General features: G+C 72.2%; 59 protein-coding genes (2 of these 59 running past the window's edge). 28 read left to right on the top strand and 31 right to left on the bottom strand.

Annotated elements, in window-relative coordinates; genetic code table 11:
• From dpgD to ABD327_RS16530, 14 genes are all read right to left on the bottom strand, one after another.
• Positions 1-515 carry the 5' portion of an enoyl-CoA-hydratase DpgD gene (gene dpgD, locus ABD327_RS16595; protein ID WP_344451285.1) on the bottom strand. It extends 283 nt beyond the left edge of the window, so only the first 515 of its 798 coding nucleotides appear in the window; the start codon lies at positions 513-515; its stop codon lies beyond the left edge, outside the window.
• 22 nt (positions 516-537) lie between these two features.
• Positions 538-2199: a thiamine pyrophosphate-binding protein gene (locus tag ABD327_RS16590; RefSeq protein ID WP_344451284.1), complete on the bottom strand. Its 1662-nt coding sequence runs from the start codon at positions 2197-2199 to the stop codon at positions 538-540.
• Positions 2196-3548: a (3,5-dihydroxyphenyl)acetyl-CoA 1,2-dioxygenase DpgC gene (gene dpgC / locus ABD327_RS16585; RefSeq protein ID WP_344451283.1), complete on the bottom strand. Its 1353-nt coding sequence runs from the start codon at positions 3546-3548 to the stop codon at positions 2196-2198. Before dpgC ends, ABD327_RS16590 begins: the two co-directional genes overlap by 4 nt.
• Positions 3545-4261 carry an enoyl-CoA-hydratase DpgB gene (dpgB, locus tag ABD327_RS16580; RefSeq protein WP_344451282.1) on the bottom strand — a complete coding sequence of 239 codons (717 nt, stop codon included), beginning with the start codon at positions 4259-4261 and terminating at the stop codon, positions 3545-3547. The genes dpgC and dpgB overlap by 4 nt, the downstream gene beginning before the upstream one ends.
• Before the next feature lie 29 nt (positions 4262-4290).
• Positions 4291-5403 carry a 3,5-dihydroxyphenylacetyl-CoA synthase DpgA gene (gene dpgA, locus ABD327_RS16575; protein WP_344451280.1) on the bottom strand — a complete coding sequence of 371 codons (1113 nt, stop codon included), beginning with the start codon at positions 5401-5403 and terminating at the stop codon, positions 4291-4293.
• A gap of 181 nt (positions 5404-5584) precedes the next feature.
• Positions 5585-5941, bottom strand: a complete 357-nt coding sequence (locus tag ABD327_RS16570; RefSeq protein ID WP_344451279.1) for an ACT domain-containing protein — start codon at positions 5939-5941, stop codon at positions 5585-5587.
• A gap of 9 nt (positions 5942-5950) precedes the next feature.
• Positions 5951-7108 (bottom strand): metallophosphoesterase, encoded by a 1158-nt coding sequence (locus ABD327_RS16565; protein WP_344451278.1) that lies wholly within the window; start codon positions 7106-7108, stop codon positions 5951-5953.
• A 63-nt stretch (positions 7109-7171) separates the two neighbouring features.
• Complete coding sequence (locus ABD327_RS16560) at positions 7172-8779, bottom strand: acyl-CoA dehydrogenase family protein (RefSeq protein ID WP_344451277.1); 1608 nt, start codon at positions 8777-8779, stop codon at positions 7172-7174.
• Between the two features lie 60 nt (positions 8780-8839).
• A complete protein-coding gene (locus ABD327_RS16555; protein WP_344451276.1) occupies positions 8840-10069 on the bottom strand; it encodes a cytochrome P450 family protein in 1230 nt (409 codons plus the stop codon).
• A 22-nt stretch (positions 10070-10091) separates the two neighbouring features.
• Positions 10092-11321, bottom strand: a complete 1230-nt coding sequence (locus ABD327_RS16550) for a cytochrome P450 family protein (protein ID WP_344451275.1) — start codon at positions 11319-11321, stop codon at positions 10092-10094.
• On the bottom strand, positions 11318-11926 hold the full coding sequence (locus tag ABD327_RS16545; RefSeq protein WP_344451274.1) for a GTP-binding protein: 609 nt from the start codon (positions 11924-11926) through the stop codon (positions 11318-11320). The genes ABD327_RS16550 and ABD327_RS16545 overlap by 4 nt, the downstream gene beginning before the upstream one ends.
• On the bottom strand, positions 11904-12257 hold the full coding sequence (locus tag ABD327_RS16540) for a DUF742 domain-containing protein (protein ID WP_344451273.1): 354 nt from the start codon (positions 12255-12257) through the stop codon (positions 11904-11906). Before ABD327_RS16540 ends, ABD327_RS16545 begins: the two co-directional genes overlap by 23 nt.
• A complete protein-coding gene (locus tag ABD327_RS16535) occupies positions 12254-12652 on the bottom strand; it encodes a roadblock/LC7 domain-containing protein (protein ID WP_344451272.1) in 399 nt (132 codons plus the stop codon). The genes ABD327_RS16540 and ABD327_RS16535 overlap by 4 nt, the downstream gene beginning before the upstream one ends.
• Positions 12653-14017 carry an ATP-binding protein gene (locus tag ABD327_RS16530; protein ID WP_344451271.1) on the bottom strand — a complete coding sequence of 455 codons (1365 nt, stop codon included), beginning with the start codon at positions 14015-14017 and terminating at the stop codon, positions 12653-12655.
• Positions 14018-14291: 274 nt separating this feature from the next.
• Between ABD327_RS16530 and ABD327_RS16525 the strand changes: the two genes are divergently transcribed.
• Entirely contained in the window at positions 14292-14552 is a 261-nt protein-coding gene (locus tag ABD327_RS16525) for a hypothetical protein (protein ID WP_344451270.1), read from the top strand.
• A 43-nt stretch (positions 14553-14595) separates the two neighbouring features.
• On the opposite strand, the gene ABD327_RS16520 is transcribed toward ABD327_RS16525, so the two are convergent.
• The 4 genes from ABD327_RS16520 to ABD327_RS16505 are packed head-to-tail and all read right to left on the bottom strand — an operon-like array spanning position 14596 to position 17838.
• Complete coding sequence (locus ABD327_RS16520; RefSeq protein WP_344451269.1) at positions 14596-15330, bottom strand: sirohydrochlorin chelatase; 735 nt, start codon at positions 15328-15330, stop codon at positions 14596-14598.
• The gene (locus tag ABD327_RS16515) at positions 15312-16040 is read right to left on the bottom strand and encodes a phosphoadenylyl-sulfate reductase (protein WP_425547140.1); all 729 of its coding nucleotides are present in this window, start codon (positions 16038-16040) and stop codon (positions 15312-15314) included. The genes ABD327_RS16520 and ABD327_RS16515 overlap by 19 nt, the downstream gene beginning before the upstream one ends.
• Positions 16041-16042: 2 nt before the next feature.
• A complete protein-coding gene (locus ABD327_RS16510; protein WP_106399260.1) occupies positions 16043-16186 on the bottom strand; it encodes an Insertion element protein in 144 nt (47 codons plus the stop codon).
• An 8-nt stretch (positions 16187-16194) separates the two neighbouring features.
• On the bottom strand, positions 16195-17838 hold the full coding sequence (locus tag ABD327_RS16505) for a nitrite/sulfite reductase (RefSeq protein ID WP_344451268.1): 1644 nt from the start codon (positions 17836-17838) through the stop codon (positions 16195-16197).
• Between the two features lie 590 nt (positions 17839-18428).
• On the opposite strand from ABD327_RS16505, the gene ABD327_RS16500 reads away from it, so the two are divergent.
• A complete protein-coding gene (locus tag ABD327_RS16500; protein WP_344451267.1) occupies positions 18429-19379 on the top strand; it encodes a YihY/virulence factor BrkB family protein in 951 nt (316 codons plus the stop codon).
• Positions 19380-19458: 79 nt separating this feature from the next.
• Complete coding sequence (locus ABD327_RS16495; RefSeq protein WP_344451266.1) at positions 19459-20382, top strand: phosphotriesterase family protein; 924 nt, start codon at positions 19459-19461, stop codon at positions 20380-20382.
• Positions 20383-20509: 127 nt separating this feature from the next.
• Here ABD327_RS16495 and ABD327_RS16490 read toward each other — a convergent pair whose 3' ends face one another.
• From ABD327_RS16490 to ABD327_RS16475, 4 genes are all read right to left on the bottom strand, one after another.
• Entirely contained in the window at positions 20510-20806 is a 297-nt protein-coding gene (locus ABD327_RS16490; protein ID WP_106399257.1) for a WhiB family transcriptional regulator, read from the bottom strand.
• Positions 20807-20960: 154 nt separating this feature from the next.
• Entirely contained in the window at positions 20961-21710 is a 750-nt protein-coding gene (locus tag ABD327_RS16485) for a ferredoxin family protein (RefSeq protein ID WP_344451265.1), read from the bottom strand.
• Between the two features lie 219 nt (positions 21711-21929).
• On the bottom strand, positions 21930-23504 hold the full coding sequence (locus ABD327_RS16480; protein ID WP_344451264.1) for a glycerol-3-phosphate dehydrogenase/oxidase: 1575 nt from the start codon (positions 23502-23504) through the stop codon (positions 21930-21932).
• Positions 23501-24142, bottom strand: a complete 642-nt coding sequence (locus ABD327_RS16475; protein WP_344451263.1) for a TetR/AcrR family transcriptional regulator — start codon at positions 24140-24142, stop codon at positions 23501-23503. Before ABD327_RS16475 ends, ABD327_RS16480 begins: the two co-directional genes overlap by 4 nt.
• A gap of 65 nt (positions 24143-24207) precedes the next feature.
• Between ABD327_RS16475 and ABD327_RS16470 the strand changes: the two genes are divergently transcribed.
• Genes ABD327_RS16470 through ABD327_RS16445 form a run of 6 tightly spaced genes read left to right on the top strand, consistent with a single transcriptional unit; the run spans position 24208 to position 29715 of the window.
• Complete coding sequence (locus tag ABD327_RS16470; protein ID WP_344451587.1) at positions 24208-25737, top strand: FAD-binding oxidoreductase; 1530 nt, start codon at positions 24208-24210, stop codon at positions 25735-25737.
• A complete protein-coding gene (locus ABD327_RS16465; RefSeq protein WP_344451262.1) occupies positions 25734-26603 on the top strand; it encodes a diacylglycerol/lipid kinase family protein in 870 nt (289 codons plus the stop codon). The genes ABD327_RS16470 and ABD327_RS16465 overlap by 4 nt, the downstream gene beginning before the upstream one ends.
• A 9-nt stretch (positions 26604-26612) precedes the next feature.
• A complete protein-coding gene (locus ABD327_RS16460; protein ID WP_344451261.1) occupies positions 26613-27011 on the top strand; it encodes a YccF domain-containing protein in 399 nt (132 codons plus the stop codon).
• A 43-nt stretch (positions 27012-27054) separates the two neighbouring features.
• Positions 27055-27357: a hypothetical protein gene (locus tag ABD327_RS16455; RefSeq protein WP_344451260.1), complete on the top strand. Its 303-nt coding sequence runs from the start codon at positions 27055-27057 to the stop codon at positions 27355-27357.
• Positions 27358-27396: 39 nt separating this feature from the next.
• Positions 27397-28881: a metallophosphoesterase family protein gene (locus tag ABD327_RS16450; RefSeq protein ID WP_344451259.1), complete on the top strand. Its 1485-nt coding sequence runs from the start codon at positions 27397-27399 to the stop codon at positions 28879-28881.
• Between the two features lie 51 nt (positions 28882-28932).
• Positions 28933-29715: an SGNH/GDSL hydrolase family protein gene (locus ABD327_RS16445; RefSeq protein ID WP_344451258.1), complete on the top strand. Its 783-nt coding sequence runs from the start codon at positions 28933-28935 to the stop codon at positions 29713-29715.
• Between the two features lie 39 nt (positions 29716-29754).
• On the opposite strand, the gene rsgA is transcribed toward ABD327_RS16445, so the two are convergent.
• On the bottom strand, positions 29755-30780 hold the full coding sequence (gene rsgA / locus ABD327_RS16440) for a ribosome small subunit-dependent GTPase A (protein ID WP_344451257.1): 1026 nt from the start codon (positions 30778-30780) through the stop codon (positions 29755-29757).
• A 238-nt stretch (positions 30781-31018) separates the two neighbouring features.
• Between rsgA and ABD327_RS16435 the strand changes: the two genes are divergently transcribed.
• The 3 genes from ABD327_RS16435 (at position 31019) to ABD327_RS16425 (ending at position 34271) form a co-directional block, all read left to right on the top strand.
• On the top strand, positions 31019-32080 hold the full coding sequence (locus ABD327_RS16435) for a hypothetical protein (RefSeq protein ID WP_344451256.1): 1062 nt from the start codon (positions 31019-31021) through the stop codon (positions 32078-32080).
• 120 nt (positions 32081-32200) lie between these two features.
• The gene (locus ABD327_RS16430; protein WP_344451255.1) at positions 32201-33820 is read left to right on the top strand and encodes a bifunctional 3'-5' exonuclease/DNA polymerase; all 1620 of its coding nucleotides are present in this window, start codon (positions 32201-32203) and stop codon (positions 33818-33820) included.
• A 172-nt stretch (positions 33821-33992) separates the two neighbouring features.
• On the top strand, positions 33993-34271 hold the full coding sequence (locus tag ABD327_RS16425) for a hypothetical protein (protein ID WP_344451254.1): 279 nt from the start codon (positions 33993-33995) through the stop codon (positions 34269-34271).
• A 4-nt stretch (positions 34272-34275) separates the two neighbouring features.
• On the opposite strand, the gene ABD327_RS16420 is transcribed toward ABD327_RS16425, so the two are convergent.
• Positions 34276-35019: a TetR/AcrR family transcriptional regulator gene (locus tag ABD327_RS16420; protein WP_344451253.1), complete on the bottom strand. Its 744-nt coding sequence runs from the start codon at positions 35017-35019 to the stop codon at positions 34276-34278.
• An 86-nt stretch (positions 35020-35105) separates the two neighbouring features.
• On the opposite strand from ABD327_RS16420, the gene ABD327_RS16415 reads away from it, so the two are divergent.
• Both ABD327_RS16415 and ABD327_RS16410 read left to right on the top strand, forming a co-directional pair.
• Positions 35106-36044 carry an ATP-binding cassette domain-containing protein gene (locus ABD327_RS16415; protein ID WP_344451252.1) on the top strand — a complete coding sequence of 313 codons (939 nt, stop codon included), beginning with the start codon at positions 35106-35108 and terminating at the stop codon, positions 36042-36044.
• On the top strand, positions 36041-36832 hold the full coding sequence (locus ABD327_RS16410; protein WP_344451251.1) for an ABC transporter permease: 792 nt from the start codon (positions 36041-36043) through the stop codon (positions 36830-36832). The genes ABD327_RS16415 and ABD327_RS16410 overlap by 4 nt, the downstream gene beginning before the upstream one ends.
• A gap of 52 nt (positions 36833-36884) precedes the next feature.
• On the opposite strand, the gene ABD327_RS16405 is transcribed toward ABD327_RS16410, so the two are convergent.
• Positions 36885-40391, bottom strand: a complete 3507-nt coding sequence (locus ABD327_RS16405; RefSeq protein WP_344451250.1) for an AAA family ATPase — start codon at positions 40389-40391, stop codon at positions 36885-36887.
• Between the two features lie 80 nt (positions 40392-40471).
• Between ABD327_RS16405 and ABD327_RS16400 the strand changes: the two genes are divergently transcribed.
• The 4 genes from ABD327_RS16400 to ABD327_RS16385 are packed head-to-tail and all read left to right on the top strand — an operon-like array spanning position 40472 to position 44178.
• Positions 40472-42847 (top strand): nitrate- and nitrite sensing domain-containing protein, encoded by a 2376-nt coding sequence (locus tag ABD327_RS16400; protein WP_344451249.1) that lies wholly within the window; start codon positions 40472-40474, stop codon positions 42845-42847.
• Positions 42844-43227: a roadblock/LC7 domain-containing protein gene (locus ABD327_RS16395; protein ID WP_344451248.1), complete on the top strand. Its 384-nt coding sequence runs from the start codon at positions 42844-42846 to the stop codon at positions 43225-43227. Before ABD327_RS16400 ends, ABD327_RS16395 begins: the two co-directional genes overlap by 4 nt.
• Positions 43224-43589 carry a DUF742 domain-containing protein gene (locus ABD327_RS16390; RefSeq protein WP_344451247.1) on the top strand — a complete coding sequence of 122 codons (366 nt, stop codon included), beginning with the start codon at positions 43224-43226 and terminating at the stop codon, positions 43587-43589. Before ABD327_RS16395 ends, ABD327_RS16390 begins: the two co-directional genes overlap by 4 nt.
• Positions 43570-44178 carry a GTP-binding protein gene (locus tag ABD327_RS16385; RefSeq protein WP_344451246.1) on the top strand — a complete coding sequence of 203 codons (609 nt, stop codon included), beginning with the start codon at positions 43570-43572 and terminating at the stop codon, positions 44176-44178. The genes ABD327_RS16390 and ABD327_RS16385 overlap by 20 nt, the downstream gene beginning before the upstream one ends.
• Here the strand turns inward: ABD327_RS16385 and ABD327_RS16380 are convergent.
• Positions 44169-46097, bottom strand: coding sequence for an ABC transporter ATP-binding protein (locus tag ABD327_RS16380; protein WP_344451245.1), 1929 nt, complete (start codon positions 46095-46097; stop codon positions 44169-44171). The two genes, ABD327_RS16385 and ABD327_RS16380, sit on opposite strands and share 10 nt — an antisense overlap.
• Positions 46098-46295: 198 nt before the next feature.
• Here ABD327_RS16380 and ABD327_RS16375 point away from each other — a divergent pair, with 198 nt between their 5' ends.
• The 5 genes from ABD327_RS16375 (at position 46296) to ABD327_RS16355 (ending at position 49421) form a co-directional block, all read left to right on the top strand.
• The gene (locus tag ABD327_RS16375) at positions 46296-47291 is read left to right on the top strand and encodes an LCP family protein (RefSeq protein WP_344451244.1); all 996 of its coding nucleotides are present in this window, start codon (positions 46296-46298) and stop codon (positions 47289-47291) included.
• Positions 47292-47380: 89 nt separating this feature from the next.
• Positions 47381-47539: a hypothetical protein gene (locus tag ABD327_RS16370; protein WP_344451243.1), complete on the top strand. Its 159-nt coding sequence runs from the start codon at positions 47381-47383 to the stop codon at positions 47537-47539.
• Positions 47540-47726: 187 nt separating this feature from the next.
• The gene (locus ABD327_RS16365) at positions 47727-47882 is read left to right on the top strand and encodes a hypothetical protein (RefSeq protein ID WP_344451242.1); all 156 of its coding nucleotides are present in this window, start codon (positions 47727-47729) and stop codon (positions 47880-47882) included.
• A gap of 71 nt (positions 47883-47953) precedes the next feature.
• A complete protein-coding gene (locus tag ABD327_RS16360; protein ID WP_344451241.1) occupies positions 47954-48442 on the top strand; it encodes a glutathione peroxidase in 489 nt (162 codons plus the stop codon).
• Between the two features lie 82 nt (positions 48443-48524).
• Entirely contained in the window at positions 48525-49421 is an 897-nt protein-coding gene (locus ABD327_RS16355) for an oxidoreductase (RefSeq protein WP_344451240.1), read from the top strand.
• A 35-nt stretch (positions 49422-49456) separates the two neighbouring features.
• Here the strand turns inward: ABD327_RS16355 and ABD327_RS16350 are convergent, their stop codons facing one another.
• A complete protein-coding gene (locus ABD327_RS16350; protein WP_344451239.1) occupies positions 49457-49750 on the bottom strand; it encodes a DUF1540 domain-containing protein in 294 nt (97 codons plus the stop codon).
• A gap of 88 nt (positions 49751-49838) precedes the next feature.
• Positions 49839-51092 (bottom strand): MFS transporter, encoded by a 1254-nt coding sequence (locus tag ABD327_RS16345; RefSeq protein WP_344451238.1) that lies wholly within the window; start codon positions 51090-51092, stop codon positions 49839-49841.
• Positions 51093-51321: 229 nt separating this feature from the next.
• On the opposite strand from ABD327_RS16345, the gene ABD327_RS16340 reads away from it, so the two are divergent.
• The 4 genes from ABD327_RS16340 (at position 51322) to ABD327_RS16325 (ending at position 53643) form a co-directional block, all read left to right on the top strand.
• Positions 51322-51669: a hypothetical protein gene (locus ABD327_RS16340; RefSeq protein ID WP_344451237.1), complete on the top strand. Its 348-nt coding sequence runs from the start codon at positions 51322-51324 to the stop codon at positions 51667-51669.
• Positions 51670-51686: 17 nt separating this feature from the next.
• Positions 51687-52007 (top strand): DUF3817 domain-containing protein, encoded by a 321-nt coding sequence (locus ABD327_RS16335; RefSeq protein WP_344451236.1) that lies wholly within the window; start codon positions 51687-51689, stop codon positions 52005-52007.
• Between the two features lie 104 nt (positions 52008-52111).
• A complete protein-coding gene (locus ABD327_RS16330; RefSeq protein ID WP_344451235.1) occupies positions 52112-53059 on the top strand; it encodes a magnesium transporter in 948 nt (315 codons plus the stop codon).
• A 59-nt stretch (positions 53060-53118) separates the two neighbouring features.
• Entirely contained in the window at positions 53119-53643 is a 525-nt protein-coding gene (locus ABD327_RS16325) for a DinB family protein (RefSeq protein WP_344451234.1), read from the top strand.
• Between the two features lie 90 nt (positions 53644-53733).
• Here ABD327_RS16325 and ABD327_RS16320 read toward each other — a convergent pair whose 3' ends face one another.
• Together ABD327_RS16320 and ABD327_RS16315 are read right to left on the bottom strand one after the other, a co-directional pair.
• Complete coding sequence (locus tag ABD327_RS16320; protein ID WP_344451233.1) at positions 53734-54105, bottom strand: MmcQ/YjbR family DNA-binding protein; 372 nt, start codon at positions 54103-54105, stop codon at positions 53734-53736.
• 379 nt (positions 54106-54484) lie between these two features.
• On the bottom strand, positions 54485-54781 hold the full coding sequence (locus ABD327_RS16315; RefSeq protein WP_344451232.1) for a hypothetical protein: 297 nt from the start codon (positions 54779-54781) through the stop codon (positions 54485-54487).
• Here ABD327_RS16315 and ABD327_RS16310 point away from each other — a divergent pair.
• On the top strand, positions 54773-54991 hold the full coding sequence (locus ABD327_RS16310) for a hypothetical protein (protein ID WP_344451231.1): 219 nt from the start codon (positions 54773-54775) through the stop codon (positions 54989-54991). The two genes, ABD327_RS16315 and ABD327_RS16310, sit on opposite strands and share 9 nt — an antisense overlap.
• An 11-nt stretch (positions 54992-55002) precedes the next feature.
• Here ABD327_RS16310 and ABD327_RS16305 read toward each other — a convergent pair whose 3' ends face one another.
• Positions 55003-55206 carry the 3' end of a hypothetical protein gene (locus ABD327_RS16305; RefSeq protein ID WP_344451230.1) on the bottom strand. Its footprint extends 309 nt past the window's final position, so 204 of the gene's 513 nt are visible here — the last part of the coding sequence; the start codon falls outside the window, past its right edge; it ends in the stop codon at positions 55003-55005.

Raw genomic sequence — 55206 nt, 5'->3', positions numbered from 1 at the left:
CGGCGGCCGGTGAGGAGGTGGCCGAGCGCGCTGCGGAAGGGCATCTGCCGGGTCAGCCGGAAGACGCCGCCCGCGCCCGCGACGAGCCCCAGCCGCGCCTCGGGCAGGCCGAACCGCGACTCCTCGGAGGCCACGATGATGTCGCAGGCCAGGGCCAGTTCGAACCCGCCGCCCAGGGCGTAGCCGTCCACCTTGGCGATGACCGGCTTGGACAGGGAGAAGCGCTCGGTGAGCCGGGGCCAGCCGGGCCCGCCGCGGCTGCCGAACGTCGAGGGACGGGCAAGGCCCGCCTCGGTCAGCGCGACCAGCTCCCTGAGGTCCTGGCCCACCGAGAACGCCCGGCCGCCCGTGCCGGAGAGCACTCCCGCCCACAGGTCGTCGTCGTTCTCGAAGTCGTCCCAGACCTCCGCGAGCTCCTCGTGGGTGCGCAGGTCGAGGGCGTTGAGGACCTCGGGGCGGTTGAGGGTCACACGGGCGACGCGCCCTTCTTTGACGTACAGGACTCGTGACGGCACAGGCTGCTCCTCGATCGCGGGGTCAGCGGGAAGGGGCTCCCGCCGGACGGGTCTCCGCGCCGGTGACCGGGACGTCGACCAGGAAGGGTCGGCCGCCCGCGACAGCCTTGGCGACCGCCTCGGTGACCTGCCGGGCCGAGCCCGCCCGGACGGCCTCGACGCCGAAGAACCGGGCGGCCTCCGTGAAGTCGAGCTCCGGCGGGTTCAGGTCCAGGCCGGCGCAGCGGCCGTCGCCGATCCGGCCCCGCCGGCCGACCGTCTCCTTCAACGTGCGGTACTCGCCGTTGTTCATCACCACGAAGACGACCGGCACGTCATAACGGGCGGCGCTCCACAGGCCCTGGAGCCCGAACAGCGTGCAGCCGTCGCCGAGCACCGCGACGACCGGCCGGGACGGGTCGCCGAGCCGGGCGCCGACGGCCGCGCCGATGCCGTGGCCGAGGCCCCCGCCGACCGTGTGGACGTAGGAGCGCGGCCGCCGCAGCGGCAGGAGCCGCCGGAGCAGCACCCCGCTGGTGATGGCCTCCTCCACGACGACGGCGTCGTCGGGTATCCCGGCGACCACGGCGTGCACGGCGGCGAGCGGGTCCATCGGCGCGTCGCCGTAGGCGGCCAGCGCGCGGTCCCGCAGCGCGGCCCGGCCGGCGGCGTGCTTCCTCCCGGCGGCCTCGGTGCGGGCGGGAGCGTCCCGCACCCGTCCGGCGAGCGCTCCGGCCAGCTCGGCGAGCGTCGCCCGGATTCCGCCGACCAGACCGAGCGCCACGGGGAACACCCGTCCGGGCTCGTCGGGGTCGTCGTCGAGCTGGACGACGGAGGTCCCCTCGGGGATCGGGGAGCCGGGCTCGTAGTGGTGGGCGGTGAACGCGCGGGTCCCGACGACGAACACGACGTCATGGCCGTCGAGGGCGGAGCGGATCGCGGAGTTGCGGGGCTCGAGCGTCTTCGCGTACAGCGGGTGCGTGGTGGGGAAGTCGACGCCGTCGTTCATCGGCTGGTGGAAGACGGTCGCGCCGAGCGCCTCGGCGACCGCGACCATCTCGGCGAGGGCGTCGTCGCGGCCCACCCCGTCACCCGCGACGACCGCCGGGGCGGCGGCCCCGGCCAGCAGCGCGGCGGCCTCCCTCCAGCCCGCCGCCGGAGCGGTTCCACCCCGCCTCGACCTCGGCGGCGGAGGGCCGACGTGCGTCTCCTCCTCCAGGAGGTCCATCGGAATCGACAGCAGCACCGGGCCCGCGGGCGGCCGTACCGCCAGCGCGAACGCCCGGCGCAGCAGGACCGGCAGGTCGCGGGCGTGCTGCACCTCGACGGCCTGCTTGACCGCGGCCCGCGCCAGGCCGGGCAGGTCGCCCGACAGCATGGGGTCGTGCAGGAGGTGGCGGCGGTCCTGCTGGCCCGCGGTGACGACCAGCGGGGTGCGCGAGCGGTTCGCGTTGAGCAGCCCGGCCAGGCCGTTGGCCAGGCCCGCCGCCGCGTGCAGGCTGACGAACGCCGGGCGGCGCGTGGCCCGCGCGTAGCCGTCGGCCATCGCGACGACCGACGCCTCCTGGACGCCGAGCACGTAGCCGAACTCCGGGGACCGGGCCAGCGCCTCGACGAACGGCAGCTCGGTGGTGCCCGGATTGCCGAACACCTTCGAGACGCCCTCGTCCCGCAGGACCGCGAGCATCGCGTCGACCGGCCTCATGACACGGGCCGCACGTGCCCGTCACGCGCCCGGTCCGCGCCGAACCGGCCGGTCCTGGCGATGACGTCCGGGCTGTACAGGCGCAGCGCCTGCTCGAGCGCGAACTCGGCCGCGTAGCGCCGGAAGTGCCCTACCGGCTCCTCCGCGAGGTTGATCATCCGCCGGTTCGCCGACACCGCCGGGCCTCTCAACCGCGCGACCGCCTCCCGGACGGCGGCGCCGACCATGGAGGGGTCGACGACCTCGTCGCAGATCAGCCGGGCGTCGGGCTCCCGCGCCCAGATCTTCCGCCCGCCCAGGATGACCTGACGGGCCAGGCGGCCCCCGGCGAGGGCGGTCAGCCGCAGGCCGGCCATGCCGGGCACGATGCCCTCCTGGGCGGCGGGCAGGCTGAAGTAGGCGTCGGCGGCTGCGATCACGTGGTCGGCGGCGAGCAGCAGCTGCATGCCCCCGCCGATCGCGAAGGCGTCCACGGCCGCCACCCACGGCTTGTCCACCGTCCGGTGGGGCCAGGCGTCCGGCGACCGCACGCCCCGGATCAGCTTGGCGACGCAGCCCAGTTCGCGGCGGAGCAGGAAGTCGACGTAGGAGATGCGGCCCTGGTGCAGGTCGACCAGGTTGATCCCGGCGCAGAAGACCCGGCGGCCCCGGTAGCGGGGGTGGCTCATCCTCCCGCCGCGCAGCACCCCGACCCCGACCCGCTCGTCGAGCAGGGCCAGGTCGACGGCGGTCTCCATGTCGTCGACGAGTCGGTCGTCCTCGGCGTTGAGGACGCGGTCGTTGGCCATCGTGAGGTGGGCGGCGCCGTCGATCCGCTCGACCCGGAGCGTGCCGAGCGTCAGCGCGCCGGCGCGGCGCCACTCGTCGAGCAGGCCGAGGGCGCGCGGGGTCGGGCGCAGCATGGAGTCCAGCAGGTGGCCGCCGGCGCTTTCGGAGGCGAGCACGGCGCGGAAGAACAAGGCCTGGTCGATCTCGAGGCCGTCCTTGTCGGCCTGGGCGAGCCCGCGTTCCGCCGCCATCTGCTCCCTGCCGGGGACCAGGCCGGGGAAGGCCTCCGCCGCGGCGGACACCAGCTCCGCCAGGCGCGGGTGTTCGCGCATCCCGCAGGTCAGCTCGTCGTAGACCCGTTCGGCGTGCAGCCGGAGGAACGCGTCGCGCACCCGCCGCCGCTCGGTCAGGGCCTCGACGGCCAGGTACCGCTGGTCGGGGCGGCGGTCGGGCTTGGCGGGCAGCCCGGCCAGCAGCCTGTCGGTCCGGGCGGAGTGGACGGCGAGCGCGGCGGAGTCCTCGTCCGGCGATCCGGTGAAGACCGGCGGTCGGCACTCCCGCCGGTGCGGCTCGACCTTCACGGCAGCATCCCCGGCACTCCGCCGCGGCCCCGGGCGGCCGTCCGGGACAGGGTGCGCTCGCAGGCGGCCAGGTGCATTCCCAGCGCCTCCTCGAAGCCGGTCACCGCCGCGTCGTGGACGAGCCGCCGCCGGATCGCCAGCTCGCCGGAGGCCAGCCGGCCGATCGACCCGGCCAGCAGGGCGGCGGCCTGCTCAGGGTCCTCGACGATCTCGTCGAGCAGCCCGTCGGCCAGCGCGCGCTCGGCGGGCAGAGCCGCGCCGAACAGCACCATCCGCCGGGCCACCGCGCCGCCGGACTGGGCGACGAGCCGGTGCACGGCCATCCCGGCCCAGACGCCGCCGTCGCGTACGGGGAACTCGAACCGGACGCCGGGGGCGCCGATCCGGTGGTCGCAGGTGAGGAGCACCTCCAGCGCGGGCCCGCCGCACAGGCCCGACGCGATCGCGATCCTCGCCGCCGGGGCCCGTTCGAGCCGGCGCAGCGCCTTCTCCCACCTGCTCACCAGGTCGATGCCGACGGGCCCCGGCCAGAGCCGCGAGGACTCCGTCCCGCTCAGGCGGACCACGGCGGCGGTGCCGTCCGGCGCGTCCTCCACGAGGTCGCAGAACGCGTGGACCTCCGCGACCAGCGCGGCCGACAGCGGCCGGTCGCCGTCCACGTCCAGCGCGGCGCAGGGAGAGAGGGGAAGCGGTGCGAGGTCTGCCGAAGACATGGCTGGTGCCCTCCAGTGGTGAGCCGGGATCAGAAGCGGATGAGAGCGGTCTCCAGCGTGGAACCGGGGCCCATCGTCATGAGGACGCCGTAGTCTCCGGGGCGTGCGCGGCCCTCCGTCACGAGCCGCTCGTAGGAGAAGAGGAACGACCCGCTGGAGAGGTTGCCGTAGTCGCGCAGCACGCCGGTGGTGTGCCGCACGTCGTGCCGGGTGAGCCCGAGGTTGACCGCGACGGAGTCGATGACCTTCTTGCCGCCGGAGTGGATCAGCCAGTGCTCTATCCGGCTGGGCCTCAGGCCGGTGCCGCGCAGCAGGTCGCCGACGACCTCGCGGGCGTGCGCGCCGACCACGTAGGGCACGTCCCGGTCGAGGAAGAAGCTGAACTTGCCGTGCGCGTCGTCCCACTCGTAGCGCATCGCGTCGATCGCGTCGGGGATGATGCGGCTGGCGTACTTGAGGACCTGCGGGCCCTCGCGCCCGGGGCCGAGGCGGACGGCCACCGCGGCCGCGCCGTCGCCGAACAGGCTGTTGACCACCGAGGAGCGCATGGTCCCGTCGAAGACGTAGGCGGCCGAGCACGCCTCGATGCACACCACGGCCGCGATCTCGCCGGGGTTGGCGGTCGCCCACCCGGTGGCCGCGTTGAGCGCGTTGAGCCCGGCGTTGCACCCCATGCCGACGACGTCGAGCCGCCCGCACCGGGTGGGGATGCCCAGCTCGCGGATGAGCAGGGCGCTGAACCCCGGTGTGAGCAGGCCGGTCGTGGAGACGCAGACGAGGTAGCCGAGGTCGTCGACGGCGGCGCCGATCCGCTTCAGGCAGTTCTGCAGCGCCCGGACTCCCATGCCGACGCCCTGCCGCCGGTGCCTGGCGAGGAGTTCGCCCTGGCTCTCGGCCAGGGGGCGCCCGTCCGCGCCGACCGGCAGGCTCAGGTGGCGGCGGTCGATCGCGCTGTTGAGGAAGACCGACCGGACCCGCTCGTCCCGGACTCCGAAGAGTTCCAGGAGCCCGGCCTGGGTGTAGGACTCCTCCGGGGTGGCGGTCCCCACGCCCAGGAGGGCGGGACCCGTCCGGACGGCCGCCCACGCGGGACCGGTCGCGGAAGAGCCGCCGATCGAGCCTGGATAGGTGCTGATCGTCATCTCAACCGTCCGTCGTCGCCGCTGTGCCCCGCCCTTTCCCGGCCGATCCGAATGCTTCGGTGAACGCCGTTAGAGGTAGTAGTGATCTTTTCAGGAGAGCGCATGCCCTAAACCTGTATCAGCAGGTCAGGGGCGTGAAAGCGAAATCCGGAAGAACGGGTGAATCCCCATTCTCGGGATTTCAGCGCAGAATGCGATGCCCCGCGTCCTCGAGGGCGCCGAGGACCGTCTTTTCGAGCCGTTCCGGGGTGAGGACGAGTTCGCCGTGGAAGGTGGAGACGACGAGCACCGGCACGTCCGCCTCGGCCAGCGGCGAGACGACGGAGGAGAGCCGGTCGGCGGAGCCGAGGCCGGACCCGGTCGCGTAGAGCCCCGTCCACCGCTCGGCCTCGCTCCAGGGCGGGGCGTCCCGCACGACGGTGAGACCCTCGGGGGCGCGCACCAGCGCGATCCAGTCGTCGTCCTCGGGAAGCGTGACGCCGGGCAGGTGGTCGATCAGGAAGGAGGACGGGACGGTCCCCAGGGTCAGCGCGCTCATCGGGCCAGTCTAGGGAGCACGAAGGACGAGGAGGGTGATCTCCGAGGGCGCGAAGATCCGGAAGGGCGGGCCCCAGAACCCCGTGCCGCGGCTGGTGTAGAGCTGGGTGCGGTCGGTGCGCCGGGACAGGCCGGCGACGGCGGGCTGGTCCAGGCGCACCAGGAGGTTGAACGGCCAGATCTGCCCGCCGTGGGTGTGGCCCGAGATCTGCAGGTCGACGCCCGCGGCCTCGGCCAGGGGGATCTGCTTGGGCTGGTGGGCCAGGAGCAGCACCGGCAGGGACGGGTCGGCCCCCTCCAGCGCCGCGTCCAGGTCGGCGCGGTGGCCGGGGTGGCCCGAGTGGTGGGCGGTGGCGTCGTCGATGCCGGCGAGGACGAGGCGGTCGCCGCCGCGCTCGACGACGACGTGGTGGTTGTGCAGGGGCTCCCAGCCGAGTTCCCGCATGTGCCCGAGCCAGCCGAGGGCGTCCCCGTAGTACTCGTGGTTGCCCGTGACGTACACGCGCGCGAGCCGGGCGTCGATGTCGGCGAGCGGAGCCGCCTGCTCCCTGCGCTGCGAGACCGTCCCGTCGGCGATGTCACCGGTGTGGCAGACGACGTCGGCGCCGAGCGAGTTCACCACGCCGGTCACCTTCCGCGACCATTCGGCCCGGTCGATCGGCCCGTAGTGGGTGTCGGTCAGCAGGACCACGCGCGTGCCGTCCAGACCGGCCCCGAGCCGCGGCAGCGTCACCTCGACCTCTTCCACCCGGGGCACCCGCATCGCCTCGAAGTGCCCCCAGGCGAGCAGGACCGCGCCGACGGCGAGGACCGAGACGGCGCTGACCCGCGCGGCCTCCTCCACCCCGGCCGCCGACAGCGCGACCCGCAGCACGTTCCCGATCAGGGACCAGGTGAACAGCACCCACGCGGCCCCGAGCAGGACCTCGCCCGAAAGCCCGGCCCTCTCGACCCCGTTCCGGTGCCCGAGGGTCATCAGCACCGGCAGCGCCACCGCCGCGCCCCCGAACACCGCGGTCCCGACGGCGAACCCGGCCGTCCCCCACCCGGGGGCCGCCACGACCGTCCACCAGGGCACCCCGAACAGCAGCCCGACGACGGCGACCAGCACCGCGCCCACCGCCAACGGCCGCAGGAAGTTCGGCCGCGCCGCCGCGTCCACCGCCATGGATCCACCCTTCTCCGTCACGGACGCGTTGAGAACGAACCGCCCGCCCGGACGGTTCCGCTCTCAACCGATCTTCGGGGTGGCCCTCTCGATGATGGTGCCGAGGTCCAGGCCGGGGGAGAGGGTGCCGAAGGCGGTGCCCCAGTCGCCGCCGAGGCGGGAGGAGCAGAAGGCGTCGGCGACGGCGGGGTGGCCGTGGCGGACGAGGAGGGAGCCCTGGAGGACCAGGGCCAGGCGTTCGACGACGCGGCGGCCGCGGAGTTCGAGGGTGGCGGCGTCGGTGAGGGAGTCCTTGATCTGGCGGACGGCGGCGTCGAGGCGGGAGTCGGCGCCGGAGGCGAGCTCGACCTCCTGGAAGAAGGCGGGAATGCTCTCCGGCTCCTTCATCATGGCGCGGAGGACGTCCAGGGCCGCGACGTTGCCGGAGCCCTCCCAGATGGAGTTGAGGGGCGACTCGCGGAAGAGGCGGGGCATGCCGGACTCCTCGGCGTAGCCGTTGCCGCCGAGGCATTCGAGGGATTCGGCGGCGTGGGCGGGCCAGCGCTTGGTGACCCAGTACTTGCCGACGGCCAGGGCGAGGCGCTTGAAGTCGGTCTCGCCGCGGTCGACCGCTCCGGCGAGGCGCGTCATCAGGGTGGTGGCGGCCTCGGACTCGACGGCGAGGTCGGCCAGCACGTTCTGCATCAGCGGGTGCTCGTTCAGGGTCCTGCCGAACGTCGCGCGGTGGGCGGCGTGGTGGGCGGCGACCGTCACGCCCTGACGCATCCCGGCGGCGGCGCCGATCAGGCAGTCCAGGCGGGTCATGTTGACCATCTCGATGATGGTGCGCACCCCGCGGCCCTCGTCGCCGACGCGCCAGGCGTGGGCCTGGTGGTACTCGATCTCGGACGAGGCGTTGGACTTGTTGCCGAGCTTGTCCTTCAGCCGCATGACGTGCAGCGGGTTGAGGGTGCCGTCCGGCAGCACGCGGGGCACCAGGAAGCAGGTCAGCCCGCCGGGCGCCTGGGCGAGGGTGAGGAACACGTCCGACATCGGCGCGGAGGTGAACCACTTGTGCCCGACGAGGCGGTAGGCGCCGTCCGGCTGGGGCGCGGCGGTCGTGGTGTTGGCGCGGACGTCCGAGCCGCCCTGCTTCTCGGTCATCGACATGCCGGCGATGAGCCCGCGCTTGCCGAGCGGCGCGCGCAGCCCGAAGTCGTAAACCTCGGACGTCAGCAGCGGTTCGTACAGGGCGGCCAGGTCGGGCTGCTGCCGCAGGGCCGGGACGGCCGCGTACGTCATCGAGATCGGGCAGCCGTGCCCGGCGTCCGTCCGCCAGGTGTAGAACTTCGCGGCCCGCGCGACGTGCGCGCCCGGCCGGGGGTCGCTCCAGGGCCGCCCGTGCAGGCCGTTCTCCACGGCGGTCTTCATCAGGTGGTGCCAGGAGGGGTGGAACTCCACCTCGTCGATCCGGTTCCCGTACCGGTCGTGGGTGCGCAGCACCGGCGGGTACTCGTTGGCCAGCCGCCCGTGCTCCTGCGCCTCGTGCGTCCCGGCCAGCCGGCCCAGCGCGTGCAGCTCCTCGACGGCCCAGCCGGCCCCTTCGCGGCGCAGCCCGTCCAGCAGGGCCGGATCCTCGGCCAGATCGTGATCGACCAGTGGCGGGACCTGGTTGAAGACCTCGTGCGTCATGCTTCGCACGGTACATGACCCGCCAGTAACCACCAACGGGTCATGTACCGGACAAGACACCTAAAGCGTGACGGGGAGGGTCTGCGGGCCGTTGGAGAAGAACGACTCCAGCGGGGTCAGCTTCGCCTCGGGGACGGCCAGGGCGAGGCCGGGGTGGCGGGTGAAGAGGGACTCCAGCGCGATCCGGGCCTCCACGCGGGCGAGGGGGGCGCCGAGGCAGACGTGCGGGCCGCCGCCGAACGCCAGGTTCTTCGCCTGGGCGCGGGTGAGGTCGAAGACCGAGGCGTCGTCGCCGTGCTGCGCCTCGTCGCGTCCGACGCCGCTGTAGGGGGCGAGGACGGCGTCGCCCGCGGGGATGGTGACGCCCTCGACGGTCAGGTCCTCCACCGGGTAACGGGCCATGAAGTTGCCGATCGGGGCGTCCCAGCGCAGGGTCTCCTCGACCACGGCCTCCCAGGTCGCCTCGCCGCCGTCGACGAGGGCCCGCTGCCCGGGGTGGGTGAGCAGGGCGCGGACGGCGTTGGTGATGAGGTTGAGGGTCGTCTCGTGCCCGGCCGCCAGCATCAGCCACAGCGTCCCGGCGAGCTCCTCGTCCGACAGCGCCTCGGGGTCGCCGGCGCGGGCGGCGATCAGCGCGCTGGTGAGGTCGTCGCCGGGCTCGGCCGTGCGCAGCGCGATGAGGTCGCCGAGCAGCCGGAAGATGTCGGTCTGCACCTGGACGACCTCGTCGGGCGGAGTCGTGGTGCGGAAGATGCTGTCGACCAGCTCCCGCAGCCGGGCGCGCTGCTCGCCGGGCACCCCGGTGAGCTCGCAGATCACCTGCATCGGGACCTCGACGGCGAAGTGCTCGCGCACGTCCACCACGCCGTCGGCGTCGGCGTGCCCGGGCAGCCGGTCCAGCAGCTCGGTGACGATCTCGGTGACGCGGGGGACCAGCGCCTGCACCCGCGCCGGGGTGAGGGTCTGGGTGACGAGCCGGCGCAGCCGGTGGTGCTCGGCCCCGTCCGCGGTGACCATGTTGGTGACCGCGACCATGCCGATCAGCGGCCAGCCGTCGGGGATGCGGCCCTCCTTGATCTCGTTCCACCTCCGCCAGTCCTTGCTGACCAGCGGGTTGCGCACCAGGTCCGCGACGAGGTCGTGGCGGGTGACGGCCCAGGCGGGGACGTCGCCCGGCAGCACGATCCGCACGACCGGGCCGAGTTCGCGCATCCGGGCGGCCTCTCCGTGGTGGTCGGCGCCGGTCGGGTCGAGGACGACGACGGGGATCTCGGGGCTGGGGGCGGTCATGTGCTTCCTCCGGAAGGTGCGGTCAGGGAGTGGTCGTCCCGGATCCGGCGGGAACCGGGACGGAGAAGGAGACGGGAAGGGAGGCCGGGCAGCGCGTCCACGGCGACGGGGTCAGCGGGATGCCGTCGGCGGGGGCGGTCAGGGCCAGGCCGGGCAGCCGGTGCAGGACGGTCTCGACGGCGGTGCGGGTGATCAGCCGCGCCGGGACGCGTCCGGGGCAGGAGTGCGGCCCCGCCGACCAGGCCAGGTGGGACCGGTTGCCGACCTCCCTCTCCTGGTGCCCGGAGTGCACGCGGGGGTCGTGGCCCGCGGCGGCCAGGCCGAGGACGAGCGCGTCCCCCCGCTGGATCCACCGCCCGCCCAGCTGGACGTCGCGCAGCGCGTACCTGGCCGGCATGTTGTACATCGGAGGGTCCCGCCACAGCGCCTCGTCGAGGGCGTCGTCGACGCCGAGCCGCCCGCCGCGGACCCGGGCGGCGAACCTCGGGTCGGTGAGCATCAGCCGCAGCGACTGGGCGATCCACGAGATGGTGGTGTGGTAGCCGGCCGAGACCATCACGACCATCGACTGCAGCACCTCGGCGTCTCCGCGCAGGTCGGGGTGGCGCAGCAGCGCGGTGGTCAGGTCGGCGGCCGGGGTCCGCCGCCGTGCCTCCAGCGCCCCGCCGAGCAGTTCCTCGAAGCGGCGGTTGCCCTCCTGGGCGTCCTCGGCGGAGCCGAACAGCGCCTGCATCGCCACGAGCAGGTCGTGACCCTGCATGGTGTCCAGGCCGAACAGGTCGGCGATGGCCAGCATCGGCACGATCACCGCGTAGTCGGCGACCAGGTCGGCGCGCCCGCGCACGGCGAAGTCGCCGATGAGCAGGTCGCAGATCCGCTCGACGGAGCGCCGCATCCGCCGCTGGTCGACGGAGGAGACCGCGGCGTCCAGCGGGCGGCGCAGCCGGGCGTGCGCGGCCCCGTCGTAGCCGATGACGTTGTCGCGGAAGAACATCATCGGGCCGAGCGCCGAGTCCGGCGGGACGGTCCCGTTCCGGAACAGCCGCCAGTTGCGGGCGTCCCGGGAGTACAGGCGCTCCTGCTTGGTGATGGTGAGGATCTCGGGGTAACCCATCACGAGCCACGCGCCGACGCCGGGCTCCAGTTCGACCCAGGCGACGTGGCCCTGTTCGGCGCGCAGCCGGGCGAACACCGCGGCCGGGTCGGCCGTCATCGTGGTGTCGGACAGCGGTGTGGGGGCGGGTGAGGTCACGAAGGCGCCTTCCGTGCGGCGAGCACGCGCATCGCATGGTCGGTGAGAGTGGTGAGGGCCGTCAGGGACGTGCTGCGGTCCGGGGCGACGCAGTCGACGACGGGGACGTGCGGGGGCAGGTCGAGCGCCTCGCGCAACTCCTCGACCGGGTGGGCCAGGGAGTCGGGGAAGTGGTTGACGGCGACGACGTACGGGAGCCTCTCCAGCCGCTCCAGTTGGTCGAGCACGTCGAAGGCGTCCTCCAGCCGCCGGGTGTCGACGAGGACCAGCACTCCGAGGGCGCCTTCGGCCAGCCCCTCCCACAGGTCCCAGAACCGCTGCTGGCCGGGCGCCCCGTACAGGTAGAGGGCGATGCGCCGGTTCAGGGTGATCCGCCCGAAGTCGAGCGCCACCGTGGTGCGGGTCTTGCGGCTGATCCCGGTCAGGTCGTCCACGCCGACGCCCGCGTCGCTCATGACCTCCTCGGTGTGCAGCGGCGGGATCTCGCTGACCGAGCCGATCAGCGTGGTCTTGCCGACGCCGAAGCTCCCCAGGACGAGGATCTTCACCGAGCGCTGGACGGTGTCCGGCAGGTAGCGCCGGTCAGCCGAGGTCGCGGAGTCCACTCAGCACCTCCTCGAGCAGCGCGGCGTCCGGACGTTCGGCGGCGCGCGAGCGGGTCTGGAGGCGGCCGGAGTCCATCAGGTCGGAGGCCAGCACCTTCACCACGCTGACGGGCAGCGCCAGGTGGGCGGCGGCCTCGGCGACCGACAGCAGGCCGCCGCACAGCCTGAGCAGGGCGATCTCCTGGCGGCTGGCGGTCACCGGCAGCGGGTCCGCGCCGGGGGCGGCGACCAGGAGGGTGTCCACCCCGATCCAGTTGCGGCTCGGCTGCGCCCGGCCCGAGGTGAGCACGTACGGGCGCAGCGGCTGGTCCCGGTAGTCGCCTTCGGTCACCGACCGAGGTCTCCCCGCGCGGGCGTGGCCAGCGTGCTCTCACCGATCTTGCGCACCTGGACGGCCATCTGCTGGGAGATCAGCGCCGGATCCACGCCCGCGGTGGTGACGACCGCGAGCTGCGAGCCCTGCCCGGCCGCGCGCAGGAACACGAACCCGCCGTCGATCTCCACGACGACCTGCCGGACGTCGCCCGCGCCGCTGCCGTACTGGCCCGCCAGGCTCCGTCCCAGCGAGTGCAGGCCGGAGCAGGCGGCGGCCAGCCGGTCGGCCTCGTCGCGGTGCAGCCCCGCGGAGGCGACCTTCACCAGCCCGTCGGAGCTGAGCACCATCGCGTGCCGCACGTTGGGGACTCCGGTGACCTCGGCGAGCATCCACTCGTCGTCCTGCATCATTTACTGCGCTCCATCCTGACTGTCTGGGGCCTGTGCTCCGGGGTCGGTGAAGAAGGCGCCGGCCCAGCGGGCGGCGTCCTCGGGGCTCTGCGCGGCCCGGTCGGGCACGGGCGGGGCCGTCGGCGCGGGAGGCGGCTGCTCCTCGCGGCGGCGGCGACGGCGGAGCGGGAGTCCGGAGGCGGTGGTGGCCGTCGGCGCGGGTGGGGCGGCGGAGGCGGCTGGGCGCGGGGCCTCCCGCGGTTCGGGGGTCCTGCGGGTGCCGGCCGGCTCCAGCGTCTGGACGAACTGTTCGGGGACGAGCAGGACGACCCGGACCCCGCCGTAGGGGGAGTGCGCGAGGTCCACCACGAATCCGTGCCTGCGGACGTAGTGTCCGATCACCGGGAGCCCGGTCTGGGGGATCTCGCCGACCTGGCTCAGGCCGACCTCGCGTTCCCCGGAGGCGATCCTCCTGGCCGCCTCCAGCCGGTGGTCGTCCATGCCGACCCCGCCGTCGTCGATCTGCACGACCACGCCGCGTTCGACGGCCCGCACCGCCACCGTCACCATGCTGCTCGGCGGCGAGGACTGGGTGGCGTTGGCCAGGGTCTCGGCCAGCAGGTGGATGAGCGGTTCGACGACGGGGGCGGAGGCCGCCAGGTCGGGGTCGCCGGTCACCTCGATCCGGCGGAACGCCACGATCCGGGCGGCGGCGGACCGCACCACGTCCACGAACGCCAGCGGCTCCTGCCACTGCTGCCCCGGCCACTCGCCGCACAGCACCGCCAGGCTCTGGGCGTGCCGCCCCTGCTGCGCGGCCTCATGGTCGACGGCCATGCACGCCTCGACGACGTCGGGGTCGGAGTGCCGGTCGGACAGCAAGGAGGCGGCGGCCTGCACCCGGTGCGCGGCGGCCTGGGCCCGCCGGGCCAGCGAGACGACCACCAGGCGCAGCGACTCCTCCCGGTCGGCTCCCCGCTTGGCGGCGCCGACCGCCATGGTGACGGCCTCGTCGAGCAGTTCGGCCAGGACGGGATCGGAGGGCGCCCGCGTCGCGGGCGGCATCTCCCTGCCCTCCAGCACGGACGGGAGGCGTTCCCTGACCAGCTCGGCGGCGGCTCCGCGCAGTTCCGACCAGGCGTGGGTCCACTGCCGCTCCCGCAGGGCCGCCTGCTCGAGGTCCGCGTCGTGCCGGCGTTGCGCCATGGTCAGCGAGGCGGCGAGCCCGGCGGCGACCAGGAGCCCCGCCGCGGCCGCCGCGCGCGCCGCCGCGTCCGTCGCCAGGGAGATCTGCGCGCCGAGGAGGATGACGAGTCCCGCCACCAGCACCCGGAGGAGGATCCGGTTCCGGTGGAGGGCCGACGGTGACGTCAGAACGGGAAGCATCGGACTCTCGGTTCCTAGGGCTGCTCGGACGGGCCCTCCGCGAAGGCGTGCCGGGCCGGACCAGGGGGAGACCCCCGTTGTCGATCAACGTTATAGAGATCATCTGACCGAGATGGGACGAATTCCGCAACTTTTATGCGAAATTCACCATCAAAGTCGAACCCTCGGATAACCGTCGATAAGTATCTCGAAATGAGAGAAAGTAGTGTTATCGGTGTCACCGTGTGATCTGCACTTCACGTGCTCGAAACCGGACGCCGTTAGCGTTCGTCCCATGGACAAGATGCGGGCGATGGAGCTCATCCTGGCGGCCAAGGCCGCGAAGGGGCTGACCTTCTCGGAGATCGCGGCGGCGGTCGACCAGCACACCGTGTGGACCACGTCCGCACTGCTGGGCCAGCAGCAGATGAGCGTGCACGAGGCCGACGCGGTGACCGGCCTGCTGGGCCTGGAGCCGGAGGTCGCCCGGGCGCTGCAGGGCCCCGCGCGGCAGGGCTTCGCCCACGGCGGGTCCGCGCCCTTCAACCGCTGGTAGACGAGCCCGGCCATGGCACGCGCGCGGGAGCCCGGCGAGGGGCTCAGCCCGCGGCGGCCTCGGACTGGACGAGCACCCCTTCGTAGCGCTCGACGATGATGTCGGCGAGTTCCGGAGCGGCCCCCAGCACGGGGGAGACGGCGCGGGCGCCGGCCTCCTCGGCACAGGCCCGCACCTTGTCGGCGAAGTAACCGGGCGCCAGGAAGTAGGACGCGACGACGACGCGGGGAGCACCCGCGGCGTACAGGGAGCGGACGGCCTCCGCCGGAGTGGGGGAGGCGGCCGAGGCGTAGGCGGGGCGCACGTCGTACCAGCCGTGTCGCCGCCACGCGCGGGCCGTCGCGGCGATCGTCGCGTTGGCCGAGGGGTCCGACGAGCCCGCCGCGACCAGGACGACCGCGGTGTCCGGGGACGGGACGGCGTCCACGTCGGCCAGACGCCGCTCCAGGGCGTCCAGGAGCAGCGGATGCGGGCCCAGGGTGCCGGTGACCCGGACGGACAGCACGGGGTCGCGCCGCCGGGCCGTGGCCAGCACCCCCGGGAGATCGATCTTGCTGTGGTAGGCGGCGGTGAGCAGCAGCGGCATCACCACCGCGTCCCCCAGCCCGTCCAGAGCCTGGACGGGGGAGGGCGGCGCGTGGTCGAGGTAGGAGGTGCGCACGTCCAGCCCGCGGGCGCGCACCAGGTCCAGGAGGGACTCGACCGTGGCGGTCGCGCGCGGGTCACGTGACCCGTGCGCCACCGCCACGAGGGGAGGCCTCAGAGATGGATGCCGCATTCGACCTTGCCCAGACCGGCCCAGCGGCCGCTGCGGGGATCGTCGCCCGGCTCGACCCGCGAGGTGCACGGTTCGCAGCCGATCGACGGGTAGTCGTCGTAGTGCAGCGGGTTGACGAGCACGCCGTTGTCGGAGATGTAGTTCTCCATGTCCTCGTCGGACCAGTGGAGGATCGGGTTGACCTTCACCATCTCGCGCTTGCGGTCCCACTCCACGACCCGCATCTCCTTGCGGGAGCGGGTCTCGCCCCGGCGCACGCCGGTGAACCAGGCCATGTAGCCCTCCAGCGCGCGGCTGAGCGGCTCGACCTTGCGCAGGTGGCAGCACAGGTCCGGGTTGCGCCCGTGCAGGCGCGGCCCGAGGTCGCGGTCCTGCTCGGCGACGGTCCGGCTGGGCGTCACGTTGATGACGTTCACCGGGTACACCGCCTCGACGGCGTCCCGGGTCCCGACGGTCTCGGCGAAGTGGTAGCCGGTGTCGACGAACAGGACGTCGACACCGGGCTTGACCTTGGACACCAGGTGGATCAGCGCGGCGTCCGACATCGAGGACGTCAGGCAGATCCGGTCGCCGAAGGTCGCCGCCGCCCACCGCACGATCTCCAGCGGGGAGGCGTCCTCCAGCGCGGAGGCGGCCGAGTCGACGATGTCCTCCAGCGAAAGGGAGGGACGCGCCGTCTCCGGTCCGTCCGTACGTGCCGTGTCCAGCAGGGTCACCGGGGGGCTCCAATCCCGAGGAAGGTCACACGGAACTTGCGGGCACAGGCCCGGCAGTACCAGGTCCCGTCCCCCTCGAAGGGAACTAGGTCTTCGTCTCCGCAGTACGGGCAGTAGAACGGAACGGCGCGCTCGCTCATTCCTGCCCCTACTTGAGGTCGGCTTCGTCGGCGCGGCCGACCCACTGGGCGAAGGTCTCGCCCTCGGCGCGCTGCTCGTCGTACCGGCGCACGACCCGCTCGACGTAGTCGGTGAGGTTGGCCGACGTGGTCTTCAGGCCGCGGACCTTCTTGCCGAAGGTCTCCCCGAGCTGCCCGCCCAGGTGGATCTGGTAGCCCTCGACCTGGTTGCCGTCCTCGTCGACGACGAGCTGGCCCTTCAGGCCGATGTCGGCGACCTGGACGCGGGCGCAGGAGTTCGGGCAGCCGTTCATGTTGATGGTGAGCGGCCGGTCGAACGTCGGGAGCCGCTTCTCCAGCTCGTCCGTGAGGTCCATCGTGCGCTGCTTGGTCTCGACGATCGCGAGCTTGCAGTACTCGATGCCGGTGCACGCCATGCTCTGGCGGCGGAACACCGACGGGCGGACCTGCAGGTCGTGCTTCTCCAGTTCCTCGGCCAGGGCCTCGGTGTTCTCCTGGGGAACGTCCAGGACGATCATCTTCTGCTCGGTGGTGAGCGCGGTGCGGCCGGAGCCGTAGCGCTCGGCCAGGTCGGCGATCGCGTTCAGCTTCTCGCCGTTGACCCGGCCCACCCGCGGGGCGAACCCGACGTAGTAGTTGCCGTCCTTCTGGCGGTGGATGCCGACGTGGTCGCGCTGGGCCTTGGGCGGCGCCGGCGGCGGGCCGTCGGGCAGCTCGTAGCCGAGGTACTCCTTCTGGAGCACGTCGCGGAACTTCTCCGCTCCCCAGTCGCTGATCAGGAACTTGATCCGGGCGCGGTGCCGCAGCCGGCGGTAGCCGTAGTCGCGGAAGACCGAGATGACGCCCTTCCAGACCTCGTGCACCTGCTCGGGGCGGACGAACACGCCCAGCCGCTTGGCGAACATCGGGTTGGTGGACAGGCCGCCGCCGACGAACAGGTCGTAGCCGACCTCGCCGGCCTCGTTGACCACGCCGACGAAGGAGATGTCGTTGATCTCGTGCACCGTGCAGTGCGAGGAGCAGCCGGAGATCGCGGTCTTGAACTTGCGCGGCAGGTTCGAGAACTCCTTCGAGCCGATGTAGCGCTCGCGGATCTCGTCGGCCTGGGGCGTGGCGTCGAGGATCTCGTCCTCGGCGATCCCGGCCAGCGGGCAGTTGAGGAAGGCGCGCGGGGAGTCGCCGCAGGCCTCCATGGTGGTCAGGCCGACGCTCTCCAGCGCGTCCCAGATCGCCGGGACGTCCTCGATGGCGATCCAGTGGTACTGGATGTTCTGCCGGTCGGTGATGTCGGCGGTGTTGCGCGCGTACTTGACGGAGATGTCCGCCAGGACGCGCAGCTGCGCCGCGCTCAGCTGACGGCCGTCGATGCGCACCCGCATCATGAAGTAGCGGTCGTCGAGCTCCTCCTCGGGGATGGAGCCGGTCTTGCCGCCGTCGATGCCGGGCTTGCGCTGGGTGTAGAGGCCGTACCAGCGGAACCGGCCGCGCAGGTCGGCGGGGTCGATCGAGTCGAACCCCGTCTTGCTGTAGATCTCGACGATCCGGCGGCCCACGTTCAGCGGGTCGTCGTTCTTCTTGGTCTCTTCGTTCTTGTTCAGCGGCTCGCGGTATCCAAGGGCCCATTGACCCTCGCCTCGCTTGTGGGGCGGCACGGCGCGTGTCCTCTCCAGGGTGAAGCTACGGAGGGCAGCGTGGCAGGACCCGGTGTCCGGCTCGGTCTGCGGGCTCGTCAGTGAGACTCAGTGAGCGGTCACGCCGGTATCGCCACGCGCCCGGAAATACGTCGGGGCATGGTCAGGGCGTTACCGACAGATGGCGCTGCGGACCCGGAGGAAGTCCACGTGCCGGCGCATCACCAGCAGCGGGTCACAGGCAGCAGTCATGGTTCGACTTTGACACGGCGTAGCCGTCGTTGTCCAGTCACGTCCGTCATGTGGACACCTGGCGGTCATCCCTGCCTCACCCAGTTGAGGGGCTCCTCCTCGGTGGGCCCGGCCGGGGGCTGGTGCTGGCAGTCACACCAGGTCCCGCCCCTGCAGTCCTCGTGACGCCGCTCCCGGCACGCAGCACAGATCATAACTCAGTGTCACCTATCAGGCCGGATGCCCCGAACACCGGGTGTGTGGGCAAGCTCATACCGGGTGGAGAGCCGGGGGGCCCGGGAGAACGGCGCGCCGGAGATGATCTATTGATTTGGGCAAGGTGGCATGATCCGGGCAGGCTAAGCCCTACGGTGGTCGTCGTGACGACTGCTTCCCCGCAGGTCGCGGAGTCCCCCGCCGGCAGGTCCACCCGAAGGGTGGCCGGGCTGTGCCGTGTGTTCTGGGCGCTGACGAAGGGCACCACCGTCACCGCGTTCCACTACCGGATCACCGGCCTGGCCGCCGAGGCCGCCTTCTGGGCTCTGCTCTCCCTGCCTCCCCTCTTCCTCGGCCTGGTCTCCAGCGTGGGCCATCTGAGCGGCCTGCTCGGGCCCGACCTCGTCCAGGAGATCAGCGGCTGGATCATCGCCAAGTCCCGGACCTTCCTCACCGAGCCCGCCGTGGACAAGGTGGTGCGGCCGCTGGTGGACGACGTGGTGCGCGGCGAGCGGATCGGGATCATCTCGGTGGGCTTCCTGATCTCCCTGTGGGCCGGGTCGCGGGCGCTCAGCGTCTACGTCGACACGATCACGATCTCCTACGGCCTGGACGGCGTCCGCGGCGTCATCCGCACCCGGCTGAAGTCCTTCTTCCTCTACATCGTGGGATTGGTCGTCGCGGTGGTCGTCATCCCGCTGATGATCGCCGGCCCCGCCCTGGTGCGGCGGACGTTCCCCGCGACCTCCGGGCTGGTCTCGATGCTCTACTGGCCGGTCCTGCTGGTCCTGTCGATCCTCTTCCTCAGCCTGCTGTACCACCTGAGCGTCCCGGTGCGGACGGCCTGGTGGCGGGAGCTGCCCGGCGCGGTCGTGGCGATGGTCTTCTGGATCGGCGGCAGCGTCCTGCTGCGGGTCTACCTGTCGGAGTCGCTGACCGGCGTCTCGGTGAGCGCCTCCCTGGCCGCCCCGATCGCCCTCATGGCCTGGCTGTACGTGACGGCCTTCGCGGTCCTGGTGGGGGCCTGCCTGAACGCCGAGGTGGACCGGAGGTGGCCCGCCCCGGGGACGTCGCGGGCCCGCGCGGTGGCCCTGATGAGGAGCCACGGCTACTGAGGGGCCCTCGCCGGCGGCCGTGTAAAGAATCCGAACAGGTTGCACTACTTCCGGCAAAGTTCGCGTAACCTCGCCTGCCATGACGGACCCTGCCACTGAACCCCATATTCGTACGGTGACGGGCCGGATGCCGATCTCCGACCTGGCGGGCAGGACGCTCGCCCACGAGCACCTGCGGATGGACCTGCGCTGGCCGGTCCGCGCGGAGTCGGACCCGGGCCGCTTCCTGGACGAGGAGATCCACGTCTGCGACGAGCTGACCCGGCTGCGCGAGCGGCAGGAGCTCGGCCTCGTGGTCGAGCTCACCTGCCTGGGCATGGGGCGCGACGCCTCGGCCCTGGCCCGGATCAGCGCGGCCAGCGGGGTCGCCGTCGTGGCGGGCACCGGCTTCTTCTGCGAGCCCTTCCACCCGGTGAGCGCGCGGGACGCGGACGCGGGCCGGCTGGCCGAGCGGCTGATCGCCGAGATCGGCTTCGGCATGGACGGAACCAGCGTCCTGCCCGGCGTCATCGGCGAGGTCGGCTGCTGGGGAGAGCAGCCCACTCCGGCGGAGGAGGCGGCGCTGCGGGCCGCGGCGGCGGCCTCCCTGCAGTCGGGGCTGGCGATCGCCACCCACGGCCGCTCCGGGACGGCCCAGCTCGAACTGCTGCTGGAGTCCGGGGTGGCCCCCGAGAAGATCGCCGTCGGGCAGCAGAGCCTGACCGGCGACCCGGGAGCGCACCGCAAGCTCGCCGAACTGGGGGCCTACGTCTCCTTCGGGCGGCTGGCGGCCACCGGAGACCGGGCGGTCCGGCCGGTGCTGGAGCTGATCGAGGCGGGCCACGCGGACCGGCTGCTGCTGGGCGGCGGGATCTGCCGGATGGGGCAGCTCGCCCACTACGGCGGCCCGGGTTACGGCACCGTCCACGACGACTTCGTGCCGGCCCTGCGCGCCGCCGGCGCGGATGAGGCGGCACTGGATCTGATCACCCGGGAGAACACCCTCCGCTGGCTCGCGGTCTAGGTTTCCAACTAACACAAAAGGCCCTCTTGCGAGGGCCTTTTGTGTTTTTTGTTTTTGTGAACGCGAACGGCCCCGTATTACCGGGGCCGTGAACGTTCGTCGAAGTGCCGGGGTCCGGCGGCCGATGTCAGGCGGCGTTGGCGCGGCGCATGCGGCGGCGACGCTCGGAGGCGCGCTCGTCCTCGTTCAGACCGCCCCAGGTGCCGTACTTCTCCGGACGGGAGACGGCGTAGTCAAGACAATCCGTGCGGACGGGGCAGCCCATGCAGACCTGCTTCGCCTTGCGCTCGCGGATTTCCCGCTCGGGCTGACGTTCGCCGTCAGGGCCGAAGAAGAGCACAAGGTCTTCCCCCCGGCACGCGGCGGCGTCCTGCCAGCCCCAGCTGGGACGGGGGAGGTTAGCCTGCCGACGTACCTGAGCCATGAAACACCCACCTCAGTTGATTTCTGAGCAATTTCGGACAAAGACGTTGCCAGCGCTTAGTAGCGCTGAAATTTACAACGTCTGGAGTTGCCGCTGTGTTCCCTATGATGGGTAAGCTCGCGGCGCAGCATCCCCGACTGGGGCCTTCGAGAGGTTACACGAGGGCCGCTTCGCTGTGAAGGGCCAGCCCCCGCATTTGGTATGTCTGAACGCTCACATCGCACTCGGAGCCGCAGAAGCTGGGGCTTTCTACCAGTTCGATGGTGCCAGACCAGATGTCGCCGCGTGCTGTGACCCTGGTCATATAAGGGCCGTTTCCCGTGACGGAGATCGCACGCACCTCGTCTATGCCCATCAGTCCGGTGCGTTCGCGGACGAAGTGCTCGGCGGCCTGCGCGGCCTCCGGCCGTCCGGCCCGGCCGCGCAGGCGCTCCAGGGCCACCTCGCCGCGCAGGTAGGCGTCCACCGCGTCCCGCGCCGAGGAGTCGTCGAGGTCGCCGTAGTAGAGGGCGTGCGGCATGCAGACCATGTTCGCGGCGAACCGGTCGCCGCCCACGTGGGTGGTCTCCCAGACGAGATCGCCGTACCGCTCCATCAAGCCGCGGGCCAGGGGAGCGCCCGTGCGGGCGCAGCAGACGTTGCGCTTGCCGTGTGTGCACACCAGCACCAGGGGATCCGCGGTCGGCTCCCCGAAGCGGGGGCGCAGGCCCCGGGCGACGGCCGCGAGGTCCAGTTCGGCGAACTCCGCCGGGTCGGCCACCTCGCGGACCTCCATCCAGGGGTCGTCGCCCGACCAGCCGACGTAGACGCGTGTCGGCGGAGCGGTCCGGCGCCTGCCGGGGCGGCGGATGAGCTGCGGACGCACCCCGGCCCGCAGGGCCTCGGAGATGACGGGAACACCCATCTTCTCGATCTTGGGCGCCCAGGGCCCCGGATGCTCGAGCAGCAGCCAGCTGCGCGGTTTGACCGTCGCACTGGCGAGGCAGGGACGCTCGCCTGTGTGACTGCCAGGGCAGTGTTCACAGGAAGGCGAATGCGCCACCGTCCTCACTCCTCCCCCGAGAGAATTAGTTAGGTCACCCTAACCTAACTTGGCCTGCCCGGCCAAGGAGGGAGGCACACCTCAGAGATCTTGTGAGCTCCCACTCATCCTCCTGACCATGGATTCGGCCCCCTCCAGCGCCGCCGCGCGGTCCGCCTCGACCAGGCCCACCCGGGTGCGGCGGTCCAGCAGGTCGTCCGCGTCCAGCGCGCCCTCGTGGGCCAGGGCCCAGGCCCACTCGACGGCCAGATAGGGGCGGCCGGGCAGCACCGGCTCCAGCAGCGAAGGGTCCTCCTCCGCGAGGGCCGCCATGAGCGGGGCCTCGGCGCCGTAACGGCGTGCCAGCCGCAGCGGGACCTTCCCCGGCGAGGTCCGGGCCGCGGCGGGAACGGTGCCGGGAGCCCCGATGAGGGGGATTCCGGCGGTCTGAGAGGGGCCCGCGTCCAGGCCCAGGGCGTCCACGGCGTCCTGCGCCATGCGCCGGTAGGTGGTGAGCTTGCCGCCGACGACCGTCACGATCCCTTCGGGAGAGGTGAGGACGGCGTGCCGGCGGGAGATGTCGGCCGTGCGGCCCTCGGCGTTCAGCAGCGGACGGAGTCCGGCGAACGCGCCCAGGACGTCGGAGCGGCGGACGGTCGTGTCCAGGACGGTGCCGAGCAGGTCCAGAAGGAAGCCGATGTCGCTCTCGGGAGCGGTCGGGACGTCCGGGATCTCGTCTACGGGCTCGTCCGTGAGCCCCACGTAGACGCGCCCGTCGTCCTGGGGGAGGACGAGCGCGAACCGGTTGACGCTGCCGGGGACGGGCAGGTGGAGGCCCGCCTTGAGGGTCTTGAACGGGTGCTCGCCCATCGCGTTCCCGTCGAGGATGAGATGGGTGCCGCGCGACGGGCGCAGCGCGATGCCCGGAACCAGCCCGCCCGCCCACACGCCGGCGGCGTTGACGACTTTCCGCGCACGCAGGTCCTTCACCTCGCCGGTCAGCTCGTCGCGCACCCGTGCGCCTTCACCGGTGACCTCGACGGCCCTGCACCGGGTGAGGATCCGCGCCCCGTATCCGGCGGCCGTACGCGCGATCGCGGTGACGAGACGGGCGTCGTCGCACAGCTGCCCGTCCCAGGACAGCAGGCCGCCGCGCAGGCCGTTCTCGCGCAGGCCCGGCGCCATGCGCAGCGTCTGCGCGCGTGACAGCCGCAACGGGCCCGGCAGCACCTTGCGGGGAGTGCGCGCGGCGGCGCGAAGCAGGTCGCCCGCGCGCAGCCCGGTCATCGCCAGCGCCGCGTTGCGGCTCGACATCAGCGGGGTCAGCGGCATCACGAACGGCATCGCGCGGATGAGATGAGGGGCGGTGAGCGTCATGAGGATGCCGCGTTCGACGGCGCTCTCGTAGGCGACGTCGACTTGCCCGGACGCCAGATAACGCAGGCCGCCGTGAACGAGTTTGGAACTCCACCGTGACGTGCCGAACGCCAGGTCCTGCGCGTCGATCGCCGTCACCTTGAGCCCCCGCGACGCCGCGTCGAGCGCGACTCCGGCGCCGGTCACGCCCAGCCCGATGACCAGAACGTCCGCCACATCTGCGTTGTCGGCGGAGGCGGCGAGTTCGCGGGCGCGCCTCCGCGCGTTGAGGGAGGTGCTCGGCTCGGCGTGGGGGGTCACTGCGCGTTCCCTTCGGGACGTCCGGGGCGTTCGGGGCGTTCGGGGGTGAGGAATCGTTGGAGGAGGAGGCGGAGCTCTTCGTCGAAGCGCTCCGCGGACAGGTCGCCCTCGCCGAGCATCGTGGGCAGCGACAGCGCGAAGCCCTGGACGACCAGCAGCACGGCGCGCGCCTGGCGGGCAGGGACGTCCGTCCGCACGGTGCCGTCCTCGTGGCCGCGGACGAGTTCGCGTTCGATGAGCTCCAGGAAGGCCTCCTGGCTGGCTCCCGTCCGGGTGAGCAGGTAGGGGAGCAGCAGCTCGGGGTCCACTTCCACGATCTTGCGCAGCAGCGGGTGCCCGCGGAAGGCCCGGGTGCCCCGCACCAGGGTGTCGACCAGGCGGGTGCGCGCGTCGCCGGAGCTGCCGGCCATGACGGACTCGGCGAGGGCGAGCCATTCCCGGGTCATCAGGTCGCCGACGATCGTCTGCACGTCGGGCCAGCGCCGGTAGAGGGTCATCCGGGAGACGCCCGCCCTGCGGGCGATGTCGGTGAGCGTGGTGCGGCGGACGCCCACGGCGAGCACGCAGTCGCGGGCCGCGTCGAGGACCGCCTCCTCGTCGGTGCGTCCGTACCTGTGGTTGTGACGAATGGACGTCATATGTCACAGTGAACCATAAGAAGCAGGTACAGCAAACGCTGGGAGGAACCGCGGTGCCCGTACAGATGTCGTGGTCGGGCTGGGGAGACCCGGCCAAGGCCACCCCCCTGCCCGAGTCGGTCACCACACTGCTGCGGGAACTGCTCGGCGTCCAGCCGAGGGACGAATCCCCCGTCGCGCTCTCCGACATCGCACCACCCGAGCCCCGGCTCGACCAGGACGTGCTCGCGGCGCTCGGAAAGATCGCCGAGGTGCGCGCGGACGCCGAGGAGCGGGTCCGCCACACCGGCGGCAAGTCCACCCCCGACCTGCTGCGTATCCGGCGGGGGGACACCTCCCAGACCCCCGACGCGGTGGTCCTGCCCGCCACCCACGAGGACGTCCTGGGCGTGCTGGAACTGGCCACCGCGCACGGTTTCGCGGTCGTCCCGTTCGGCGGGGGCACCTCGGTCGTCGGCGGGCTGGCGCCCGAGGCCCCCGCCTTCGTCGCGCTGGACCTGCGCCGCCTGGACGAACTTCTCGAAGTGGACGAGGTCAGCCGCACCGCCACCCTCCAGGTGGGGCTGCGCGGTCCGCGGGCCGAGGAGCTGCTGGGCGAGCGCGGCTACACGATCGGGCACTTCCCGCAGTCCTTCGAGTGGGCGAGCATCGGCGGGTTCGCCGCCGCCCGCTCCAGCGGCCAGTCCTCCGCCGGATACGGCAGGTTCGACGAGCTCGTCGTCGGGATGACCGTCGCGACGCCGTCCGGCACCCTCACCCTGGGCCGGGCGCAGAAGTCGGCGGCCGGACCGGACCTGCGCCAGCTCGTCCTCGGCTCCGAGGGCGCGTTCGGCGTCATCACCTCGCTGACCGTCCGGATCCGCCCCCTGCCGGAGGTCAGGCTCTACGAGGGCTGGCGCTTCCCCGACTTCGCCTCCGGCGCCGCCGCGCTCCGCAGGCTCTCCCAGGACGGCCCGATGCCCACCGTCCTGCGCTTGTCGGACGAGACCGAGACGATGGTCGGCCTCGCCCGCACCGAGACCATCGGGGAGGGAGACTCCGGCTGCCTGGCCATCGTCGGCTACGAGGGCCAGGCGGGAGAGGTGGCCGTCCGCAGGGACCGGACGCACGCCGTCCTGTCCTCGCTCGGCGGCACCGCCCTGGGCGCGGGGCCGGGCGAGAGCTGGGAGCACGGCCGGTTCGGCGCCCCCTACCTGCGCGATTCGCTGCTGGACGTGGGCGCCTTTGTGGAGACGCTGGAGACGACGACGTTCTGGTCGAACATCCCCGTCCTCTACGAAGCGGTCAAAGCCGCGCTGCCCGGCCATCTCGTCATGTGCCACATCTCCCACGTCTACGCCTCGTCCGCCTCCCTGTACTTCACGATCGTCTCCGGCCGGATCGGCCGGGACGCCGACTGGGACGAGGCGAAGACCGCCGTCAACGAGGCGATCATCGCGGCGGGCGGCTCGATCAGCCACCACCACGGCGTCGGCACCGAGCACAGGGCCGCCTACGCCGAGGAGATCGGCCCGCTGGGCGTGGAGGTCCTGCGCGCGGTGAAACGCAGCCTCGACCCCGCCGGGATCCTCAACCCCGGCATCCTGGTCCCATGAGGAGCTTCACGGCGGTCGTGAACCCGGCCGCGGGCGACGCCTCCGCCGCCCGGACGCTGTTCGCGCTGGCCCGCCTGCTGCGCGAGGGGGGAGCCGCACTCCAGGTCGAGTACAGCCGCGACCTCGCCGACGCCGGACGGATCGCCCGGGAGGCCGCCGCGCGCGGCGACACGGTGCTGGGCGTCGGCGGCGACGGCATCGTCGGCGGGGTCGGCGGGGCACTGGCCGGGCTCGACGCCGAGTACGGGATCGTCCCCGCCGGGCGAGGCAACGACTTCGCCCGCCAGCTCGGGCTCCCCGGCGGCGTCACGGAGCTGGCCGGACTGCTGCTGCACGGCGGCTCCCGCCCGACCGACCTCATCGAGGTCGACGGGCGGGCCGCGCTCGGCAGCGTCTACGCGGGCGTGGACGCCCTGGCCAACCTGTACGCCAACGAGACGAGGGCATTGAAGGGCAGGGCCTCCTACACCTTCGGCGCCGTCCGGGCGTTCGCGTTCTGGAAACCCGTGACCTACACCATCACGGTGGACGGACAGCGCCTGGAACGCCGCGCGTACACGGTCGTGGCGGCCAACTCCGGGTACTACGGCTTCGGACGCCGCATCGCCCCCGACGCGTCCGTCGACGACGGTCTGCTCGACGTGGTGGTCATCCACCACGCGTCCCGAAGACTGTTCACGACGGTGATGAAGGAGCTGGAGACCGGCGCGCACGTCCACCGGCCCCAGGTGGAGGTACTGCGCTGCAAGGAGATCCGCATCGAGGCCTCCCGCGACCTTCCCTACGGCTGCGACGGGGAACTGCCGGGCCGGCTTCCGGTGAACGTCCGGGTCCTGCCGGGAGCACTCCGGGTGATCCGACCGTAGGCTCGAGGCATGCGTACGATCCTGAACTTGATCTGGTTCGTCCTTTCCGGCTTCTGGCTGGCCCTGGGCTACTTCGCCGCGGCCCTCCTGTGCTTCATCCTGATCATCACGATCCCGTTCGGGGTCGCGGCCTGGCGGATCGGGGTCTTCGCGCTGTGGCCGTTCGGCAAGAAGGTGGTCTCCAAACCCACGGCCGGGGTCGGGTCGGCGGTGGGCAACGTCATCTGGATCCTCATCGCGGGGATCTGGCTGGCGCTGGGCCACCTGGTCACCGGGATCGCCCTGTGCGTCACGATCATCGGCATCCCGCTGGGCCTGGCCAACTTCAAGCTGATCCCGGTCGCCCTCGCCCCGCTGGGCAGGGAGATCGTCTCCGTCGACGACCCCCGCGGCTTCGGGGTGGGCTGAGCGGGGCTGGACAGCCCTCTCCCGGCGGGGAGATCATGGCGGCATGTCTGGCTACGCGCTGCCGCAGTCCGGTGAGGTCTTCTTCGACGCTCGCGGCGAGGACCGCACGCTCAGACTCTCCTGGCATCCGGACGTGGACCTCATGGTGCTCAGCCTGTGGGACGGGGGCACCTGCACCACGACCTTCCGGCTGCCCGCCGCCGAGCTCCCGGGGTTCATCGCGACGCTCTCCCAAGGGCTGCCGCGGGCCGCGGCGCCGGACCCGGGACCGGTGACCACCCCCGACCTGCTCCACGGCCGGGACGAGGAGTTCCCGTTGACGGGTCAGCACCGACACCCCGGCTGAATGCTTGTCTTCGCCGCCCCGGCGTGATCGTCTTGACGGGTGAAACCGTCCCCCCGAAATTCACACCAGTCCTCGACCGGCGCGGGGTGGGGGTGCCTGGAAGAGGGCACCTTCCGGGCACTCGGGCCGCAGGAGCCGCTGTCGTGGCTGCGGCCCTCGGTGCTGTGGCGCTCCCGCAACGACGTGATCGCCCGCTGGTTCGGCGACCCGGTGGACGACCTGCGGCGGCGCTGGGTCGGCGCCCCGGGCGACCAGCTGCTGCGCACCGAGGAGGGCGACTTCTCGTTCCTGCTGCTGGGCGACACCGGCGAGGGCGACAGCTCGCAGTTCGCGGTGGTCCCCCCGATGCTGAAGACCGGCGCCGACACCGACTTCATGGTGATCGCCAGCGACGTCATCTACCCGATCGGCAGCATCAACGACTACCCGCACAAGTTCTTCCACGCCTACCAGGGCTACCAGGGGCCCATCTACGCGCTGCCCGGCAACCACGACTGGTACGACGGGCTCGAGGGATTCATGCGGGTGTTCTGCGACCGGCGCGGCGACGGCTCGCCCGGCGGCTGGTGGAAGGGGCACCTGGGCATCGTGGCCCGCAGGCTGTGGCGGCGCCCCGAACCCGCCGACGAGGGGGCGCTGGCCGAGGCCCGCAAGCTGCGCCCGGCCCCCGCGCAGCAGGGCGTCCAGCCCGGACCGTACTGGGTGATCGACAGCCCCTCGCTGCGGATCGTCGGCATCGACACCGGGATCAGCGGCAGGCTCGACCAGGAGCAGGGGGAGTGGCTGCGCCGCGTGTCCGCCGACCCCCGCCCCAAGCTGCTGATCACGGGCAAGCCGATCTACCGCAACGACCAGTACAAGCCGTGCCCGATCGAGAACGGCGGCACGGTCGACGAGATCGTCCGCTCGTCGAACTACGTGGCGGTCATAGGCGGCGACACCCACAACTACCAGCGCTACTCCGTCGAGGTGGAGCCCGGGCGCAAGACCGAGTACCTGGTCGCGGGCGGCTCCGGCGCCTACATGCACGCCACCCACATCATCGGCCGCGCCACGGTCGTCGACGAGGGGGAGTTCACCTGCTACCCGCTGCGCGGCGACTCGCTGGTCTACTACAGCCAGGTGTACGCGCGGCGGCTGCGCAGGTTCGGGCTCCGGAGGTTCTTCGACCTGTCCTATCCGCAGGCCGCGGCGGCCGTCGGGGAACGTCTGGGCCTGGAGCCGTCCCGGCCGGAGGGCAGGCAGGTCAAGCCGGGCCTGAAGGCGAAGACCATCGCGTTCCTCCTGGGAGTGCCCCGGGGCGGCGGTAAGGCGCCCCGCAAGTTCCGCCTTCCGGTGGGCCAGGCGTACCGCAAGCTCTTCTCCGAGACCTCCGACAGCGACACCCCGCCCTTCTTCAAGAGCTTCCTGCGCCTCGACGTCACCTCCGGCGAACTGCGCATCCGCTGCTTCGGCGTCTCGGGCTGCCGCGAACACGAGCTGTCCCCGCCCGTCGAACACGAACTGCGCATAAGTCTTCGCTGACGTGGGAGGGGTCACGCCCCCTACGATCGCGTAAGTTTGTGTGCATCCTGCATGCTTAACGGCGTGAATGAGTTCCAGTCCTATGTCGCGCTCGGAGACAGCTTCACCGAGGGCCTGAACGACCACCTGGGCGACGACCGGTACCGGGGATGGGCCGACCGGCTCGCCGAGCACATCGACGCGGCCCGCCCCGGGCTGCACTACGCCAACCTCGCCGTGCGCGGGAAGCTGCTGGGCCAGGTCGCCGAGGAGCAGGTGCCCCGCGCGGTCGAGCTGGCGCCGGACCTGATCACCTTCTCCGCCGGCGGCAACGACATGCTCCGCCCCGGAGCCGACCCCGACGCCATCGCGCTGCTCTACATGGACTGCGTGCGCAGGCTGAAGGCCACGGGCGCCGAGGTCGTCGTCTTCACGAGCTTCGATCCCAAGCAGTGGAACGTCAGCGGCCGCGGCGACGGCAGGTGGCGCGGCAAGGTCGCCACGCTCAACCTGCACATCCGCTCCATCGCCGACCGGTACGACCTGAAGGTCGTGGACCTGTGGTCGATGTCGGTGCTGTCGCACATCGGCGCCTGGCACGAGGACCGCCTGCACCTGACCTCCGAGGGGCACCGCAGGCTGGGCCTGGCCGTCGCCGAGATCCTCGGCGTCCCCACCGAGGGCGACTGGCGCACCCCCTGGCCGAAGATCCCGCCCAAGTCGTGGCAGGAGGCCAAGCGGGAGGACCTCTACTGGGCGAAGACCTACTTCCTGCCCTGGGTGGAGCGCCGCGTCAAGGGACTGTCCTCGGGCGACGGGCGCCTGCCCAAGCGGCCCGACCTCCACCCGCTGTGAGGAGGGGGCGGCGGGCCCCGCAGGGCCCGCCGCCCTTCGTCAGGGCCGGTTGCGGCCCCGCATCGACCTGTGGATGATCTTCCACTGGCGGTTCCGCTCCGCCCGCAGCCGCGCGTCCGTCCGGGAGGCGGCCCACGCGGCCTCGCGGCGCAGCTTGCGCCAGGAGGCCAGCCGCCGCTCGGGCAGCTCGCCCGCCGCCACGGCCGCCAGGACCGCGCAGCCCGGCTCGTCCTGGTGGACGCAGTCGGAGAACCGGCAGCCCTCCGCCAGCTCCTCGACGTCGGAGAAGGCCAGCGACAGCCCCTCGTCGGCGTCGTGCAGGCCGATCCCGCGCAGGCCCGGCGTGTCGATGACCATCCCGCCGCCGGGCAGGAGCAGCAGCTCCCGGTGCACGGTGGTGTGACGGCCCCGCCCGTCGGCCTCGCGGACCTCGCCGGTGGCCATGAGCTCGCCGCCCGCCAGCGCGTTGACCAGGGTCGACTTGCCGGCGCCGGACCGCCCGAGCAGGACGGCCGTCTCGCCGGGACCGGGCCGCAGCGCGTCCAGCCCCTCCCCGGTGGAGGAGGAGACCGCCAGGACCTCGGCGCCGGGAGCGGCGGAGGCGATCCGGTCGAGGTCCACCTCGGCGAGATCCGCCTTGGTGACGACGACGACCGGCCGGGCGCCGCTCTCCCAGGCGAGGGCGAGCAGCCGTTCGATCCGGCCCAGGTCGGGCTCGGGCACGGCCGGCTCCACTATGTGGACGACGTCCACGTTGGCGGCCAGCACCTGCCCGCGGGAGTCCCCGGGCCGCACCCCGGCGCGGACGATGCTCGTCCGGCGGGGCAGCACGCCGCGGACCGCGGTGTCGAAGGAGACCCAGTCGCCCGTGCAGGGCAGCGCGACGGGGTCCTGGGAGGCGGCACGGGTCAGGGTGCCGCTCCACGGGATCCGGCGCTCGCCGTCCTCGGTGAGGACGTCGCAGGCTCCGCGGTCGACCCGGGAGACCCTCCCGGCGGTGCGGCCCGGCTCCAGCGAGTCGGAGAAGAACGCGTCGAAACCGAGTGAGGAAAGAGAGAAGGCCACTGTGGTGGCGCCTTTCGGGAACGGCGCCGGCCTGAGCCTCAGAGGTTCAGGCGGACGCCTGGAAGGACAGGATCCGGGAACGGCCTGCCACAACGACGGTCTTCACGCGGCTCCACCTCTCGTCGGCGCCGCGCCTCTCGCGGCCGCGTCCCACCGTAGTGCGCCGGACCTGGGGAGTCGACGGAATTAATGGGTCGATCTTGTGGCACTAAAGGCGCTTTCAGTGCATCATCGGACGATGTTGAAGTTGGCCCCGGTATCTCCCGCTCCGTTCGAGCTGCGCCGGAAGACGGGGGAGCTCGCCGAGGGGGCGGCCAGGCTGGCGCAGGACCTCGAGGCGGCGCCGGTGGCGAAGGTGCTCGCCGACGCCAACCGCACCGCCAGCCGCAGGGGCTCGACGGCGGCGTTCGGGCAGATGAAGCCGCAGCCGGCCGACTGGTTCACCTTCGAGGACTCCGACGACGACACCCGCGACTGGTACCCGCAGGGGCTGACCTGCTCCTCCGACGCCGGTTCCGGGCCCGACGCCTTCATCGCGAGCTGGTACTGGAAGCCCGAGCTCGCGACCGAGGAGCGCGGGATCAGGCTCACCTTCCTCGACCCGCACAAGGGCCGGTACCGGCACGTGCTCGCCGTCACCGCGCGACCTGACGGCGGGTACTCGGCGATCGACCTCCACGCCGGGGGCATCGCCTGGTACCGCCACCACCTGTACGTCGCCGACACCGCACGCGGTCTGCGGGTGTTCGACCTGCGCAAGATCCTGGACCTGCGGTCCGCCCAGGACGACACCGGGGACCGCAACCGGATCGGCCGCAAGGGCGGAAAGTTCCACGCCTACGGCTACCGCTACGTCCTGCCGCAGTGCGACGCCTGGCGGCTCGTCACTCTCGGGGCCAGGTTCTCCTTCGCCTCGGTCGACCGCAGCGCCGACCCGGACCTCCTGGTCTGCGGCGAGTACGTCGACGGAGCGGGCGAGAGGGGCAGGCTGGCGCGCTGGCGGCTGGCGGCCGACGGGACGCTGAGGCACCGGGACGGCCTCGCCGCCGCCCACGACGCCTACCGGGCGCCCGCGGGCAAGATCCAGGGCGCCGTCTCGCACAAGGACACCTGGTACCTCAGCCAGGCAGGCACCGGAGCGGTCCGCGGAAACCTGCTGGTCGGCTCGGCCGACGAGGAGCCGGAGACCCGCGCCTACCCCTTCGGCCCCGAGGACCTCACCGTCTGGCGGGACAAGAAGCAGATCTGGAGCATCACCGAGTACCCGCGCCGCAGAGCCCTGTTCGCCGTCCCGCTGTAACGTCCGCCCGTCCCCGCGTGTGCGGGCCGGGAGGCACCTGCGGAGGCCGCCGGGTGACGGACACCCCGTCCCCGCGTGTGCGGGCCGGGAAATGTCTGTGGGAACCGGCACAATGAACACATGTTCTATGCGGTGGCGCCGGAGGGGGAGAAGGGCGGGACCCTCCGGGCGCTGGCGCGGGACGGGAGTCCCGCCGGTGAGGTCGAGCACGTCGACGACCTCGTGGCGGCCGTCGCGGAACGGGAGCGGGGCTCGGCTCCGCGCTGGGTGTGGGCGTCCACGGCACGGCTCTACCCCCGGCTGCTGCGCGCGGGCGTCACGGTCGGCCGCTGCCACGACCTCGAGCTGACCGAGGCCCTGCTGCTGGCGTTCGAGGGGAGGCCGGGGGAGTCCCGGTCGGTGGGCGCCGCGCTGGCCAGGCTGCGGGGCCTGCCCCCGCCGGAGGAGGAGCCCGCGGAGGTCGAGGGGGAGCAGCAGCTCCTCTTCGGCGGGGAGGTCGCGCCCCCGGTCGAGGCGCTCGTGGAGGTGCACGCCGCCCAGCTCGCCCGGATGGAGGGCCGGCTCCGGCTGCTGGCGGCGGCCGAGTCGGCGGGCGGCCTGATCGCCGCAGAGATGAGCCACGAGGGGCTGCCCTGGCGGGCCGACGCGCACGACGAGCTGCTCACCGGGCTGCTGGGCCCCCGCCCGGCGCACGGGCTGCGCCCCCGCCTGCTCCAGGAGCTCGCCGACCGCATCTCCGCGGCGTTCGGCCACCCGGTGAACCCCGACTCCCCGCAGCAGCTGGTGAAGGCCTTCGCCGGAGCGGGTTTCTCCGTCCCCTCCACCCGCGCGTACGTGCTGAAGGGAATCTCCCACCCGGCGGTGCCCGCCGTGCTGGAGTACAAGGAGCTCTCCCGGCTGCACACCGCCCACGGCTGGAACTGGCTCGACGCGTGGGCGAAGGGAGGCCGGTTCCGTCCCGAGTACGTCGTCGGCGGCGTGGTCTCCGGCCGGTGGGCGACCAGGGGCGGCGGCGCCCTGCAGATCCCCAAGGTCCTGCGCCGCGCCGTGGTCGCCGATCCGGGCCACGTCCTGGTGGTCGCCGACGCCGCCCAGCTCGAGCCCCGGGTGCTGGCCGCACTCGCGGGCGACGCGGCGTTCACCGAGGCCGCCGCCCAAGGCGACCTCTACGCGGCCTTGGCCGAGGTCTTCACCGGCACCCCCGGCGGCCCCTCGGCCCGGGACAAGGCCAAGATCGCGATGCTGTCCGCCATGTACGGCGGCGGCACGGGCGAGGCCGTCCAGCTCCTGTCGGTCCTCAAGCAGCGCTTCCCGGCCGCCTTCGAGTACGTGGAGTCAGCCGCGCGGGCGGGGGAGCGGGGCGAGCTCGTGCGCTCCCTCCTGGGCCGCACCTGCCCCCCGGCCTCCGCGGAGTACCGCGACCTCATCACCACGGAGGCGGGCCGCCACGCCGCTGCCTCCCGGGGCCGCTTCACCCGCAACTTCGTCGTCCAGGCCACCGCCGCCGAGTGGGCCCTGGCCTTCATGGCCCTGCTGCGCCCCCGCCTGCCCGCCGGAGCGCACCTCGTCTTCTTCCAACACGACGAGGTGATCGTGCACACCCCGCAGGCCGAAGCCGAGGCCGTCACCCGCGCCCTGCACACGGCCGCCGCCGAGGCCGCCCGCCTCCTCTTCGGGGACACCCCCGTCGCCTTCCCCATGGAGGCCGCCACGGTCTCCTGCTACGCCGACGCCAAATAAGGCGGCCGGGCCGCCGGCGGAAGACGACCGGCTCCGTCGCGGCCGGCCGCACCGGCTCGGGGACGGGCCGGGGGAGCGATCTGTCGCGGGTTCGTGCCGCCCGGAGTGCGGGGAGGGGCGCACGTCGGATCCGTCACGGTCTGGGAGCGGGGGAGCTGGGTAGAAGGCGGGCATGGAGGAGAAGCAGGAGAGACTCGAGGACCTTCCGTCGGCGGAACTGCACGACCGGGCGGTGAAGCTCGCGCTGGACCGGAAGGACATGGGCTTCTTCTGGCGGCTGCTGAGCGACATCCCGGCGGCGGAGGCCGGACTCGGCGACATGAAGCGCAGCGAGACCGACCTGATGCGCGTCTTCGGCCTGGTCACCGACTTCCTGGGCGCCGGAGAGGGCGAACTGGCCGACGCCCTGCGGCCGGTCTACCTCACCTACCTCAGGGGAACTCCCGAGTAAGCGGTCAAGAAGTCTCCGTTTTCGGCGGCCGGAAGCCGGGCAGCCAGGTCTCGATGCCGTCCAGGACGCGCTGGAGCCCGTACTCGAAGTTCTCCTCGGGCGTCATGTGCGGCTGCTCGGCCTCCAGCATCACCCGGCGCATCAGCGGGTACCGCCCGGTGTCCATCAGGGCGCGGAAGTGCGTGCCGTGCGCCCGTATCCACTCCTCCTCGGTGACTCCGGCCTCGGCGGCCCGCCGCCCGGAGGCCAGTTCGGCGCGGACCGCGCCCTCGGCGTAAGCGGCCACCAGGTTGATCGCGCGCATCATCTCGTCGATGCCGAGGCCGATGCCGTCGACGATGCGGTACAGGTACTCGACGAACTCGATGCCGTTGGGGCCGAGGAAGAAGTACGGGGCGTCCACTTGGACGATCCACGGATGCCGCAGGGCGCGGGCGCGGATCTGGTGGGCGTTCCAGCACAGGCCGGTGCGCCAGTCCGGGTGCTCGGGCCGCTCGATCTCCTCGAGGGTGAGGTCGACCATGAGGTCGATGATGTCGTCCTTGGACCGCACGTACCGGTAGAGCGACATCGTGCCGGTGCCCAGCTCGGCGGCGAGCCGGCGCATGGTCAGCGCGTCCAGGCCCTCGGAGTCGCAGAGCGCGACGGCGGTCCGGGCGATCCCCTCGAGCGTGAAGGCGGGTTTCGGGCCGCGGGAGGACCGGGGCGGCCTGGCCCAGATGATCAGTTTCGCCTGCTCGTCGCTCACTCTCCCATCCTTCCACTTGCGTACAACGTACTCAGTTGGTTAGGGTCCCCCATAACTGCGTACCACGTACCCATTTGGGGGGGCTGATGAACGAACCGATCGTCGTCGCCGAAGGACTGCACAAGCGGTACGGCGACACCCATGCGCTCCGCGGCCTCGATTTGGAGGTCGCCCGCGGCACCGTCTGCGGGGTCCTGGGGCCCAACGGCGCGGGCAAGAGCACCGCCGTGCGGATTCTCGCCACCCTCGCCGACCCGACCGAGGGGCGCGCCACGGTCGCGGGCTTCGACGTCGTCCGGCAGGCGGGGGAGGTCCGGCGGCGCATAGGCCTCGCCGGGCAGAGCGCCGCCGTCGACGAGTACCTGTCGGGCCGGGAGAACCTGCGCATGTTCGGCAGGTTCCACCACCTGGGCCGCAAGGAGGCGCGCCGCCGGGCCGACGAGCTGCTCGAGCGGTTCGGCCTGGCGGACGCCGCGGACAAGCCCGTCTCCGGCTACTCCGGCGGGATGCGCCGCAGGCTCGACCTCATCGCCAGCCTCGTCGTCGATCCCGAGGTCCTCTTCCTCGACGAACCGACCACCGGCCTGGACCCGCGCAGCCGCGGCGAGATCTGGCAAGCCGTCCGCGACTTGGTCCGGGAGGGGACCACCGTCCTGCTCACCACCCAGTACCTGGACGAGGCCGACCAACTCGCCGACGACATCGCCGTCATCGACCACGGCCGCGTCATCGCCCGGGACACCCCCGACCGGCTGAAGTCCCAGATCGGCACCCGCCTGGACGTCGTGCTGGCCGACCCCGCCGACACCGGACGCGCCGCCGGCCTGCTCAACGGCCTGATGGGCCGGGGCGAGCCGGACCTCTCCGGAGCACGGCTCAGCCTCCCGGTCGGCGACGTCACGCTGCCGGAAGTCGTCCGCCGGTTGGACGCCGCGGGATTCGGAGTCCTCGACGTCTCCCTGCGCCGCCCCACCCTCGACGAGGTCTTCCTCGAGCTCACCGAGCACAAGAAGGAATCCGTATGAACACCCTCACCTGGGCGGTCTCCGACGGCTTGACGATGTTCAGCCGGCACCTCACCCAGCTCAAGCGCCGCCCCGGCGAACTCGTCGGCGCCCTGTTCTTCCCGGTCGTCATGGTGGTGATGTTCGGCTACGTCTTCGGCAGCGCCATCCAGGTCCCGGGCGGGGGGAACTACCGCGAGTACCTCATGCCGGGCCTGTTCGGCATGATGACCTTCAGCGTCGTGATGGCCCAGGTCATGAGCACCGCCACGGACGCCGGACGGGGCGTCATGGACCGCTTCCGCTCCCTGCCGATCGCCCGCTGGACGATGCCCTTCGGCCAGTCCGCCGCGGACCTGCTGACCGGGCTCCCCGGCCTGGCCCTCATGGCCGCCTGCGGGCTGGTCGTGGGCTGGCGTCCGCACGAGGGGGCGGTTCGGACGCTCGCGGCCTTCGCCCTCATCCTCCTGATGCGCATGGCCCTGGGCTGGTTCGGGATCTGGGTCGGCCTGGCCGTGAAGGACGAGAAGACCGCCGACTCCTTCGTCCCCCTCCTCTTCCCGGTGACGATGATCTCCAACAGCTTCGTCCCGACCGAGGGCATGCCCGCCTGGCTGCGCGTCATCTCCGAGTGGAACCCCGTCAGCGCCCTGGTCTCCGCCCTCAGGACCCTGTTCGGCAACCCGACCGCCCCCTCCGAGGCGTGGCCCCTGCGGCACCCGGTGACCGCGACCCTCCTGTGGTCGCTCCTGCTGACCGCGGTCTTCATGCCGCTCGCCGTCCGCGCCTACACCCGCAAGAACCGCTGACCGCCCGGACCCGCCGCCTCGAAGGGCGGGTCCGGGAACGAGGTCTGGTGGCCTACAGGTACTGGCCCATCGGGATCTCGGCGGGCCTGGGCGGGGTCTCCGGCAGGTCCTCGCGCAGGAGGAGCCGGACGGCGGCGTCGTCGGCGACGACGCCCTCGGCGGTGATGCGGCGGGCCTGGAGGGAGCGGGCCCGGTCCAGGATGTTGCGGACCAGGCGGGCGTTGCCGAAGGAGATGCCGCGCGGGACGTCCCGCAGCAGGTCGCGGACGCCGTCCTCGACGCCCTCGCCGAGGGTGAAGCCGGCCTGGTCGGCCATGAACCGGAAGATCTCCGCCAGTTCGTCCTCGCTGTAGTCGGGGAAGCCGAGCACCGTCGGGAACCGCGAGGCGAGACCCGGGTTGAAGTCCAGGAACCGCAGCATGTCCCCCTCGTACCCGGCGACGATCACCACCAGGTCCGAGCGGTGCTCCTCCATCAGCTTGAGCAGTTCGGCGATCGCCTCGTAGCCGTAGTCCCGCGCCGCGTCGGCCGGGGTGAGGGCGTAGGCCTCGTCGATGAACAGCACGCCGCCCAGCGCCCGCTCGACGGCCGCCCGCACCCGGGGCGCGGTGTGGCCGATGTACTCGCCGACCAGGTCGGCCCGGGAGACCTCCACCAGGTGGCCCGAGGACAGCAGCCCGAGCTGGGCGTAGACGGCGGCGATCAGCCGAGCGATGGTCGTCTTGGCGGTGCCGGGGTTGCCGGTGAACACCATGTGCCGGGTGGGGGCGGCGATCGGGATGCCGGCCTCGCGGCGCAGCCGCTCGGCCCGCGCCTCGGCGACCAGCAGCCGCACCTCGTGCTTGACGTGGTCGAGGCCGATGAGCTCGTCCACCTCGGCCAGCGGGTCGCCCGGCAGCTCCACCCGGCCGGTGGCCGACAGTCCGGTCGGCAGGTCCACCGGCAGGATGAGGTCGAGCGACTCGGAGCCGTCGACGACGCCGTCCTCCAGCACCCGGCGCGACTGCAGGGCGATGGCCCGGTCGAGCAGTCCCGTCATCAGCCGCGCGTTGGTGTGGCGGGAGCCGCCGCGCAGCAGCGCCCGCACCCGGTCCAGGACGCCCTCGGCCAGCGCGAACCCGCTCTCGGCGGCCTTGGCCCGGAACACCTCGACCAGCTCGTCGTCGGTGAGGTCGGGGAAGCGCACCACCTTGGGGAAGACGCGGGCGAGGTCGGGGTCGCCCTTGAGCATGCCGTTGACCGCCGCGTCGGGGCCCGAGAGCACCACGACGAGCTCGTCCTCGTGCGCCTGCAGCGTGGCCAGCAGGACGTCGAGGGCCTCCCGGTCGCGGGGCGAGTCGGAGTCGGCGAGGGCGTGCGCGTCGGCGACCACCAGCACGCCGCCCAGCGCCCGCTCCACCACCCGCCGGACCTTCGTGCCGCTCTCGCTGGTGTACTCGCCGACGAGGTCGGACCGCTCGACCTCCAGCAGGTGGCCGGTCGACAGCACCCCCAGCTCGGCGTAGATCCGGCCGAGGATCCGGGCGACCGTCGTCTTGCCGGTGCCGCGGTTGCCGGTGAAGACCAGGTGCCGGGGGCGCGAGGGCACCGGCATGCCGGCCTCCCGCCGCATCCGGGCGGCCTTGGCCTCGGCGACCAGCGCGGAGATCTCCCGCTTGACCGGCTCGATGCCCGCGCACGCGGCCAGCTCGGCCAGCGGGTCGGCCGAACGCGCCGGGTCGCCCGGCACCAGCCGCGCGGGGAGGTCCTTGGCCAGCACCTTGATCGCCCGGGGGGTCCTGGCCCTGGCGGCGGCCGCGCACTGGTCGGCCAGGAACTCCACCAGCCGCGCGTTGCGCAGGTTCAGCACCGGCGCCGTCCGCGCCAGCAGGGCCGCGGCCTTGGCCGCGACCGTCCGGGCGACGCCCAGCTCGCGCGCCTGCACGGCCCGGACGAACAGCTCGGCGTACTCGCGCTCGCCGAACTCGCGGGTGCGGGCGACCCGCAGGCCCTGCACGAGGCCGGGATTGGCGGCGAACAGCCGGTCGTCGCCGCCGGGCCGGGCCAGCGCCACCACGTGCAGCTTCGGGCTGCGGGCCATGAGGCGGCGCAGCTCCTCCACCACGGCGGGCCCGCAGCGCTCGTAGGTGAGGATCTTGTCGAGCCCGTCGACCACCAGGAGCTGCCGGCCCTCCAGGCACTCCTTGACCCGCGCCTGCAGCCACAGCACCGCGTCGGACAGGTGCAGGGAGGCGAAGACCTGGTCGGAGACCCACAGGACGTCCCGGATCCGGCCCGTGTCGGTCAGCGCCTGCTCCAGCACCTCCACGCCGGTGCCCTTGCCGGTGCCCTCGGGTCCGGCGACCAGCAGCCGCACCGGCCCGTCCCCCTTGACGGCCCGGTCGATCTCGCGGACCAGGTCGGGCTGGCCGAGCAATACCTGCCCGGCGAGGTCGGACGGCTCCTCGGCCTCCTGCTCGGCCGGGGCGGGCGGCTCGGTCCTCAGCTTCTCGGTCAGCGGGTTGGGCACCAGGCGCCGCCGCCCGAACAGGCGGCGCAGGTCGGCCTGGAACCAGCGGACGGGGGTGTGCATCGCCGGGTGGGCGGCGTTGTCGGGCAGGCCCTGGACGCAGCCGGTGACCCGGACCGCCATGTCCAGCCACGCCCGGCAGGCGTCGGCCTCGCCCGCCACGAGCAGCCGCGCCAGCCAGCCGCGTAGTTCTAGCTGCCAGTTCTCGGTCGACCAGCCCTCCCGCAGCGCCTCCATCCGGCGCACGAGCGTCTCGTAGGAGGCGCCGCCCAGCACCACCGCCAGCTCGGCGGGCGGGACGGTCTGCCCGGCCTGCAACAGCACCTTGGCCAGCGCCGCCTCCGAGGCGTCCGCGGCGATCGTGGCGTGCAGCCGCTGGTTGGCCGCGACGAACCCGTCGACGGACCACTGCAGGTAGCCGACGGCGCCCGCCAGCTCCGGCAGGACGGCCAGCTCCCCGTCCGTCGCCCGCGCGGCCCACAGCTCGCCCAGCTCGGACATGGGGACGGTCAGGTCCCGCTCCTCCCCGCGCCCGTGCAGGGCGATCAGGGCGCGGCGGCGGGCGTCCAGGGGCTCCAGGCCCTCGAAGACGTCCAGGGACTCGCGGGCCAGCCGCAGCATCAGCTCCCGCTTGGCGGGGTCGTTGGCGGCGGGGTCGGCCATCCACAGCGAGGGCGGGCGCCACCGGCCCGACTGGCTGAACCAGGAGGTGGTGTCCCGGACGGCGGGCTCGGGGTTGGCCAGGAAGGGCAGCAGCAGCTCGTAGTCCATGTCGCCGCGGCTGCCGGCCCGCACCGCCGAGGCCCCCATCAGGAAGGTGAGGAGGGAGAACAGCTCGGCGCCCAGCACCGAGGTGCTCTCGGCGTAGAAACTGGTGAGGGGCTGGCTCAGCTCGGCTGCCCGCTTGTCGGCGGCGAACTCCAGCGCACGCTCGGTCAGTTCCTTGATCAGCCCGTCCGGGACCCGCCAGGGGCCGTGGCCGTAGACGTCGAAGACCGGTTCGTCGGTCAGCAGGATCTCGAGGTGTTCGGGAAGCCGGGGGGAACTCACCGCAACACCCTATGCGGGGAGCCGCGCGCTTGTAACAGCCGCGGAATCGGCCCTTAACGCCGGGGGTGTGGGGTACCGGAATGAGTCGGCTCCTGCTGCGAAACTGGCGTGTCTGGCAACGCCTCGTGGCGCTGATCCTCGTCCCCACGGCGGTCGCCGCCGCCCTGTGCGTCCAGGAGTTCCAGGACGCCGGGGCCCAGGCCCGCCAGTACCACCGCACGGAGGCCATGGTCAGGCTGTCCGGTGCGGTGGCCGCTCTCGGCTACGAGCTGGCCGCCGAACGGGGGCTGAGCAACGGGTATACCTCCTCCGGCCGCAAACGGGCCGATCTTCTGGAGACGGTGAAGGCGCAGAGGGCCGAGACCGACGGCGCGGCCGCGGAGGTCCGGCGGCTGGCTGAGCGCTCCGGGGTGGATCCCGAGAGCGCGTTCGGCTACCGGATCCAGACCGTCCTGGGCCTGGTCGACACGATCGAGGTGCAGCGCGCCGATGTGACGGGGGCCACGCCCCCGATGGCGGTCTTCACCGGCTACTCGACGCTGATCAGCGAGCTGCTGTCCTTCCTGGACGTGATCGAGCAGAGCGGCGGCGACCCGGAACTGGGCCACGGGCAGCGCCTCCTGAGGGCGCTGGCCCTGGCCGCGGAGAACGCCGGCCGGCAGCGCGGCATGCTCAACGGCGTGCTGCGGCGCGGCACCGGTATCCGCGGCGACGAGCTGACGGTGGTCCTCGTGGCCCGCCAGCAGCACCTGGACGGGGTCGCGGACTTCAAGTCGGCGGCCGAGGGCGACGAGATCCGCCTGTACGACGAGACCGTCACCGGGGACGAGGTCGCCCGCGCCTACGGCATCCTCCGGGAGGTGATCGAGGCGGTGGAGCAGGCCTTCTCCCGGGGCGGCGACGCCCTGCGGCTCAACCGGGTGTTCCGGGAGAACGCCGGGGACTGGTTCGCGGTGATGACGGTCCTCGTCGACCGCATCCACCAGGTAGAAGAGCGGATCATCAAGGACCTCGTCGGGTACAGCGAGCGCCGGGCGGCCGAGGCCGAGGCCGCGCGGCTGCGGCTGGGCGTCCTGCTGTCGGCGGTCATGCTGGTGGTGCTGGGGCTCACCCTCCTCATCGCCCGGTCCCTGGTGAACCCGCTGCGCGCCCTGCGCGGGGGCGCCCTGGAGATCGCCGACCGGCGGCTGCCCGGGACGGTGCGGCGGCTGCGGGAGGACGGGATCCCGGTGGGGGAGTCCCTGGAGGACTTCGCCGCCGCGTCCGTCGTCCCGCTGGAGGTGGACAGCACCGACGAGATCGGCCAGGTGGCCCGCGCCTTCGACGAGGTGCACCGGGAGGCGGTGCGGCTCGCGGCCGAGGAGGCCCGCCTGCGCGGCGAGGTCGGCACGATGTTCGTGAACCTCTCCCGGCGCAGCCAGACCCTGGTCGAACTGCAGCTGAAGCTGATCGAGAGGCTGGAGGACGACGAGCCGGACGCCGAGCGGCTCGGCCAGCTGTTCCGGCTGGACCACCTGGCGACCCGCATGCGCCGGAACGCCGAGAGCCTGCTGGTGCTCGGCGGGGTCGAGCAGGTGCGGCGCTCCCAGCGGCCGGTCCCGCTGATCGACGTGGTGCGGGCGGCGGTCTCGGAGGTCGAGCAGTACGCGCGGGTGCGGCCCCGGCTCCAGGAGGGGGTCGTGATCGCCGGGCCGGTCGTCGGCGACCTGGTCCACCTGCTGGCCGAGCTGATCGAGAACGCCCTCAGCTTCTCGCCGGACACCGCGAAGGTGGAGGTGACCGGCCAGCCGATGCAGGACGGCAGCGCGATCCTGCAGGTCGTCGACCACGGTGTGGGCATGACCGGGGAGGAGCTGCGCGATGCCAACGAGCGGCTGCGCGCCCCCGGGGAGGCGGGGGTCTCCGTGGCCCGCCGGATGGGCCTGTTCGTGGTGGGGCGGCTGGCCGCCCGGCACGGTGTCCGCGTCGAGCTGCGGCCGGTGGAGTTCGGCGGGGTCTGCGTGCTGATCGTCCTGCCGCGCGGGGCCCTGGCGGAGCCCGGGACCCCCGTGCCGGACGGCCCCTCCGCCGCGGCCGTCGGCCCGTGGGGGCCTTCGCCCGCGGAGGGGACGGACGCCCTCCCGGTCCTCACGGCCGCGGAGCCCACGCCGGTCTTCGCGGCGGCGGAGTCGGAGTGGTTCCGGCGCGACGCCTCCTCCTCGTCCCCCGGGTGGCCCGCGGCCGATCCCGGATGGGAGCGGGCGGCGCGGGTGTCCGGGATGCCGGACGTCGGGGGAGTGACGGGCAAGGGACTGCCCAAACGGGTGCCGGGCGCCAACAAGGTCCATGGCGGGGCCGCCCCTCCGCCGGCGGCCTTCGGACCCGTCCGGTCGGCCGGCGACGTCGCCGCCCGGCTCGACAGCCTGCAGCGCGGGGTGCGCAAAGGCCGCCATTCCAGTGAGACGAGGGAGCCATGACGCAGGATCTGAACTGGCTGGTCACCAACTTCACGGCGAGGGTCCCGCCCGTGGCGCACGCGGTGGTGGTCTCCTCCGACGGCCTGCCCGTGGCGCTGTCGGAGGGCTTCCCCGCCGAACGCGCCGACCAGCTCTCCGCGATCGCCTCCGGCCTCACGCACCTCACCCAGGGGGCCGCCCGGCTCTTCGACGGGGGAGGCGTCTCGCTGACCATGGTGGAGATGGAGCGCGGCATCCTGCTGGTGATGTCGATCTCCGACGGCTCCGCGCTGGCCGCGCTCACCTCAGCCGACGCCGACCTGGGCCTGGTGGGGCACGAGATGACGCTGCTGGTCGAACAGGTCGGCCGGGTCCTCACCCCGGCAGTGCGGACCCGATGACCGGGATGTACGGCTACGAGGCGGACGGGGCCAGCGCGCTGGTCCGCCCGTACGCCGTCACCGGCGGGCGTACGAGGCCCCGCTACGAACTGGCCCTGGAGTCACTGGTCTTCTCGGAGCGGGGCCGCGACGGCGCTCCGCTCACCCCCGAATGCCGGGCGATCCTCGACCTGTGCAGGGTGTGGCGTTCGGTCGCGGAGGTCTCCGCGCTGACCCGGATGCCCCTCGGCGTGGCCCGCGTGCTGATCGCCGACCTCCTCCACGACGGGCTGGTGCAAGTGCAGCAGCCGCAGGGCGGCCCCGGCGGCCGGCCCGACCTGGCTCTGATGGAAAGGGTTCTCAGTGGGCTCCGCGCTCTTTGACCGGACGGCCGCGTCCCGTCCGACCTCGGCGAAGATCGTCGTGGGCGGCGGTTTCGGCGTGGGCAAGACGACGTTCGTCGGCGCGGTGTCGGAGATCGAGCCGCTCACCACCGAGGCTGTCCTGACCGAGGCCAGCCGGCGGGTCGACGACCTGTCGCAGATCCCGGACAAGCGGACCACCACGGTCGCGATGGACTTCGGCCGGGTCACCCTCGAGGGGAACCTGATGCTGTACCTGTTCGGCACCCCCGGCCAGGCGCGGTTCTGGTTCATGTGGGACGACCTGGTGCAGGGGGCGGTCGGCGCGGTGGTGCTGGTCGACACCCGCAGGCTCGAGGACGCCTTCCCCGTCGTCGACTACTTCGAGGACTCCGGAGTGCCGTTCGTCGTCGGGGTGAACGGCTGGAACGGGGAGTTCCCCTACCACCCCGAGGACATCCGGGACGCGCTGACCATCCGGGCCGAGGTGCCGGTCCTGAACGTGGACGCCCGCGACCGCGCGTCGGCCGGCGCGACGCTGATCGCCCTGGCCGAGCACGCGATCCGGACGCGGGCCGCGGAGACGGCCCGCGCCGGCGGTCAGCGGTAGGCGGAGGCCTGCAGGGTGTACAGCTCGGCGTACAGGCCGCCCGCCGCCATCAGGGAGCCGTGGTCGCCGTGCTCGACGACCTTGCCCTGCTCCAGGACGTAGACGCGGTCGGCGTGCCGGACGCTGGCCAGCCGGTGGGTGATGAGCAGGACGGTCCGCCCGTCGGCGTGCGCCCTGATGCGCTCGAACAGGGCGTGCTCGGCGCGGGCGTCCAGTGCCGCCGACGGCTCGTCGCAGATGAGCAGCGGCTCGTCGCGGTAGAAGCCGCGGGCGGCGGCGAGGCGCTGCCACTGCCCGCCGGACAGCTCGGCGCCCCCGTCGAACCGCCTGTCCAGCAGGGTGTCGTAGCCGTGGGCGAGTTCGGCGATGACCTCGTCGGCGCCGGAGGAGGCGATCGCGGCGTCCACCGCCTCGGGCAGGTCCGGGCGGCCCATGATGACGTTCTGCCGGGCGGTCATCGGCCAGTGCGTGTGGTCCTGGGCGATGACCGCGATCCGCTCGCGCAGCCGCGCCGGGTCGACCTGCCACAGCGACAGGTCGTCCCAGCGCACCTCGCCGCCCTCGGGGTCGTAGAGCCCGGCGAGGATCTTGGCCAGGGTGGTCTTGCCCGAGCCGTTCTCGCCGACCAGCGCGACCACCTCGCCGCGCCGCAGCTCCACGCTCACCCCGTGCAGCGAGGGGGTGTCGGCGCCGGGATAGGTGAAGGTGACGTCCTCGGCGCGGATGACCTCGAACGCCTCGGGCGGCGCCGGCAGTTCGGCGGCCCGCTTCGGGGCGCGGTTCTCGGCCTGGTCGCAGAAGTTGAGGTAGTCGGCGAAGTACAGGCCGTCCTCGTAGCAGCGGTTGACGGCGTAGACGAGGTTGGCGAGCGACGTCTTGCCCGTCCGGATCGCCAGGACGGCGGCGCCCGCGACGGCCAGCGGCACCGAGCCCCGCCACAGCAAGTAGCCGAGCGCGACGTAGACGGCCACGGTGGCCAGGCCCTGCAGCCCGTCACCGGTGGCCTTGACGAGGGTCTGGCGCCGGGCGAGGACGAGTTCGACGTCGCGTTCCCGCGAGGCCAGCTCGTCGTACTGGCGCAGCAGCACGTCCCGGACGGTGAAGGAGCGCACCTCGGCGGCCTGCTGGCGGCTGGTCATGAGGTCCGACAGGATCCAGCGCCTGCGGCGGCTGGAGGCGAGGGCGAGCTGGGTGAGGTAGCCCATGCGCGCCGAGCGCACCGACGCCCAGCACAGCGGCACCGCGGTGAGCAGCAGCAGCGGCAGCAGCGCCGGGTGCAGGACGCCCAGCACGCCCGCCGCGGCGGCGAGGCCGACGAAGCCGGTGACCACGTCGATGGTGTGGACGACCATCATCGGCGCCGACACCAGGCCGCGGCTCTCGGCGCGCTGGAGGTCGTCCAGGAAGGCGGAGTCGTCGAGCGCTGCCAGCTCGACGCCCGTGGTGAGCTCCAGCAGGCGGTTCTGCACGGTCCGCTCGATCTGCGGGTCCAGCCGGGACTGCGCCCAGCCCGCGCCGGTCTGCAGCGCGCCCTGCAGGGTGTAGGCGGCGCCGACGAGCAGGAGCGAGGGCAGCGCCCCGCGCACCCGGTCGGGGGTGGGGCCCTCGGCGAACAGGGCGTGCAGGACCTCGGTGGTGGCGAGCAGGCCGAACGCGGTGAAGACGCCGGCCATGAGGTTGAAGACGATCGCGATGAGGGTGTCGCGGGGGTTGGCCCGCCAGGCCAGCCGGAGGGCCTGGGCGATGAGCGCGGGCAGCCGCCGCGCCACCGTGCTCATCCGGGTCTCGGCGAGTTCGGCCGAGTGCGCCATCCAGGGACGGTCGGTCAGCTTGGGGAGTTCTTCCTCCCGGTCGGCCTCCCGGGCCTTACGCTTGCGCCGGAACGGGCGCAGGATCACAGACCATGGGATACGCGGCATCGTCCTCCTGACCTTCGTTGGTGAGTCCGCTCAAGGCAGTCTCACCCTGTGGCACGACATTTTTCGTGTCCTGTCGTACGACAGAGGGTTATCTAGCTGATTCGTTAGGCCGATGCGCTGATCGCCGGTATCTCATACTTTGTCTTCAGATTGTCGTGCGGGCCCGTTCCCGCCGGCCGACCGCAGGATGGAGACGAGATGGCTCACGCGCGCACCGCGGAGTTCCCCGCGCACGACGAGGGGCCCCCGAGGCGGCGCCGCCGTCCGGGCAGGATCCTCGCGACGGTCCTCGCCGTCCTGCTGGCGGGATCGGTCGTCGGCTACTTCAGCCTCGACGGGCGGCTGCGGACGGAGAAGGCGCTCGCCGACTACCCGGGCCGCGTCGAGGACACCCCCGGCACGAACTGGCTCATCGTCGGTTCCGACAGCCGTGAGGGGCTGACCAAGGACGACCGCAGGAAGCTGCGGACGGGCCGGGCCCAGGGCAAGCGCACCGACTCCATCATGCTGCTGCACTACGGCGACGGCGGCACCACGCTGCTGAGCATCCCGCGCGACTCCTACGTCGCGATCCCCGGCCACGGCAACAACAAGGTCAACGCCGCCTACGCCCTCGGCGGCTCGGACCTGCTGGTCCAGACGGTCGAGCAGGCGACCGGAATCCGCGTCGACCACTTCGCCGAGATCGGGTTCGGCGGGTTCGTCGGCGTGGTCGACGCGGTGGGCGGGGTGAACATCTGCGTGAAGAAGCCCCTCAAGGACCCCAAGGCCGGCCTGAACCTCAAGGCGGGCTGCCAGGACCTGGACGGCGCGCAGGCCCTCGGCTACGTCCGCACCCGCCAGTACGCCAACGGCGACCTGGAGCGGATCAGGAACCAGCGGCAGTTCTTCTCCGCGCTCATCGACAAGGCGACCTCGCCCGCGACCCTGTTCAACCCGTTCCGCAGCGTTCCGCTGGCCTGGAACTCCACCGGCAACTTCACCGTGGACGAGGGCGACTCCCTGTTCGACCTGGCCCGGATGATGCTCGCAATGCGTGGATTGTCCAGTGGTGACGGAAAAACACTAAGTGTCCCTTTCGGGCGTTTTGAGACGGGGGCTGTCGGCTCCTATGTGGTCTGGGACAAAGCCAAGTCCGAAAAGCTGTTTACGGCCCTCCGGAATGACGAGCCCCTGCCGGGGGACATCAAATGACTTTCTTTTAATCTTCGGAGCCCCTCGGCGGCCGTGGCCGGGGAATCACTCTCGGTGACCGAGAGTGCATCCCGAAGGTGTGGTCAGTCATGCTCAAGAAGTGGCTCAAGTGGGGCGCAGTCGCATTTGTCGTCTGGTACATCGTCAAACGGCCGGACGGTGCGGCCCTGGTGGTCCAGGGGACGCTCAACGGACTCGGAGGCGCGGCCGACTCGATCTCGACGTTCATGATGAGCGCCATCCCCTGAGACGGAAACATCGTGCGAGCCCCGGTCCTTTTGGGCCCGGGGCTCTCAATGTGCGCTCTGAAGTCTTACGATGGAGCCGACCGGAGTGGCGATGGAGCCACATGAAAGTCTCTTTGCGGGCTATCAACGGTGGGCACAACTGAATCGGGTCAGTGTGTGGCACTGCGTACTTGAGGGACGGCGCCTGATGAATCAAAAGGTCCGCTACGTGGCCATCGCCTTCGTGATCTTCTACCTGATCAGCCAGCCGAGGGCGGCCGCCGACGTGGTGAACAACGCGTTCTCCGCCATCGGCGACGCCGGCAACCAGCTGGGTCTGTTCGTGAGCAGCCTGGGCAGCTGACGGCGGACTCCTCAACGCTTCGAGAGACGGCGAGGAAGCCGTCTTGAGAAGGGACTCACTAGGATCTTCACATGTCTGTTTTCGATGTGGAGATCGAGTCCCTGCAGGGTGGACCGGCCGATCTGGCCCAGTACCAGGGCAAGGCCGTGCTCGTGGTGAACGTCGCCTCGAAGTGCGGTCTGACCCCCCAGTACACCGGGCTGGAGGAGCTGCAGAAGAAGTACGCCGGGCGCGGTTTCACCGTTCTCGGCGTTCCCTGTAACCAGTTCCTCGAGCAGGAGCCCGGCACCGCCGAGGAGATCGCGCAGTTCTGCTCGGTGAACTACGGAGTCACCTTCCCGCTCACCGAGAAGATCGAGGTGAACGGCCCCGGCCGCCACCCGCTCTACCGGCGGCTGGTCGACGTGCCGGACGCGACCGGGCACACCGGTGACATCCGGTGGAACTTCGAGAAGTTCCTCATCACGCCCGACGGCACCGTCAAGCGCTTCGACCCGCGGACCGAGCCGGACGACGACACGCTCGTCTCGGAGATCGAGGCGGCGCTCCCGAAGAGTTGATCTCGAGCGGTCGTCCTTCTTGCCCCTTGTTGCACGATCGGTCTAAGTTCGCGTTCGGACCATCGACGAGGGGTGTGCACTCATGGGTTGGACGGCCGCGGACATTCCCGATCTGACCGGCAGGCGGGCCATCGTCACCGGCGCCAACAGCGGGCTGGGCCTGCACACCGCGCTGGGCCTGGCCGGGCGCGGGGCGGACGTGGTGCTCGCCTGCCGTGACACCGCCCGCGGCGAGGAGGCGAGAGCGCGGGTCGCCGAGGTCGCGCCGGACCCCAAGGCGGTCACGCTCGCGCCACTGGACCTGGCCGACCTGTCGTCGGTGCGCGACTTCGCCTCCGTCCACGCGAAGGACCCGCTGGACCTGCTCGTCAACAACGCCGGCGTGATGGCGATCCCCAGGACGACCACGGCAGACGGCTTCGAGATGCAGTTCGGCGTCAACCACCTGGGCCACTTCGCGCTGACGGGACTGCTGCTGCCCGCCCTGCTGGAGCGGCCCGGCGCCCGCGTCGTCACCGTGTCGAGCTTCGCCTCCAGGATGGGGCGGATCGACTTCGACGACCTCCAGTGGGAGAAGCGGTACTCCCGATGGGGCGGATACGGCCGCGCCAAGCTCGCCAACCTGCTGTTCGCCAAGGAGCTCGACCGCAGGTACGAGAACCTGACCAGCCTGATCGCCCACCCCGGGTACGCGGCGACCAACCTGATGAACGCCTCCGTCCGCCTGGGCGGCAACGCCGTGGAGGCGACCGCCTACTGGCTGGGCAGCCGCACCGTGGCGCTGTCGAGCGCGGCCGGGGCGCTGTGCACGCTGCGCGCGGCCACCGATCCGCAGGCCCGGGGCGGCCAGGTCTACGGGCCCCGCTTCGTCATGCGCGGCGCCCCCGCACTCGGCGGCCTCAACCCGAAGGGCGACGACGTCGAACTCGCCCGGCGCCTGTGGGACGTCTCGGTCGAGCTGACGGGCGTCCGCTACTGACCGGCGGCCGGCTGGCGGCGGTCGGCTGACCGCCGTCAGCGGGGCGAGTAGGTGAGGCAGTCGACCGTGTTATCGACGTTCCCGACGTAGCCGACGTTGATGCCCTCGGCCTGGCACTCCAGGTCCCGGTTGTGGCGGCAGCCCGCGACCTTGCACGCGCCGACGTGCCCCGTCTCGGTGGCCACGCCTCCCCTGGTGTCGGCGGCGACGAAGGTGTCGCAGTGCGGGTGAGTGGTGTCGCCCACGGTGATGGCCCCGGCGTGGCAGGTGCGGCCGCTGTTGTAGGAACAGGCTTCCGCTTCGCAGGTGTTGATGATCGGCAGGTACATGAGAAAGCTCCCTTTTTTGTCTCTCTCACGCTGCCCGTGGTGCCGCAGGACAAGCCCAGAGCGCCGTAAAGTTCGGGTTCGGGGTCGTTCAGCCGTCGGCGATCCGGCGGGCGAACAGCAGCAGCGTCGCCATCGGCAGCGCCAGCAGGAGCAGCATCGCCGACAGGGCCGCGTAGGACAGGGTCGCGACGACCACGCCCGCGACCACGCCGCCGAGCGCCGCGCCCCCGTTCATCACCAGGTCGGACAGGCCTTGGACCGACGGCCGCAGGTCGACCGGGACGGACTCGGTCAGCAGCGCGGAACCCGCCACGATCCCGCACGACCAGCCCAGCCCGAGCAGGACCAGCCCGACAGCCGCCTGCGCCACCGAGTGGGGGGACGCCAGGCCCGCGACGACCGCCGCCAGGGCCAGCAGCACCTGGCCGAGCAGCAGGACCGGGACGTGCCCGAACTGGTCGGCGAGCCAGCCGACCAGGGGGGAGAGCGCGTACATGCCGGCGATGTGCAGGCTGATGACCACCCCGACGGTGCCGAGTCCGGCTCCGCCGTGGTCGAGGTGGACGGGGGTCATCGACATCAGCGCCACCATCGCGGTGTGGCTGACCGCGATCGCCATGACCGCCACCCGGGCGCTGGGGGAGCGGCCCAGCACCCGCGCCCCCGTCCGCAGGGAGCGGTCCGGCGGGATCTCGCCCCGGGTGCTGCCCAGGTGCGCCACCTGGAGCGGGTCCGGGCGCAGCCCGACGAAGATCCCCAGCGTGGCGAGGGCGAAGGACACGGCGGCCAGGAGGTAGACGCCGGTGTGGCCGCCGACCGCGTCGGTCTTCCCGGCCAGCAGCGGGCCCAGGACCGCGCCGCCGGTGGACGCCCACACCACGATGCTCAGGTCCCGCGCCGCGTGGCCGGGGCGGGAGAGGTCGGTGGCGCTGTAGCGGGCGGCGTATCCGGCGGCGGAGGCCCCGCCGAACAGCAGCAGGCCCGCCAGGAACAGCTGCCAGGAGCCGGCGGCCACCGCGAGGACCGCCACGAGCGCGCCCAGCGTGCCCATGCCGTAGCCGAAGGCGAGGGCCGCGCGCCGCCCCCGCCCCGCGGACAGGCGGGCGGAGGGGACGGCTATCAGCGCCGCCCCGAGCACCGCGCTGGTCTGGGCGAGCCCGCCGACGGCGTCGCTGCCCGAGAGCTCCCGGGCGACCAGCGTGCCGGCCGCCACCCCCAGCCCGACCCCGATGCCGCCCAGCACCTGGCCCGCGGTGAGTACGGACAGGATCCGGCGCTGTACCGCCGCCCGGTAGGCGCTCTGCTGGGCCGTCCACGCCTGGCCCGAACTGACGGTCGTCATGCGCAGCCTCTGGGTGTACAGAAATGCCGGTTAAGTGCACGTCAGCATAGTCAGGCCGATCTCCACGACGCGAGTGTTCGTCTCCTGCTTTTCCGCGACGGGCCCGTCTTCTCGAAGGCCGTCCACGATTCCCCGCTCCGCCGCGCGGTGAGAGGAGGCTCTACGGATGATCCGCGTGCTTTCCGGGGGCGGTCACGGGCCTCGCGGAAGCGGCGGTACCCTTCAAACCGTGAGACGGTTCTTCACTCCCGCGTGGCTGGGTCTCCATCTGCTCGCCATCGTTCTGTTCGTCGGCTTCCTGCTCTTCGGCTGGTGGCAGTTCGAGCGCGCCCTGAGCGGAAACTCCCGCAGCTGGGGCTACACCTTCGAATGGCCGTTGTTCTCGATCTTCGTGGTCGTGATGTGGGTCAAGATGATCCGCGACGAGCTGAAGGGCGCCGGCAAGGACCAGGACGAGCCCGCCGAACCCGTCGTCCTCAAGACCGAAGCACAACTGATCAAGGAAGCCGAGGAGGAGGACCCGAGTCTGGCGGCCTACAACCGCTACCTGGCCCGGATGAACTCCTCCCGGCGCTGAGAAGGCGAGAGAACCACGTGGAAGCGGCGATCAACCGGTACCGCATCTTGGCCACCGTCGTCGGCGTCATGCTGATCCTGGTGTGCTTCGTCGGCCTGCCCATCCGTCTCATCACGGGCAACGAGACCCCCTCCGCGATCATCTCGCCCGTCCACGGCCTCCTGTACATGATCTACCTGGTGGTCTCCTTCGACCTCTACCAGAAGGCCCAGTGGCCCCTGAAGAAGATGGCGATCATGGTCTCCGCCGGACTGATCCCCTTCCTGGCCTTCTACATCGAGCGCAAGATCGTCTCCGAGGCCCGCGAGATCTCCGCCCTCCAGCAGTCCCCGGCCTGACCGCCGCCCCGGTCCCGGCGCGGTGATCCCCGCGGTCCCGGCCGCATGGCTCCGCCGGAACGTGGAATGAGCCAGGTGGCGGGATCGGCGACCGGAGGTGTGCGGTGGCGGGGAGCACGGCGCGGCTGGCGTCCACCAGGGTGCCGGTCGCCGCACCGGGCGAATCCGTCGGGCGGCTGCTGGAGGACCTGCGGGGAAGGGACTACGACAGCGTCGCCGTCACGGCCGTGTGCGAGGGGGAACGCCTCGTCGGACTGGTGACGATGGAGAGGCTGCTGAAGGCCGGGCCCGGCACCGCGGTGTCGGAGGTGATGGACCCGGACCCGCCCGTCGTGCGCCCGGACACGAGCCAGGAACGCGCGGCCTGGAAGGCCGTCCACCAGGGCGCCGTCCTGGCCGTCGTCGACGAGCGGGGCCGCTTCGCCGGACTGCTCCAGCCGCAGCGGCTGCTGGAGGTGCTGCTGGAGGAGCACACCGAGGACATGGCGCGGCTCGGCGGCTTCACGGCCACGGAGAACTCCGCGCGGACCGCCTCCACCGAGAACGTGTCCCGGCGATTGTGGCATCGGCTGCCCTGGCTGCTGGTCGGCCTGATCGGGGCGCTGGGCTCGGCTCTGGTCGTCGGCTCCTTCGAGAGCCAGCTGGAGCGGACCGTCCTCATCGCCTTCTTCGTCCCCGGTGTCGTCTACATCGCCGACGCGGTCGGCACGCAGACCGAGGCGCTGGTCATCCGCGGCCTGTCGGTCGGCGTCCCCGTCGCCCGCATGGCGGTCCGCGAACTGATCACCGGGGTGCTGCTGGGCGCGCTGCTGTCCACCCTGGCCTGGCCGCTCATCATGCTCGTCTGGCGCGACGCGGCCGTGGCGCTGGCCGTCTCGGTGTCCCTTTTCGCCGCCTCCTCCATCGCGACCCTCGTGGCCATGGCGCTGCCCTGGGCCATCAACCGCCTGGGCCGCGATCCCGCCTTCGGCTCCGGCCCCCTGGCCACCGTGGTCCAGGACCTCCTGTCGGTGGTCATCTACTTCGCGACGGCGACCGTCATCGTCACCTGACGGAGGGGCCCGAGGGAAAAACGTTTCTGGATCGAGGAGGCGTGTGGCAGGGTCGACCGATGTCTGTTTCCCGCCGTGATCTGCTGCGCTGGCAGTTCGAGCTGACCTGGTCGCTGTTCGAGTTCCATCTGGAAAGGCTGGAACCGGAGGACCTCCTGTGGGAGCCGGCGCCCTGCTGCTGGACGATGCGGGGGGGCGCGGACGGCGGGTGGGCGCCCGACTGGGCGGACTCCGAGCCCGACCCCATCCCGGTTCCCACGATCGGCTGGATCAGCTGGCACATCGGCTGGTGGTGGTCGGTGGCCCTCGACCACGCTCGGGGACGGGCGCCGCGCGAGCGGGAGGAGATCCGGTGGCCGGGCGACGGCCCGCAGACCGTCGCCTGGCTGCGTGCCCTCCGCGAGGAGTGGCTGGCGGTGCTGGACCGGCTGACGGACGCCGATCTGGACGCCGCCGCGCCGTTCCCCTGGCAGGGCGAGCCCGGGATGACCGTCGCCCACACGGCCGGCTGGGTCAACGCCGAGCTGATGAAGAACGCCGCCGAGATCGGCCAGCTCCGCCTGCTCCGAGCCGTCTCGAAGTGAGACCGGGCGGGCGGTCTTCGAGGTGCGAAGCCCGGTGAGCGCCGGCGGCCTCCCGGCGGTCCGGGCGCGGTGCCTCGTCCTCGGGGTCGGTCAGGGGCCGTCCGGAGAAGGCCGGTCGAGGAGGGCGGAGAGGCGTTTGGGGGCGATCAGGCGGTAGCTGTCCTCGAGGAGCTCGGCCAGTTCGTCCCAGTCCTGGACCGCGTCGAGCCGGGCGCCGACCCACCCCTTGGGCCCCACATAGGGCGGCACGAAGAAGCGGTCGGGGGCCGAGGAGACGAGGGCCTGCTGGACGCCGGGAGCGGCCTTGAAGGTGAGGGCCGTGCCGTCCTCGCTGGTCATGGCGAAGAGCTTGTCGCGGATCCTGAAGGCCGGGGCGGTGTGGCCGCCGAAGGACTTCTCCACGGCCTCGGGGAAGGACAGGCAGATCTCCCGCAGGCGGGCGGCCTCGGCTTCGTCGATCATGCGGATGGTCCTTCCATGGTCCGGCGGTCGTCGGGGACAGCCTAGGGAAGGGCGGTGACGAAAAAGGCGCCGCCAGCCCGGTGGTGCGCGTGGCACGACCGGGCCGGCGGCGGGACCGGCGTCTCGGGGGATACGGTACGCCGGGCCCGGTTCTCGGGGTGCCCGTCCTCGGCGGACCGAGGGCCCGAGGTGTGTTCCCGTGTTCCGTACCGGTCGCCGGGGAAGCGACCGGGGCGGGTACGGGTGGGAACGCTCTCGGTCCATCGAGGGCGGGCTGCGCAGGATTTACGGTTCTTTAGGAGGGCCCCTCTCTTCGCTAACTCCTCGTCATCGTCATGTCACTTTAGGTACCCACGGTTCAGCTCCGGGTAAACGTAGATCATCGAACTTTCCCGCGCAGGTCATCGGCGGGGAGGAGATGCGTGCGGACGAGTTTGCGCCAGCGGCGGTGGCGGTGTCCGTAGAAGACCTCGGCGAAGGCCGTCACGAGAGGGGTGAGGCGGCCCGCGTCGATGTCGACGGTGTCGCTGTAGCGGCAGCTGTCCTCGGACAGGGGCTCGACGCGCAGGGTGTGGTTCCAGGTCCGCACCGGGCCGCCGTGCTCGCGGGTCCGCATGGAGCGGGCGGCCTCGTCGAGGAGGCGCCGCGGACGGCCGAGTTCCTGGAGATGCTCCACGAGGCGGAGACGTCGCTCGTCAAGGTGACGCAGGGGCTGCTGGAGGCCGACCCCTCGGTCACCGTCAAGGACCTCCCCATGGCCGCCCGCCTGGTCGTGACGACCATCGAGAGCGCGATCCACCGGGTCGTCACCCATGACCCGCCCGACGACCTGAGCCGCCTCGAGGACGAGCTGACCGCCATGCTCATGCGCTACCTGACGGGCTGAGGCCCGGCCGGTCACCAACGCCAGATCAGGGCGCTCCCTTCGGGGACGCTGGCCCACAGTCCGGCGGCCTCGTCGATGGCCTCGCGTGCCCGGGCCAGTTCGTCCTTGCCGAGCGGGGCCGGGCCGCGTCCGGGCTGGGGCAGGCCGCGCCAGTTCCGGTAGGCCCAGTTGACCTTGATCTCGGCGTCCATCACCCCGTCGCCGCCCCGGCGCAG

This window comes from Actinocorallia aurantiaca (assembly GCF_039533685.1).
GTDB lineage: Bacteria > Actinomycetota > Actinomycetes > Streptosporangiales > Streptosporangiaceae > Actinocorallia > Actinocorallia aurantiaca.
This window is presented reverse-complemented; position numbering and strand designations above follow the sequence as displayed.

Coding starts and splice junctions, on each gene's coding strand:
- ABD327_RS16370 (WP_344451243.1), top strand. CDS start 47,381: ATGCTCAAGAAGTGGCTCAAGTGGGGCGCAGTCGCATTTGTCGTCTGG.
- dpgB (WP_344451282.1), bottom strand. CDS start 4,261: ATGTCTTCGGCAGACCTCGCACCGCTTCCCCTCTCTCCCTGCGCCGCG.
- ABD327_RS16395 (WP_344451248.1), top strand. CDS start 42,844: ATGACGCAGGATCTGAACTGGCTGGTCACCAACTTCACGGCGAGGGTC.
- ABD327_RS16570 (WP_344451279.1), bottom strand. CDS start 5,941: ATGAGCGCGCTGACCCTGGGGACCGTCCCGTCCTCCTTCCTGATCGAC.
- ABD327_RS16460 (WP_344451261.1), top strand. CDS start 26,613: ATGCGTACGATCCTGAACTTGATCTGGTTCGTCCTTTCCGGCTTCTGG.
- ABD327_RS16380 (WP_344451245.1), bottom strand. CDS start 46,097: ATGCCGCGTATCCCATGGTCTGTGATCCTGCGCCCGTTCCGGCGCAAG.
- ABD327_RS16520 (WP_344451269.1), bottom strand. CDS start 15,330: ATGCGGCATCCATCTCTGAGGCCTCCCCTCGTGGCGGTGGCGCACGGG.
- ABD327_RS16510 (WP_106399260.1), bottom strand. CDS start 16,186: ATGAGCGAGCGCGCCGTTCCGTTCTACTGCCCGTACTGCGGAGACGAA.
- ABD327_RS16535 (WP_344451272.1), bottom strand. CDS start 12,652: ATGATGCAGGACGACGAGTGGATGCTCGCCGAGGTCACCGGAGTCCCC.
- ABD327_RS16470 (WP_344451587.1), top strand. CDS start 24,208: ATGTCGTGGTCGGGCTGGGGAGACCCGGCCAAGGCCACCCCCCTGCCC.
- ABD327_RS16445 (WP_344451258.1), top strand. CDS start 28,933: ATGCTTAACGGCGTGAATGAGTTCCAGTCCTATGTCGCGCTCGGAGAC.
- ABD327_RS16320 (WP_344451233.1), bottom strand. CDS start 54,105: ATGATCGACGAAGCCGAGGCCGCCCGCCTGCGGGAGATCTGCCTGTCC.
- ABD327_RS16425 (WP_344451254.1), top strand. CDS start 33,993: ATGGAGGAGAAGCAGGAGAGACTCGAGGACCTTCCGTCGGCGGAACTG.
- ABD327_RS16310 (WP_344451231.1), top strand. CDS start 54,773: ATGCTCCACGAGGCGGAGACGTCGCTCGTCAAGGTGACGCAGGGGCTG.
- ABD327_RS16375 (WP_344451244.1), top strand. CDS start 46,296: ATGGCTCACGCGCGCACCGCGGAGTTCCCCGCGCACGACGAGGGGCCC.
- ABD327_RS16355 (WP_344451240.1), top strand. CDS start 48,525: ATGGGTTGGACGGCCGCGGACATTCCCGATCTGACCGGCAGGCGGGCC.
- ABD327_RS16565 (WP_344451278.1), bottom strand. CDS start 7,108: ATGGCGGTGGACGCGGCGGCGCGGCCGAACTTCCTGCGGCCGTTGGCG.
- ABD327_RS16400 (WP_344451249.1), top strand. CDS start 40,472: ATGAGTCGGCTCCTGCTGCGAAACTGGCGTGTCTGGCAACGCCTCGTG.
- ABD327_RS16560 (WP_344451277.1), bottom strand. CDS start 8,779: ATGACGCACGAGGTCTTCAACCAGGTCCCGCCACTGGTCGATCACGAT.
- ABD327_RS16430 (WP_344451255.1), top strand. CDS start 32,201: ATGTTCTATGCGGTGGCGCCGGAGGGGGAGAAGGGCGGGACCCTCCGG.
- ABD327_RS16495 (WP_344451266.1), top strand. CDS start 19,459: ATGACGGACCCTGCCACTGAACCCCATATTCGTACGGTGACGGGCCGG.
- ABD327_RS16365 (WP_344451242.1), top strand. CDS start 47,727: ATGAATCAAAAGGTCCGCTACGTGGCCATCGCCTTCGTGATCTTCTAC.
- ABD327_RS16465 (WP_344451262.1), top strand. CDS start 25,734: ATGAGGAGCTTCACGGCGGTCGTGAACCCGGCCGCGGGCGACGCCTCC.
- ABD327_RS16360 (WP_344451241.1), top strand. CDS start 47,954: ATGTCTGTTTTCGATGTGGAGATCGAGTCCCTGCAGGGTGGACCGGCC.
- ABD327_RS16325 (WP_344451234.1), top strand. CDS start 53,119: ATGTCTGTTTCCCGCCGTGATCTGCTGCGCTGGCAGTTCGAGCTGACC.
- ABD327_RS16590 (WP_344451284.1), bottom strand. CDS start 2,199: ATGAGGCCGGTCGACGCGATGCTCGCGGTCCTGCGGGACGAGGGCGTC.
- ABD327_RS16410 (WP_344451251.1), top strand. CDS start 36,041: ATGAACACCCTCACCTGGGCGGTCTCCGACGGCTTGACGATGTTCAGC.
- ABD327_RS16390 (WP_344451247.1), top strand. CDS start 43,224: ATGACCGGGATGTACGGCTACGAGGCGGACGGGGCCAGCGCGCTGGTC.
- ABD327_RS16350 (WP_344451239.1), bottom strand. CDS start 49,750: ATGTACCTGCCGATCATCAACACCTGCGAAGCGGAAGCCTGTTCCTAC.
- ABD327_RS16525 (WP_344451270.1), top strand. CDS start 14,292: ATGGACAAGATGCGGGCGATGGAGCTCATCCTGGCGGCCAAGGCCGCG.
- ABD327_RS16475 (WP_344451263.1), bottom strand. CDS start 24,142: ATGACGTCCATTCGTCACAACCACAGGTACGGACGCACCGACGAGGAG.
- ABD327_RS16345 (WP_344451238.1), bottom strand. CDS start 51,092: ATGACGACCGTCAGTTCGGGCCAGGCGTGGACGGCCCAGCAGAGCGCC.
- ABD327_RS16490 (WP_106399257.1), bottom strand. CDS start 20,806: ATGGCTCAGGTACGTCGGCAGGCTAACCTCCCCCGTCCCAGCTGGGGC.
- ABD327_RS16415 (WP_344451252.1), top strand. CDS start 35,106: ATGAACGAACCGATCGTCGTCGCCGAAGGACTGCACAAGCGGTACGGC.
- dpgA (WP_344451280.1), bottom strand. CDS start 5,403: ATGACGATCAGCACCTATCCAGGCTCGATCGGCGGCTCTTCCGCGACC.
- ABD327_RS16555 (WP_344451276.1), bottom strand. CDS start 10,069: ATGACCGCCCCCAGCCCCGAGATCCCCGTCGTCGTCCTCGACCCGACC.
- ABD327_RS16530 (WP_344451271.1), bottom strand. CDS start 14,017: ATGCTTCCCGTTCTGACGTCACCGTCGGCCCTCCACCGGAACCGGATC.
- ABD327_RS16455 (WP_344451260.1), top strand. CDS start 27,055: ATGTCTGGCTACGCGCTGCCGCAGTCCGGTGAGGTCTTCTTCGACGCT.
- ABD327_RS16485 (WP_344451265.1), bottom strand. CDS start 21,710: ATGGGTGTTCCCGTCATCTCCGAGGCCCTGCGGGCCGGGGTGCGTCCG.
- ABD327_RS16435 (WP_344451256.1), top strand. CDS start 31,019: ATGTTGAAGTTGGCCCCGGTATCTCCCGCTCCGTTCGAGCTGCGCCGG.